This window comes from Anaeromassilibacillus sp. An200 (assembly GCF_002160025.1).
GTDB classification, from domain to species: Bacteria; Bacillota; Clostridia; order Oscillospirales; family Acutalibacteraceae; genus Caccousia; species Caccousia stercoris.
On record NZ_NFJU01000011.1, the window covers coordinates 1 to 57671 of the forward strand.

At 56.4% G+C, this 57671-nt stretch carries 52 protein-coding genes and 1 pseudogene (1 of these 53 running past the window's edge); 20 read left to right on the plus strand and 33 right to left on the minus strand.

The window, feature by feature from the left end:
• Positions 1–506: 506 nt before the first annotated feature.
• The 6 genes from B5F35_RS07130 to B5F35_RS07155 form a co-directional block, all read right to left on the minus strand.
• A complete protein-coding gene (locus tag B5F35_RS07130) occupies positions 507–1772 on the minus strand; it encodes a hypothetical protein (protein WP_140401171.1) in 1266 nt (421 codons plus the stop codon).
• 85 nt (positions 1773–1857) lie between these two features.
• Positions 1858–3033 carry a glycosyltransferase gene (locus B5F35_RS07135; RefSeq protein WP_087239467.1) on the minus strand — a complete coding sequence of 392 codons (1176 nt, stop codon included), beginning with the start codon at positions 3031–3033 and terminating at the stop codon, positions 1858–1860.
• Positions 3030–4274 (minus strand): glycosyltransferase, encoded by a 1245-nt coding sequence (locus tag B5F35_RS07140; RefSeq protein WP_087239469.1) that lies wholly within the window; start codon positions 4272–4274, stop codon positions 3030–3032. Before B5F35_RS07140 ends, B5F35_RS07135 begins: the two co-directional genes overlap by 4 nt.
• Positions 4271–5596 (minus strand): lipopolysaccharide biosynthesis protein, encoded by a 1326-nt coding sequence (locus tag B5F35_RS07145; protein ID WP_087239471.1) that lies wholly within the window; start codon positions 5594–5596, stop codon positions 4271–4273. The genes B5F35_RS07140 and B5F35_RS07145 overlap by 4 nt, the downstream gene beginning before the upstream one ends.
• On the minus strand, positions 5593–7116 hold the full coding sequence (locus tag B5F35_RS07150; RefSeq protein WP_087239473.1) for an O-antigen polysaccharide polymerase Wzy family protein: 1524 nt from the start codon (positions 7114–7116) through the stop codon (positions 5593–5595). Before B5F35_RS07150 ends, B5F35_RS07145 begins: the two co-directional genes overlap by 4 nt.
• Before the next feature lie 267 nt (positions 7117–7383).
• Complete coding sequence (locus tag B5F35_RS07155) at positions 7384–8367, minus strand: ECF transporter S component (protein WP_087239475.1); 984 nt, start codon at positions 8365–8367, stop codon at positions 7384–7386.
• 147 nt (positions 8368–8514) lie between these two features.
• Here B5F35_RS07155 and pdxR point away from each other — a divergent pair, with 147 nt between their 5' ends.
• The 3 genes from pdxR to B5F35_RS07170 all read left to right on the plus strand — a co-directional run bounded on the left by pdxR (position 8515) and on the right by B5F35_RS07170 (position 11907).
• Complete coding sequence (pdxR, locus tag B5F35_RS07160; protein WP_087239477.1) at positions 8515–9888, plus strand: MocR-like pyridoxine biosynthesis transcription factor PdxR; 1374 nt, start codon at positions 8515–8517, stop codon at positions 9886–9888.
• Between the two features lie 118 nt (positions 9889–10006).
• Positions 10007–11230 carry a peptidase T gene (gene pepT, locus B5F35_RS07165; protein ID WP_087239479.1) on the plus strand — a complete coding sequence of 408 codons (1224 nt, stop codon included), beginning with the start codon at positions 10007–10009 and terminating at the stop codon, positions 11228–11230.
• 11 nt (positions 11231–11241) lie between these two features.
• On the plus strand, positions 11242–11907 hold the full coding sequence (locus B5F35_RS07170; RefSeq protein ID WP_087239481.1) for a DUF2238 domain-containing protein: 666 nt from the start codon (positions 11242–11244) through the stop codon (positions 11905–11907).
• Positions 11908–11968: 61 nt separating this feature from the next.
• On the opposite strand, the gene B5F35_RS07175 is transcribed toward B5F35_RS07170, so the two are convergent.
• From B5F35_RS07175 to B5F35_RS07190, 4 genes are all read right to left on the minus strand, one after another.
• Positions 11969–14233, minus strand: coding sequence for a glycoside hydrolase family 3 C-terminal domain-containing protein (locus B5F35_RS07175; RefSeq protein ID WP_087239483.1), 2265 nt, complete (start codon positions 14231–14233; stop codon positions 11969–11971).
• An 81-nt stretch (positions 14234–14314) separates the two neighbouring features.
• Entirely contained in the window at positions 14315–14512 is a 198-nt protein-coding gene (locus tag B5F35_RS07180) for a hypothetical protein (RefSeq protein ID WP_087239485.1), read from the minus strand.
• A gap of 38 nt (positions 14513–14550) precedes the next feature.
• Entirely contained in the window at positions 14551–16131 is a 1581-nt protein-coding gene (locus B5F35_RS07185; RefSeq protein WP_087239487.1) for an NAD(P)/FAD-dependent oxidoreductase, read from the minus strand.
• A 19-nt stretch (positions 16132–16150) separates the two neighbouring features.
• A complete protein-coding gene (locus B5F35_RS07190) occupies positions 16151–17413 on the minus strand; it encodes an aminoacetone oxidase family FAD-binding enzyme (RefSeq protein ID WP_140401172.1) in 1263 nt (420 codons plus the stop codon).
• 254 nt (positions 17414–17667) lie between these two features.
• Between B5F35_RS07190 and B5F35_RS07195 the strand changes: the two genes are divergently transcribed.
• Together B5F35_RS07195 and B5F35_RS07200 are read left to right on the plus strand one after the other, a co-directional pair.
• On the plus strand, positions 17668–18069 hold the full coding sequence (locus B5F35_RS07195) for a Fur family transcriptional regulator (protein WP_087239490.1): 402 nt from the start codon (positions 17668–17670) through the stop codon (positions 18067–18069).
• A 54-nt stretch (positions 18070–18123) separates the two neighbouring features.
• A complete protein-coding gene (locus B5F35_RS07200; protein WP_087239492.1) occupies positions 18124–18669 on the plus strand; it encodes an NADH peroxidase in 546 nt (181 codons plus the stop codon).
• Positions 18670–18753: 84 nt separating this feature from the next.
• Here the strand turns inward: B5F35_RS07200 and B5F35_RS07205 are convergent, their stop codons facing one another.
• Positions 18754–19578 carry an ElyC/SanA/YdcF family protein gene (locus tag B5F35_RS07205; RefSeq protein WP_087239494.1) on the minus strand — a complete coding sequence of 275 codons (825 nt, stop codon included), beginning with the start codon at positions 19576–19578 and terminating at the stop codon, positions 18754–18756.
• Positions 19579–19950: 372 nt separating this feature from the next.
• On the opposite strand from B5F35_RS07205, the gene B5F35_RS07210 reads away from it, so the two are divergent.
• Complete coding sequence (locus B5F35_RS07210) at positions 19951–20883, plus strand: DUF4261 domain-containing protein (RefSeq protein WP_087239496.1); 933 nt, start codon at positions 19951–19953, stop codon at positions 20881–20883.
• Positions 20884–20947: 64 nt separating this feature from the next.
• Here B5F35_RS07210 and B5F35_RS07215 read toward each other — a convergent pair whose 3' ends face one another.
• Both B5F35_RS07215 and B5F35_RS07220 read right to left on the minus strand, forming a co-directional pair.
• Positions 20948–22330: a vWA domain-containing protein gene (locus B5F35_RS07215; RefSeq protein WP_087239498.1), complete on the minus strand. Its 1383-nt coding sequence runs from the start codon at positions 22328–22330 to the stop codon at positions 20948–20950.
• A 78-nt stretch (positions 22331–22408) separates the two neighbouring features.
• On the minus strand, positions 22409–24400 hold the full coding sequence (locus B5F35_RS07220; protein WP_087239500.1) for a glycosyltransferase: 1992 nt from the start codon (positions 24398–24400) through the stop codon (positions 22409–22411).
• A 137-nt stretch (positions 24401–24537) separates the two neighbouring features.
• Here B5F35_RS07220 and B5F35_RS07225 point away from each other — a divergent pair, with 137 nt between their 5' ends.
• Complete coding sequence (locus B5F35_RS07225; RefSeq protein ID WP_087239502.1) at positions 24538–25101, plus strand: hypothetical protein; 564 nt, start codon at positions 24538–24540, stop codon at positions 25099–25101.
• 25 nt (positions 25102–25126) lie between these two features.
• On the opposite strand, the gene B5F35_RS07230 is transcribed toward B5F35_RS07225, so the two are convergent.
• Positions 25127–28276 carry a glycoside hydrolase family 2 TIM barrel-domain containing protein gene (locus B5F35_RS07230; RefSeq protein WP_162611363.1) on the minus strand — a complete coding sequence of 1050 codons (3150 nt, stop codon included), beginning with the start codon at positions 28274–28276 and terminating at the stop codon, positions 25127–25129.
• Positions 28277–28435: 159 nt separating this feature from the next.
• On the opposite strand from B5F35_RS07230, the gene B5F35_RS07235 reads away from it, so the two are divergent.
• Positions 28436–29281: a helix-turn-helix domain-containing protein gene (locus B5F35_RS07235; RefSeq protein WP_162611364.1), complete on the plus strand. Its 846-nt coding sequence runs from the start codon at positions 28436–28438 to the stop codon at positions 29279–29281.
• A gap of 55 nt (positions 29282–29336) precedes the next feature.
• Here the strand turns inward: B5F35_RS07235 and nspC are convergent, their stop codons facing one another.
• The 13 genes from nspC to B5F35_RS07300 all read right to left on the minus strand — a co-directional run bounded on the left by nspC (position 29337) and on the right by B5F35_RS07300 (position 41230).
• A complete protein-coding gene (gene nspC / locus B5F35_RS07240) occupies positions 29337–30470 on the minus strand; it encodes a carboxynorspermidine decarboxylase (RefSeq protein WP_242969431.1) in 1134 nt (377 codons plus the stop codon).
• A complete protein-coding gene (locus tag B5F35_RS07245; protein ID WP_087239509.1) occupies positions 30470–31729 on the minus strand; it encodes a saccharopine dehydrogenase family protein in 1260 nt (419 codons plus the stop codon). The genes nspC and B5F35_RS07245 overlap by 1 nt, the downstream gene beginning before the upstream one ends.
• A gap of 27 nt (positions 31730–31756) precedes the next feature.
• Complete coding sequence (speB, locus tag B5F35_RS07250; protein WP_087239511.1) at positions 31757–32608, minus strand: agmatinase; 852 nt, start codon at positions 32606–32608, stop codon at positions 31757–31759.
• The gene (gene speE, locus B5F35_RS07255) at positions 32589–33449 is read right to left on the minus strand and encodes a polyamine aminopropyltransferase (RefSeq protein WP_087239513.1); all 861 of its coding nucleotides are present in this window, start codon (positions 33447–33449) and stop codon (positions 32589–32591) included. Before speE ends, speB begins: the two co-directional genes overlap by 20 nt.
• A 1-nt stretch (position 33450) precedes the next feature.
• Positions 33451–34908, minus strand: coding sequence for an aminotransferase class I/II-fold pyridoxal phosphate-dependent enzyme (locus B5F35_RS07260; protein WP_087239515.1), 1458 nt, complete (start codon positions 34906–34908; stop codon positions 33451–33453).
• Positions 34909–34921: 13 nt separating this feature from the next.
• Complete coding sequence (speD, locus tag B5F35_RS07265; protein WP_087239598.1) at positions 34922–35680, minus strand: adenosylmethionine decarboxylase; 759 nt, start codon at positions 35678–35680, stop codon at positions 34922–34924.
• Between the two features lie 543 nt (positions 35681–36223).
• Positions 36224–36964: a DUF2238 domain-containing protein gene (locus B5F35_RS07270; protein ID WP_087239517.1), complete on the minus strand. Its 741-nt coding sequence runs from the start codon at positions 36962–36964 to the stop codon at positions 36224–36226.
• Positions 36961–37167 (minus strand): hypothetical protein, encoded by a 207-nt coding sequence (locus B5F35_RS07275; protein WP_087239519.1) that lies wholly within the window; start codon positions 37165–37167, stop codon positions 36961–36963. Before B5F35_RS07275 ends, B5F35_RS07270 begins: the two co-directional genes overlap by 4 nt.
• A complete protein-coding gene (gene rsmA, locus B5F35_RS07280) occupies positions 37164–38036 on the minus strand; it encodes a 16S rRNA (adenine(1518)-N(6)/adenine(1519)-N(6))-dimethyltransferase RsmA (protein WP_087239600.1) in 873 nt (290 codons plus the stop codon). The genes B5F35_RS07275 and rsmA overlap by 4 nt, the downstream gene beginning before the upstream one ends.
• Before the next feature lie 57 nt (positions 38037–38093).
• Positions 38094–38753: an HD domain-containing protein gene (locus B5F35_RS07285; protein WP_206424030.1), complete on the minus strand. Its 660-nt coding sequence runs from the start codon at positions 38751–38753 to the stop codon at positions 38094–38096.
• Between the two features lie 129 nt (positions 38754–38882).
• Positions 38883–39875, minus strand: a complete 993-nt coding sequence (locus B5F35_RS07290; protein WP_087239521.1) for a sensor histidine kinase — start codon at positions 39873–39875, stop codon at positions 38883–38885.
• 12 nt (positions 39876–39887) lie between these two features.
• Positions 39888–40589, minus strand: coding sequence for a response regulator transcription factor (locus tag B5F35_RS07295; protein WP_087239523.1), 702 nt, complete (start codon positions 40587–40589; stop codon positions 39888–39890).
• On the minus strand, positions 40589–41230 hold the full coding sequence (locus B5F35_RS07300; RefSeq protein WP_087239603.1) for a cytidylate kinase-like family protein: 642 nt from the start codon (positions 41228–41230) through the stop codon (positions 40589–40591). Before B5F35_RS07300 ends, B5F35_RS07295 begins: the two co-directional genes overlap by 1 nt.
• Before the next feature lie 228 nt (positions 41231–41458).
• On the opposite strand from B5F35_RS07300, the gene B5F35_RS07305 reads away from it, so the two are divergent.
• From B5F35_RS07305 to B5F35_RS07345, 9 genes are all read left to right on the plus strand, one after another.
• The gene (locus B5F35_RS07305; protein ID WP_087239525.1) at positions 41459–42253 is read left to right on the plus strand and encodes an inositol monophosphatase family protein; all 795 of its coding nucleotides are present in this window, start codon (positions 41459–41461) and stop codon (positions 42251–42253) included.
• Entirely contained in the window at positions 42250–42756 is a 507-nt protein-coding gene (locus B5F35_RS07310; protein WP_087239527.1) for an NUDIX hydrolase, read from the plus strand. Before B5F35_RS07305 ends, B5F35_RS07310 begins: the two co-directional genes overlap by 4 nt.
• Positions 42757–42774: 18 nt before the next feature.
• A complete protein-coding gene (locus B5F35_RS07315) occupies positions 42775–43554 on the plus strand; it encodes a threonine/serine exporter family protein (RefSeq protein ID WP_087239530.1) in 780 nt (259 codons plus the stop codon).
• Entirely contained in the window at positions 43554–44003 is a 450-nt protein-coding gene (locus B5F35_RS07320; RefSeq protein WP_087239532.1) for a threonine/serine exporter family protein, read from the plus strand. Before B5F35_RS07315 ends, B5F35_RS07320 begins: the two co-directional genes overlap by 1 nt.
• Before the next feature lie 12 nt (positions 44004–44015).
• On the plus strand, positions 44016–44384 hold the full coding sequence (locus tag B5F35_RS07325; protein ID WP_087239534.1) for a nucleotide pyrophosphohydrolase: 369 nt from the start codon (positions 44016–44018) through the stop codon (positions 44382–44384).
• Between the two features lie 118 nt (positions 44385–44502).
• On the plus strand, positions 44503–45603 hold the full coding sequence (locus B5F35_RS07330; protein ID WP_087239536.1) for a LacI family DNA-binding transcriptional regulator: 1101 nt from the start codon (positions 44503–44505) through the stop codon (positions 45601–45603).
• A gap of 38 nt (positions 45604–45641) precedes the next feature.
• Positions 45642–47183, plus strand: coding sequence for a 4-alpha-glucanotransferase (gene malQ / locus B5F35_RS07335; protein WP_087239538.1), 1542 nt, complete (start codon positions 45642–45644; stop codon positions 47181–47183).
• Positions 47184–47219: 36 nt separating this feature from the next.
• Entirely contained in the window at positions 47220–49562 is a 2343-nt protein-coding gene (locus tag B5F35_RS07340; RefSeq protein ID WP_087239540.1) for a glycogen/starch/alpha-glucan phosphorylase, read from the plus strand.
• A 317-nt stretch (positions 49563–49879) separates the two neighbouring features.
• A complete protein-coding gene (locus B5F35_RS07345; protein ID WP_087239542.1) occupies positions 49880–50287 on the plus strand; it encodes a MerR family transcriptional regulator in 408 nt (135 codons plus the stop codon).
• Positions 50288–50363: 76 nt separating this feature from the next.
• Here B5F35_RS07345 and B5F35_RS07350 read toward each other — a convergent pair whose 3' ends face one another.
• Entirely contained in the window at positions 50364–51482 is a 1119-nt protein-coding gene (locus B5F35_RS07350; protein WP_442856441.1) for an ABC-F family ATP-binding cassette domain-containing protein, read from the minus strand.
• Positions 51474–51872, minus strand: a pseudogene (locus tag B5F35_RS19600) (ATP-binding cassette domain-containing protein); the annotation flags it as partial. The pseudogene B5F35_RS19600 and the gene B5F35_RS07350, both read right to left, overlap by 9 nt.
• Positions 51873–52113: 241 nt before the next feature.
• Between B5F35_RS19600 and B5F35_RS07355 the strand changes: the two are divergent.
• Positions 52114–52704, plus strand: a complete 591-nt coding sequence (locus B5F35_RS07355; RefSeq protein ID WP_242969428.1) for an HD domain-containing protein — start codon at positions 52114–52116, stop codon at positions 52702–52704.
• 99 nt (positions 52705–52803) lie between these two features.
• On the opposite strand, the gene B5F35_RS07360 is transcribed toward B5F35_RS07355, so the two are convergent.
• From B5F35_RS07360 to B5F35_RS07375, 4 genes are read right to left on the minus strand one after another with little or no spacing between them, the layout of a single operon-like run.
• Entirely contained in the window at positions 52804–53649 is an 846-nt protein-coding gene (locus tag B5F35_RS07360; protein WP_087239548.1) for a DUF368 domain-containing protein, read from the minus strand.
• Between the two features lie 37 nt (positions 53650–53686).
• Entirely contained in the window at positions 53687–54946 is a 1260-nt protein-coding gene (locus B5F35_RS07365; RefSeq protein WP_087239605.1) for a glycosyltransferase, read from the minus strand.
• A gap of 17 nt (positions 54947–54963) precedes the next feature.
• Entirely contained in the window at positions 54964–55704 is a 741-nt protein-coding gene (locus B5F35_RS07370; protein ID WP_087239550.1) for a tRNA threonylcarbamoyladenosine dehydratase, read from the minus strand.
• 15 nt (positions 55705–55719) lie between these two features.
• The gene (locus B5F35_RS07375; RefSeq protein WP_242969429.1) at positions 55720–56397 is read right to left on the minus strand and encodes a sugar transferase; all 678 of its coding nucleotides are present in this window, start codon (positions 56395–56397) and stop codon (positions 55720–55722) included.
• A 200-nt stretch (positions 56398–56597) separates the two neighbouring features.
• Between B5F35_RS07375 and B5F35_RS07380 the strand changes: the two genes are divergently transcribed.
• Positions 56598–57551, plus strand: coding sequence for an ROK family protein (locus B5F35_RS07380; RefSeq protein ID WP_087239552.1), 954 nt, complete (start codon positions 56598–56600; stop codon positions 57549–57551).
• Between the two features lie 29 nt (positions 57552–57580).
• Positions 57581–57671: the start of an aldose epimerase family protein gene (locus tag B5F35_RS07385; RefSeq protein ID WP_087239554.1), read on the plus strand. It continues 959 nt past the right edge of the window; the window shows 91 of its 1050 coding nt (coding positions 1–91); its start codon is at positions 57581–57583; the stop codon falls past the right edge of the window.

Here is a 57671-nt window from a genome sequence, read left to right on the forward strand (position 1 = left end):
CGCGAAAATACGCCTGACATTTCGCTCCTTTTTCCCTTTGGGTTCTTGTTTACAAACCAAAAAACTGCTCTGGCTTGATTGCCGGAGCAGGTTTTTCTACAAGCTGAGGACCGATACTTGTGAAAGTATCGGTCCTTTTTTATGAGCAAACTGATTTTTTAGAGCACACACCTCTTCTGCCCCCCTGCCTTTGTCCTGCTTTTGCAACCATTCTGTGACTTTGCGGAATTTGATGGCATGGGAAATCTTTTGCCTGCTCCAAGGAATAGTTTACCCCGTGTCAAAGACGCTCAAAATCTGACGAGGATTGCTGTAAGCGGCCAAATCGAAGCGGAAACCGGGGTCGCGCATCTTCTGAAAAGGAGGACAGAAAGCTTCCTGTTTACTGTTAACAGTGAAAGGGCTGCGATTCATCAATAGGATGAACCGCAGCCCTTTTTATGCTTTTATATGGGAAGTATCACACGCAGCTGTCAAATCCCCGACACAGGTTCTCTCTTGCTTTATCAGGTGCGCACACCGTTCAGAACAAAGCCGGAAATCGCACCGCCGGCAGTACGCAGGCGTGTCAGGCTTTCCTCAAAATCACGGAACGGCGTCACGCCATACTCCGCGACAAGAAGGACGCCGTTTGCCACAGATGCCGCGTTATCCGCATCGGGCATATTTTCTTCGTCCGGAAGGACGCAAAGGACATAATCAAATTCATCCGAAGCCTTTTTCACGAAATTGGAAAATGCGGCGGACGCCAGCAGATCCGCGGAGCTTCCCTGCGCCTGTCCGCAGGAAAGGAAGGAGAGCCCTTCGATCTTTGTGGAGACAGCTGCTTCCTTCGGCGAAGAACCGTCCTTCAGCGCTGCCACAAGGCCACGGGATTGCCCGGCTCCCAGGGCAGCAGCCTGGGTTGCTCCGGAAAAATCAGCTTCCAAATAGAGAACCGAACGCCCGGTCACCGTCAAAGCGTGTGCCAACCCACGCGCGGTTTCCCCCGCCCCCTTTTTGGCGTGGACGGGAATCATCAAAAGGCTTCCCTTCTCCCCTACCTGCTGGGTGACAGCGGCACGCAGGCGGCGGAATTCATCCCGGCGCTCCTCCTCTTCCGCTTTCAGCGCAAAGGAACCCAGACAGGGCATTTGCAGGCTTTTGGAAACATAAGTGGCATTGCGAATGGTGTGGTCCAACAAAATCATAGCGATGCCAACGCACAGAGAGATGATCACACCGAATACCAGTCCCAGGATCCCGCTCTTGATGGCAGAATTGCGTGCGGACAATTCGTCCGGTGTTTCCGCATGGGTGATGATATGGATCTGAATAGGAGGCGTCGGGTAGATAGCGGCAATCTCCTCCGCAATCTGCTCCGCCGCAGAGTCCGCCATGAGAGCGGCATTCTCGCGGTCATCTGTGGAAACGGTCAGATCCACCAGCGTGGAACTGCCGATCTGCTTGGCTTCAATGCTGTGGAGAGACTCCTCGTCCACTCCCGCGCGTTCCGCAACCTTCAGGCGCAGATCCTCCGAAGGAGCCATGGCAATGGCCGCCTGCAAACGGACATTCTGCATACTTGCGTACTGGTTGCTGTAATCAGGGGAAGCATTGTCGTCAATCGTGCAGGCAACCAAAATGGTACTCGTCGCCGTGTATTCCCGTTTGAAGGTTTTCAATGAGAGAAGGCCGAACACAATCCCGCATGCCACGACCACCACGGCAAATTTCCAGAGATGGCGCTTGAAAAAGCGGAAAATCTCCGAAAATGACACATACAATTCCATGTAAGAATCCTCCTGTTTCAGATATTTCGATATCCCGGCATGCTTCTTTGAAAAAAGGAGCTGCCTTTTTTGATTTTCCCGGAATTCAGCCGGTGAAATCAAGAATCTGCTTCATAATGATTTCCCAGTCAAAATGCTCTTTTGCAAAGCGGCGTTCCTTTTCCGGCAAAGCAGGATCGGAGCGGCATGCAGAAACAAAATCCACAACCTGCCCTATGTCAATCGGGCTGGGATCGTTGGGAAAAATCTTGACAAACGGAAGATCCGGCGTCAAAAGGCTGTCCTCATACGCAAAAAAAAGCGGAAGGCCAGCGGCCAAATATTCCCGTGATTTCAGCGGCGAAAGGCGGTTCAGGCCGACACGGTACTCTGCCAAAGGAGAGATTCCCACATCGCTCTCGCAATAAAGCTGCGCAAGCTCAGCCGCGTTCTTGTATCCCAAAAATTCCACACGGTCGCCCAAACCAAGCGAGGCCGCCATCCGTTTGAGATCCACGATGGTTTCATTATTCCCCACAACGCGGAAAAAGACGGGCATTCCGTTTTCTTTGTCACGGTATGCCTGCATCCCCTGTAAAACACGCTCATAGCCATGCACCACGGATGTCCCGACCACACCGAGCAGATGAATGCTGTCACGCGGAGCACGATCCTCGCGCAGGGGGATTGCGTCCACCTCCACGCCGTTATCCACATTGATGGCAGGAATTCCCCACAGCGAATCGGTCCGTTCTCCAAAGGTTACAACCGTATCGACATAGCGGGAAAAGGTGATCGTCGTTCCCGCGTGCTGGAGCACCTCCTTGGCATGCCCCAGAAAAGCACGAAGGTTTTTCTTCTGGATATCCACCCGGAAAAAGCGCTTGTATTCCCCCCAATATGGGTATGTCGCCACCTCAAACACCACACGGCAGGAAGGATTTGCCTGCTTGGCGGCTTTGGCAATCATACGATGGTAGGGATTGGTCAGGAAGCCCTTGATATAAACCATATCACAGGGATCCTCTTCCAAAAGAGCTCCTATGGCATTGGCAAGATGATTTTGCTGTTCCGACCATCGGGTGCAGGCAGGAAACGGAAAGCGCTCCTCCTGTTCCCCCGTGCGTCTGAGAAGGCAGTTTTCCTCCACACAGGTATAGCTCGCTTTCCAGCCAAGGCGAGCCATCCCGGCCGTTTGCCCCGCAATTTTCCGCAGAATGCCGGAATACTGCATGGCGGTGGAAACCGTCGCGGCATAGAGAAATTTTTTCTTTTGGCTCATGAGTCTCCGTCCTTTCCCGAAAGTTGAGAAAGCTCCTGGTAAAACAAATTGTAATTTTTTTCCGCGTGGAATTTGTCCTCCCAAAGCTTCCGGGCCGCCCGGCAAAGGGAGGAATATTCTTCCTCCGGCAAGCGGGCCATATGTTCCAGCGCGGAGGCAATCTCCTCCGGGGAAGGATTTTTCCCAAGCAGGCAGCCCGTCACACCGTCACGCACAGCCTCCGGTGTTCCGCCGACCTCTGTGGCAATACAGGGAAATCCGAAGGAACAGGCTTCCATGAGAGCAACGGGCAGGCCTTCACTGGAACTGACATTGACCACACAGGAAACAGGTGTCTCCTCATAGTAATGCATCAAATCCTCATTGCGCATCGGGCCCGGCATCTCCCACTCCACATGGGCGGGAAGCTGTTCCGCCGCGGCACGAACCTCCGCTTCCTGAGGACCTCCGCCGATATGCGTCCAGCGCATCGGGAAAGAAACCAGCGCCAAAGCCTGCACCAAAAGCGGAATCCGTTTCACAGGCACCAGATATGAGCAGGTCACAACATGGAACACAGGGCTGCGCAAGCCATACGGCCGGCCATGGTCCGCCGTTCCCAGAAAGGCCGTGCGGACTTTGCCGCACTGGCCTGGAAAGGCGTCCTTCACTGCCCGCGCCGCCGACGGAGAGCAGGGGCGAACCGCGTTATAATGATTCAGCAGAAAACGGCGCATCGGCAGATAACCATATGGAGAACGTTCCGGAAAAGCGTCAAACCCATGGGCACGGGAAATCAGCCAGACCTGTTTCCCTTTCGCCCGCAGCTTCTTGGCAAGCAGGGCGCCAGCTACGGCAGCATCGTAAAACCAATAGCTGTAAATGACAATTTCTTCCCCCGTCAGCAGCGGCAGCACTTCGCTGCAAAGCGCGTCATACACAGCCTGCGCCTTGCGCCGAAAAAACAAAAGCTGATGCAGCTTTCCAAAAAAGGATTGTCCCTGAAATGGCAGCGAAATCGCTTCCCGGATCAAATCTGGCCGGAAAAGCACCGACGGATAGGACACTGTGGCGGGAGATACTTGCAAACGCACCACGCGCATACCGTCCGGCACGGGCTTTGTCTGAGAATCCTCCGGAGCGCTGTGGCAGGAAACGATCAGGTAATCATCAAAGCCCTGCGCGTGGCGCAGCTCCTCCGTCAGAAAATCCTCCCCCTTTCCAAACGGAAAGGAAGTCGTCAAATACAAAAGCTGTCTCATGTGCGTTTTCCCCTTTTCAGAAGGCCCGCCGCCAGCGAAAGCTCATCCCGTGTGGGAAGCACAAGCCGGTAAAACGGCGTTTTGGTATAGACGCAGAAAATAATGATGGAGGTAATTCCCTGAGCCGTCAGCGAAAGCGATGTCGCAATCGCGGCGCCCGCCACCAGAAAATGCGGAATCAGAACCAAGCTCAGCCCGAGGTTGAACACAACGCCCACCGCGGTGGAAATGATATTCAGCTCCGGTTTTCCGTAAGCCGCGATGGAATTGGCCAGCACCTTCGCATAGGTGATGAAAAAGCTGCCCACGGTCAAAATGGTGAGGGGCTGGATGCAGTCCACATATTTCGGGAACAGAATCGGAATGAATATCTTTGCCAGAAGGACAACCAGCGGCAGACAGATCAGGGTGATATACGTCACCAGCTTGCAGGACAGTGTCGCCAGCTTTGTTTTGTCCCTTGTGTCTGTCATGGCGGCAATCCGCGACATGATAACCATACTCACGGCGTCCGGCAGAATCCAAATCTGCTGCACAATCGTGTATGCCTTGGCAAACACACCGAAATCGGTCAGTCCGTTGTTCGCCTTGAGGATAATGGAGCTGACATTCGTGTTGGTAAAGGTCAGCACATTGGAAACGTGGGATTTCAGGCTGTAGCGAAGAAGTTCACCAGAGCCAATCTCCCGATCGTTTTCAGGGGCGGGCGGCGACTGCGCGTAAGAAACGTCGCGGCGGATGGAACGCCAGGCCATGATAATCGACAGCAGCAGGATGAAAATACTGCCTGAGACAATGACAGCGGCAGTCGGCCAGAGAAAAACGGTCAGGGAAAACAGCGTTGTCAGCACCCGCTGCATCAGATTGATCAGGTTATAGGTGCGGAATTTGTTTTCTCCCCGCAGGATAGCGAGAAAAACATTGGACACAAAGGAAAACACGCCGTATGCGACCGCGCACACGCAATATAGCAGCGCGGTATCCGCAAAATAGCTGTCGCGCAGAACAAGTACCACCAGCACGCCAACCACTGCAATCAGCATAATCAGCACTACTGTCACCCGCTTGATGGAGCGCACAACATTTTTCAGTTTGCAGCGGGAAACATAATAAATGATAGAGGAATTTACGCTGAAGGACAGCAGAGTAAACAGCGCGCTTCCAACCATCTGGTTTTGCGTGATCAGGCCGCTCTCGCCCGGATCCAGCACAGGCATGATGCAGAAGCTGGAAACCAGGGCCAAAACAGCTCCAAAAGCATTGGTTCCGAAGGTGCTCAGCGCATCCTGCAAAACACCGGTTTTTTTCCCTTTCTCCTTCATGCCTTCACCTCCGGCGGTTCCGTTCCCCGGCGCAGATGCGTACCCAGTGTATACAGAAGCTGAGCCGCCAGATACAGTCCCAGAAGGAAGCAGAGATACGTTACATTAAAAACATCTGTGATCCAGCCCAGCGCATAATTGCGGGGCAGGTACACAAAGCTCTTGATGGCAATCAGCCCAAGAGCAATCACCGGCCAGGAACGTCCCAGCATGGAGGAAAACCAGCGGAAAGCCACACCGATCATCACACTGAGCGCAATCACGCCCACAATGCCGAACGCCGCATATCCCTCCGCCACATAAGAGGTACCGAAGCCCTCGCCGCGCAGATACCGTGCGGGATCCACCAGATAGGTCAGCACATGGGAATAGCTGTTTGTGCTTTCGGCAAACTCCGCTGTTTGCAGGGAAATAATCGGCTCGGTATGGAATACCGTCTGGCCGATGGAGTTATTCGTCACAAACAGCTCCAGCGGGAACAAAAGGAACCGGTATGTGGTCTGCGGATCGAAAAATTCCATATAATCGATTGTTTTGACCACCACGCGGAAGCTGGCTCCCTGAGAATCAATAAAACTGATAATCGTGCCAAAGAACGAATCTCCCGTTCCCAGAATTCCTGAACGGAGATAAGCAACCATTTGCAGCAGATAAACGCCGCCAAGTCCCACCACACAGGCCAAAAGTACCACACGCTTTGTGAGAATCCGTTTTTCCTTCGGAAGAAGATTGTCACGCAGAACAAAATAGACCACCAGCATCAGCAGGCTTGTCACAATGGTATTGCGGCGGCCTGTAAACACGGAGGCCAGCAGATAAACGCCATACACACACATCGGCAGGCGCATCTGTTTCGCGGAAGGCAGCGTAGCGAGAAACACAGCAAAGGCCGGAGTAAAGAACAACGCAAAGCGGCTGATGATCGACGGTACTCCGGCTGTCTCTGTAAAAGAAGTGAGATATCCGTTTCGCAGAACAAACAGGATGGTGTTGCCCAACGAAAAGAAGGAAGCCAGAGAACTGATATACAGCACCCACCGGCTGAGCTGGCGGATCACCGGAATCAGAGGATGATCCCATATCTTTTTCGCTCCCTCAACCGCCACGGAAAGCTCCCTCTTCCGGAACAAAAATCCGGCCGCCCGGTATGCCAGATACACGACAAAGAGAGAAATTGCCAAAATTTGCAGCGACCAGTACAGGGAATCATACCCGTCGGCTTCCAGGATATCCAGCCGTCTGCCGTAATTTTGCAGCCATGTGGTATAAACGCGCCCCAAAAGCAGGAGATTGTACGATCCCTGAAAAATCAGCAGGGGAATCCTTCTCCGCACATCGGACAGTTCATAGACCAGCATGGCCAGATTCAGCAGGGAAAGCCCCGCCACCGTCATGTTCGCAGCGATGGAATACCATCTGCCGCCAAAGGACGAGGTGAAGGCCGCCAACGTCAGAACAGCCAGAGAAATCCCCAGCAGGAGCGTGTCCCGCAGAAGAAATTTGCGTTGGAATTGCATCATGCTCTGTTGATCCTTTCCGCACACGGAAAATAGTTTTTGAAAGTTTTTCCGCCGCGATAGTAGTTCATGAATAGATTGATTATACCATTATTCCCCTTTCTTATCAATCATTATTTGCGGTCTGCCTCCCAAAAATGCAGGCCCAGAGCCATTTTCGGCAAATGTAAACCTTTTGTGACCAGAACAAAAACAAACTGGGATCACCGCAAAAACGGCGATCCCAATTCATCAAAAATATCTTCCTGTTTCCAATCATGTGTATCGTTTTTACGCATCTCTTTTTTGCACGGTGGGGAGCAGAAAACCAATGGCTGCCAGAAGAATCACAAGAAAAACAACACCGATCGGCAGATATTTTGCCAGCACCGCCTGCTGCACGCCCGCGATAAGAAACCAGACGGAGAAGGCGAAGGAAATCACCGCACATAACGCAGTCACCGGCGCGCTGAAGCGGCTCCGGCGCGCCAGAAAAACAGCGCACACGGCCTGCGCCGCTGAGAAGAGAACCGCAACCCAGAACGGCCAGACCATCAGCTCCACCCCCGATTCCGCCGCGGCAGACTGCACGGAGGGAAGCAATGCGGCTACACAGACAATTTGCAGCACAGACTGTACCAACAGAAGCGTCACCGCAACCCCACGGCGCAGATCATGTCCCTCCAGCTGTGCGGCGGAACTCTCCACCAGGCCCAAATACATGCGGTTGGACTCCAGCGAACGGCGGATCGCCAGTGCGAGCGGCACAGCCACCACATCCGCGATCACCGCGTTTACAATCGTAGCCGCCGCCTTGGTACCGAGCAGGATTGCCATTGCTTCGTCGGCGCTGCCCTCCAGCTTGGCTTCTACAAAGGATTTGAAGAGATACAGTACACAGTAGGTCAGAGAGCCGCTGACCGCACCCGCAATCACACGATACAAACGGCGGCCCTCCGAACGGCCGGACCAGGCAATCGCTCCGCAGACAAAGGCCATCATGAATTTGTTGATCAGCGTAGTGGGGGCGCTTGATGCCCAGCCGCCCACCAGATCGAACACACCGGAGCCCACACCGGCGGCCAGACCGCCGTATGCCGGCCCGAGCAACAGACCGGAGAGAATGCAGAACACATTGCCCAGACCGATCATGGTTCTGTCCCCGAGTACCGGGATTGGAATACTGATGAAGGTACCGACTATCACAAGCGCGCCCATAAGTCCCGTCAGGGCCAGATTGACGGCGCCGCTTTTTCTTGACGTATTGATTCGCATGACAATTTCCTGCCTTTCTTTCCGCGGGAATCCTCCCGCCAAACGCTTTTCGCCCGGGATTGCGTTTTTCGCTTTGATGTGTTACCATCATAGAAGAAATCTGTCCATTATGAAATACACAGTTTGTAAAAAAATGAGGTGTACAGATTGGCGTATGAATATCTGGAAATTCACGCAGACGGAGAACCGCTGTACCGCCAGCTCTATGATTCCCTAAAAAAGGCCATGGAAACCGGGCAGCTTCGGCAGGGCGTCCGTCTCCCCTCCATCCGCAGGCTTTCGGAGGATCTTGGCGTCAGCCGCACAACGGTGGAAGCCGCCTATCAACAGCTTTGCGTTGAAGGATATTTGAAAAGCGAACCCAAACGCGGGTATTTTGTCCTGTTTGGAGAGCAGCCCGCGCCCGCTGATCCGCGCCGCCCTTCGCTCACGTCCGCTCCCCTGACCGCGCATTTCCGCTTTAATCTCGGTACCGACTGCGCGGACGCGGAGGCCGCCGACCTGCGGATTTGGCGGCGTCATGTGCGCGATATTCTCAACCGGCGTGAAATTATCGTGTCCTACGGCGAGCATCAGGGGGAACCCGCTTTGCGGGAAGCGCTTTCCCTGTATGCCGGGCGGGCGCGCGGCGTCTCCGCCGGACCGGAGGAGATTGTCGTGGGGGCGGGAAGCCAGCCCCTTCTGTATCTTTTGTGCGGGCTGGCGGGAAAACGATGTGCGGCGATCGACGAGCACGGCTTTGTACAGGCGGAGCAGGTGTTCCGCGACTGCGGAATCAAGGTCATCCCCCTGCCGCGCGATGAAAACGGCCTGCGTCCTGATGCTCTGCGCCAAAGCGGAGCGGATCTGGCTTACGTCAGCCCGTCGTCCCCCGTGGACAGCGGAAGCGCCATGCCGACCAGCCGCCGTTTCGAGCTGCTGCGCTGGGCGCAGGAGACAGGCGGAATCCTCATTGAGGACGACTATAATGGCGAGCTGCGCTATCGCGCCCACCCTATCCCGGCCATGCAGGGGATGGCGGGCGGCGGCTGTGTAGCCTATCTCGGTTCCTTTTCCAAGCTGCTCCTGCCCTCGGTACGCATCGGCTACATGGTCCTGCCCCCCTCCCTGCTCGCGCTCTACCAGGAGCGGGCGCGCAATTACAACCAGACCGCTTCGAAGATCGAGCAGCTTGCTCTCGCGGCGTATATCGCGAGCGGGCAGATGGAGCGCCGTCTGCGCCGTCTGCGCAAGCTCTACGCCGCCAAAAGCCAGCTGATGGGAAAATGCCTTGCCGCCGAGCTGCCGGAGAGGCGTTTTACGCTCGAGGAAACCGCTCTCTATTTCCGCACCCCGCTGACCCCGCAGGAAGCGGAGTTTCTCTGTGCCAAGGCAGCGGAGTACGGTGTGCGCGTGCGCACGCGTGAAAACCGCGACGGCATTTTTGCCGCTCTGAGCTTTTCTGGAATCCCGCTTGCCGACATCCCCGAAGCCATCCGTCTGCTGGGACTTGCGTGGAAGCAGGGGGATGACAGAATTTGACGCTGTGTGTATAATAAAGTCAGATCATCAAATCTGTTCTGCGCCCCTTTCCCGCATGAAACAGGAAAAACGGGAGATACTGACAGGGAAGCGCACCAGAGGAAGGAGAACCTGATCCATGAAAGCCCATGAACGTTTTCTGCACTATGTATCCTTTGACACTACTTCCGACGAATCCAACCCCGCCTGCCCCAGCACACCGGGACAGCTCACACTCGCCAACGCGCTGGCGGAAGAGCTTCTGAACCTGGGACTTTCGGATGCCCGTGTGGATGAGCACGGCTACGTCTATGCCTCCCTGCCCGCAAACTGCGAGACAGATACGCCCACTCTCGGTTTTATTGCTCACATGGACACCTCCCCCGATGCCTGCGGCCATGACATCCATCCCCGGATCGTGGAAAACTACGACGGCGGTGATATTGTCCTCAATGAGGAACAGCATGTTGTGATGAGCCCCAATAAATACACCCACCTGCGCGACTACATCGGTCAGGATCTGATCGTGACCGACGGTACAACGCTGCTTGGCGCGGACGACAAGGCGGGTGTCGCGGAAATCATGACGCTTGTTGAGGAAATCCAGCGGGACAACCTGCCGCACGGCAAGCTTTGCTTTGCCTTTACTCCCGACGAGGAAATCGGCCGGGGAGCGGATCTGTTCGACGTGCCCGGTTTCGGTGCGCAGTTTGCCTACACTGTGGACGGCGGCAAACTGGGAGAGCTGGAGTATGAGAATTTCAACGCCGCTTCCGCTGTGGTGACGGTTCATGGCCTGAACATTCATCCCGGCGAGGCGAAAAACAAGATGAAAAATGCTCTGCTGATCGCGATTGAGTTCCAGAACATGCTTCCCGCCTGGGAAATCCCGGCCTGCACGGAGGGGTATGAGGGCTTCCAGCATCTCAACCGGATGAACGGAGACGAGGAGACGGCCACGCTTCACTACATTATCCGCGACCACGACCGCGCGAAGTTTGAGGCAAAGAAGGAGCGTTTCCGCCGGATCGCCGCCTACCTCAATGAAAAGCACGGCGACGGTACGATCGAGCTGGAACTGGCAGACAGCTACTACAACATGCGGGAAAAGGTAGAGCCCTATCTGTTCCTGATCGAGAACGCAAAGCGCGCTATGCTGGATGTGGGAGTAACGCCGCTGGTACAGCCGATTCGAGGCGGTACAGACGGCTCCCGGCTGTCCTATATGGGGCTGCCCTGCCCAAATCTGAGTACAGGCGGGCACAACGGACACGGCCGTTTTGAGTATATCCCCGTGCAGAGTATGGATGCAATGGTGCGCGTCCTGCGCCGTCTGGCTTGTCCCACCGCTGAGAACGCATGAGAAAACACCACGTGGAGAAACGCGAGAGGGATTTCCGGAAGATAAACCGCTTCGCCGTCCCGGCCTATCTCGCGGCGAACCTCCTTCTGGCCGGCGTCAACGCGGTGCAGTCCCTATGGTATTATGCGGTTCTGGCGCTCTGCGCCCTGCTTCTGCCGCTGATCCTCTCACTTTTCTACCGGATCATCCGGCGCAGGCGCTCCTATCAGCTTGATCTTCTCGTGTATCTCTATGTTTTTCTTCTGTATACGCTTGGGATTGTCATGCGCCTGTACTCCCTCACATCATACTATGACAAGCTGGCGCATACGCTCTCCGGCATCGTGATCGCCCTGTTCGGCCTTCTTCTGTTTCATCTTCTTTCCCCAGAAAAGACGATGGAACGGGCGCGTTTCCCTCTGGCAGCTGTCTTTGTCATGGCGGTTGTCACAGCTGTGGCGGGAATCTGGGAGATCTGGGAATTCATTGTCAGCCTGATTTTCCATTCCGACCCCCAGCGTGTCCTCACCACGGGCGTGGCGGACACAATGCTTGACATGATCGTCTGCGTGGTGGGCGGCGCCGCCTTTCTCCCCTCTCTTTGGCTGTATATGAGCCGGGGAAAAACCTTTTTTCTGCTCGGTATTTTTGAAGCGGCCTGCCGTTTGCCGGACCCAAAAGAAAGCAACAAAAAGTGAAAAAGACGTTCCGGAAAAGCAAAACCTCACTTTTCCGGGACGTCTTTCTGTTTTGGAAAAATTATGCGTCCACTGCTTTTTGCAGCTTTTCGATCAGCGCGTCAATTTCGGCCTTGGACATGCCGAAGAACATCTGCGCCGCACGCAGGGGCGAATTGAACAGCATCTGGCGGCTCATCTCCTCCGTGATAGCCTCGGCGGCCGCTTCTCCCGGCGCATCCTCCGCCGGAGCAAGCATGGACTTTGCCTTCTCGATTACCTCTTGGAGGATGGGAGCTGTGCGCGGATCCGCCAGCAGCGCCCCAACCGTCGTGTTGTGGTGCACATGCAGCGGCATTCTCTGTTTGGAAAAATAGGTCGGCGTGGCTTCTCCCCGCACATCCCGGCTGGAATGGGCCAGCAGGATGCGGTAGCTTCCCGATGCGGCATACCAGTCGTGAAGCTTTTCGCTGTACCAGGAGAGACTGCGATCATCAAGCTCCAGCTCTGCGGTTTTCTTTTCACCGGGCAAAAGCGACAGCTTTTTTATTCCCTTGAGTTCCCGCACAGGACGGCCAGGCGTGCCGGTGCAGTCCTCCACATAAAGCTGAACCGTCTCCTTGCCCTCACGCGCGCCGGTGTTGGTCACGTCAACCAGCACACGCACCTTTCCCCCCTCAGAGGAAAGACGAACGTTGGAATAGGCAAATGTAGTGTAGCTCTCTCCGTGACCAAAGGGCCAGCGCACCTCCATCTTCTTTTTGTCGTAGTAGCGGTAGCCGATATAAACGCCCTCTGCGTACGAAACGCCATCCTCGTCGCCGGGGAAGTTCAGATAGCTGGGGTTGTCCTCCAGGCGCAGCGGCCAGGTTTCGGCCAAACGGCCGCAGGGATTCGCGTCGCCATACAACAGTGCGTCCGTGGCCTCCCCCACACCCTCGCCGCCAAGGTACATGCACAGCACGGCGGGAACCTCGTCCGCCCACGGCGTTTCCACCGGGCTGCCGCAGTGCAGGACAACCACCACGCGCTTCTGCACCTCCAGCACACGGCGGATCAGCTCATTCTGGCAATCCGGCAGGCGCATATGGCTGCGGTCGTATCCCTCAGACTCAAACGAATCCGGCAGGCCGGCGAAGATCACCGCCGTCTCCGCATCCTTAGCCGCGCGCACAGCGCGCTCCACGGCTTCCTCGTTCCACTCGTCGCGGTCCGCCGGGAAAGCTTCCTCATACACCACGCCCTCCGGCGCGCACTCAAGCGCGCTGCTGACGCGGGTAGAATTGATATGGGAGGAACCGCCTCCCTGGTAACGGGGTTTTGCCGCAAAGCCGCCGAGATACGCCACCTTTTCGCCGCGCCGAAGCGGAAGGATCCCGTCGTTTTTCAGGAGGACGGCACATTCCTTTTCGATGTCGGCGGCAATCTGATGATCCGCTTCGCGATCAAACACAGCCTGTGGAACCTCTGCCTGCTCGTACCGCAGAATGATGCGGAGCATGCGTTCTACCGCGCGATCCAGCTCGTCCTCGCTCAGCTCCCCGTTTTGGACGGCACGCACCAGCTCCGCGTCATCCTCCGGGCACGGCCCCGGCATCTGAAGCTCAAGCCCCGCGTGCAGCGCATCCACCCGGCGGTTCACCGCACCCCAGTCGCTCATCACAAAGCCGTCAAAGCCCCATTCCTCCCGCAGAATCTCCGTGAGCAGTTTCCGGTTTTCACTCGCAAAGGTACCATTGATACGGTTGTAAGAACACATGACCGCCCAGGGCTTTGCCTCCTTAACCGCCATCTCAAAGGCTGTCAGGTAAATCTCTCGCAGGGTGCGCTCATCCATATTGGAGGAACCGCTCATGCGGCGGTATTCCTGGTTGTTCGCCGCAAAATGCTTCACGGACGTCCCCACCTGCCAGCTTTGCACACCGCGAATCAACGCGGCGGCCATTTTTCCGGCGAGATACGGATCCTCGGAGTAATATTCAAAATTGCGTCCGCACAGCGGGCTGCGCTTCATGTTGATGGCAGGCCCCAGCAAAACCGACACATTCTCCGCGCGGCATTCCTGTCCCAGCGTGCTTCCCATACGTTCCAGAAGATCTTCGTCAAAGCTGCACGCCGTCGCACAGCCCGCCGGGAAGCAGACCGCCTTGATCGACTCGTTCACCCCGAGATGATCCGCCTTGTCATCCTGCTTGCGAAGGCCATGCGGGCCGTCGGAAACCATAACCGGGGGAATTCCCAGCCGTTCCACGCCTTCCATATGCCAAAAATCTTTTCCGGAACACAGCGCCGCTTTTTCCTCCAGCGTCATCTTTCCGATGATTTCCCAAATTCGCTTTTCATTCATGGTACCATTCTCTCCTTTCCCGCGTGTTCAGAACTTCTTTTTTTAACGCTGGGGCGGTCAAATTCCACCGCATCCGGCCAATCAGCGCATCACCATCATCACAATCTGCAAAGCAATCAGAAGAACACCGCACACCAGCACAATCCAGCCGCGCGCGCGAAGGTTGCGGCGGGATTTTTTCTTCGGCAGCATCGCAGCCAGCTTTTCGTAGGGAGTAAGCAGAAAATACAGGCCAACTGCAATAATCAGCACACCAAACGCAATCGAAACATACTCCATTCCATGATCCTCCCAAAACCGCACACGGCGGCTGTTGTTTATTCCACGGCAGCCAGTACACGCTCCGCACATCGGATTCCATCGACAGCGGCGGATACGATGCCGCCCGCATAGCCCGCTCCTTCCCCGCATGGGTACAAACCGGCCAGAGAAACACTCTGCAAATCCTCTCCCCGCAGAATCCGTACCGGCGAGGAGGAGCGTGTTTCCACGCCGGTGAGGACGGCATCCGGGCAGGCAAAGCCGTGCAGGCGCGCATCCAGCAGGGGCAGACCCTGCCGCATGGCTTCCGTCACGGCGGGGGGCAGCACACCGTCCAGCGTTCCCGGCATGACACCGGGACGGTAGGATGGCACAACATCCCCAAAGGAAACCGACGGCCTGCCGCGCAGAAAATCCTCCACGCGCTGAGCCGGAGCACGGTAGCTTCCGCCTCCTGCCTGAAAAGCCAGCTCCTCCAGCCGTTCCTGCCAGAACATGCCCGCCAGCGGATGTTCCCCGCCGAAATCCTGCGGGTTTACCCCGACAAGCAGAGCAGAGTTCGCGTTCTGCCCATCACGGGCGCGGCGGCTCATACCGTTTGTCACCACGCGGCCTTCCTCGCTGGCCGCGGCCACCACCTCGCCGCCGGGGCACATACAGAAGGTATACACACCTCGTCCGCTTGGAAGATGAACGGCCAGCCGGTAGTCAGCCGCCCCCAGCTCAGGATGGCCCGCAAAACGTCCGTACTGCGCCCGATCGATCGCACTTTGCCGGTGTTCTATCCGCGCCCCGAGGGAAAAGGGTTTCTGTTCCAGATGAATTCCCAGCCTGTCCAGCATCCGGAAGGTATCGCGGGCGCTGTGACCGACAGCCAGAATCACCTGCGAGCAGGGGATCTGTTCCCCATCCTGCAAAACAACGCCGGTGAGAACACCGTCACGCCGCAGCAGCTCCGTCACCGTGCTGTGAAAACGCACCTCGCCGCCCAGCGAACGGATTTCTTCCCGGATTGCCTTCACCGCGCCGGGCAGCCGATCGGTGCCGATATGCGGCTTGGCCTCCCAGAGTATTTCATGCGGCGCACCCGCCTGCGCAAACACCTGTAAAACGAGTCTCGCACGCGGATCTTTGGTACCGGTGTTAAGCTTTCCGTCGGAAAAGGTCCCGGCGCCGCCCTCGCCAAACTGAACGTTTGTCTGCGGATCCAAAATGCCCGTTTCCCAGAAACGCTCCACCGCGGCGGCGCGCTCCTCCACGGGAGCCCCCCGTTCCAGCACAATCGGCCTTGCCCCGGCCCGCGCCAGAATCAGCGCGGCGAACAACCCCGCAGGCCCCAGTCCCACCACGACGGGGCGCGGGCTTCCCGGACGGCACGAGGGCTGCTTATATTGAAAAGGAACGGCTTCGGAAATTTTAGGCCCCAGCGCGGAAAGCGCGGGCCCGTCCACCGTACATTCCACCGTACAGATAAAATGCACATCATTCTTTTTTCTCGCATCCACGGAGCGGCGCGCCAGCTCCAGCGACGCAATCCGATCCGGCGAAACGCGCAGCCGCTGTGCGGCCAAGCGCCGCAGCAGTCCTTCCGGCGCGCCGAGCGGAAGGGGGATTTCTGAAATTCGGTAAGTCGTCATGCACGATGCTCCTTCTGCGTTATAAACGAAAATCCCAACGGGTTCCGGGGTTGGCCGCCATACCGGCGCTGCGTCCGGCGAGCAGTCCTGTCGCCCACGCCCAGTGCAGATTGTAGCCGCCGCAGTCTCCATCGAGATTGAGCAGCTCTCCCGTCAGATACACGCCGGAGCACAGCCGCGATTCCAGCGTCGAGATGTCCACCTCGGAGAGCGGGACGCCGCCCGCTGTCACCTGCGCGGCCTGCCACCCCGCCGTGCCCGTCACGGGGAACCGGAAATCCCGCACCCGCGCCGCGATGGCGGAGAGCTCGGCGGGCTTGTACTCCCGGGCATAGGCAGGGAGACGGCGGACAGCGGATTTGAGCACCTCCCGCGCGACCAGACGGTTCAAAAGGCCGTCGAGCAACTCCTGCGCGGGAAGCAGCGGAGAGGATGCCGCCGTGCGCAGAAAGGCGTAAAGATCTCCGGGACCATATTCCGGCATCAGACAGACGGAAAGCTCCGCTGTTTTTCGCTCCTTCTCGCTCAGTTCTCCATACGACCGGGAAACCTCAAACACGCAGATCCCGGAAAGCCCCTCCCCGGTAAACTGCACCTCTCCCTTCGCGGAAGCCACGCCGTGCGAACCTGTCCAAAGGGAAATCTCTGCCAGGCTGCGCGCTCCCTTGAGCGGCTTCACGCGCGCGGGCGGCGCGGTCAGCTGCACCAAAGAGGGAAACAGCGGCGTCACCTGGTGCCCCAGACTCTTTGCCAGACGGTAGCCGAGCTCTCCCCCGCCGAGCGAGGGCGAAGCCATACCGCCGCACGCGAGGATCACCCGGCGGGCACGCACCTTTCCGGACGGGCCGGAGAGTGTCAGAAAGCCCTGCTCCCGCCGGATCTCCTCAACCGGAAAATCACAGCGCACCTCCCCGCCCCGCTCTACGACGCGGCGCAGCAGACATTCCAGCACAGAGGCCGCCTGCATCCCGTAGGGGTACAGCCTCCCCTCGTCCAGTTCCCGGCAGAGCAGGCCGTTCTTTCTCCAAAACTGTTCCAGCTTTTCCGAAGAAAAACGCTCAAGCACGCGCGAGGCTCGCTCCACATCCCCGTGATAATGCGCCGGAGAAACGCCCCGGTTGCCGAGATTACAGCGGCCGTTTCCCGTAGCCAACAGTTTTTTTCCGGGCTTTTGCTTGGCTTCCAGCACAATCGTGCTCCCCGCCTGCACGGTTTCTCCCGCCGCCATCAGACCGGAAGCTCCCGCTCCCACGATGGCAAACTCATATCTCTGTGCTCCCATGCTTTCCCCCCGATCCGCTTGCCGTGCAAAATGCTGATACAAATTATAGCATACACAACATGGAATGCAAAGCCCTTCCCTCAAATCCAATCTTTCAGCCAAAACAAGCCTTTTATTAAGATATAAACGGCAGGCTTGAACACCTTTAAATAAAATTGAGAATTATTTTTATTTTTCTCTTGACTCCCGGAAAAAGATATGCTATGATAGGGACAAGTTAAGAACAATTCCTATTATCAAGTTGAGGTGAGGCGATGGAACGAAGGCAAAATTACAGCCGCAAACGGGAGGCGATCCTGAAAATTGTGCAGGGCACAAAGGTGCACCCCTCGGCTGAGTGGGTCTACCACGAACTAAAGCCCTCCTATCCGGATCTGAGCCTCGGCACCGTTTACCGCAATCTGTCCCAGTTTAAAAATGACGGCGTTATCGTCAGCGTGGGAACAGTGAACGGTCAGGAACGGTTTGACGGCGCAACTTATCCGCATTCTCATTTCGTCTGCGACAAGTGCGGCTGCGTTCTCGACGTGGAGGATTCCTCCTGCGGGAATGCCTGCGCGGAAATCTCGGAACGGTACGGGGTAACCGCCGAGCGTTGCGATGTGGTGTTTCGCGGAACCTGTGCCGCCTGTGAGAAAAAGGAAAGAAAAGCGTAAAACCTGCAACCAGTAATCCAAAATAACAAATTATAATGATGGAGGAATGTTATCATGAAGAAGTTTGTCTGCTCTGTCTGCGGTTATGTGTTCACCGGTGATGAGGCCCCCGAGTTCTGCCCCCAGTGCAAGGCTCCGAAGGAGAAGTTTGTGGAGCAGGCCGGTGAAAAGACCTGGGCTGCTGAGCATGTAGTCGGCGTGGCACAGGGCGCTTCCGAGGACATCATGAACGATCTGCGCGCTAACTTCAACGGCGAGTGCACCGAGGTCGGCATGTATCTGGCCATGGCTCGCGTTGCTCATCGCGAGGGCTATCCGGAGATCGGCCTGTACTGGGAGAAGGCTGCCTACGAAGAGGCTGAGCATGCTGCGAAGTTCGCTGAGCTCCTGGGCGAGGTTGTGACCGATTCCACCAAGAAGAACCTTGAGATGCGTGTAGAGGCCGAGAACGGCGCGACCGCCGGCAAGTTCGACCTTGCCAAGCGCGCGAAGGCTGCCAACCTCGACGCTATCCATGACACCGTTCACGAGATGGCTCGCGACGAAGCCCGTCACGGCAAGGCTTTCGAGGGCCTGCTGAAGAGATATTTCGGCGCCTAATCGCTCCATTTCCAGCATATCCAATTCCGCACATCACCGGACAGGGGGAGACCCCTGTCCGGTTTTTTATGCTTTGGCTTTCTTTCAAAGTATGGAATTCATCCGCTTTTCCGCGTTCTCGGAGGAATACGCTTCATTGGCCGGGCGAACCAGATCGCCATACTGTGCGCACAACCCTTCATACGCTTCACGCACCTCCCGCGGAATCTCCACATGGGCGATAAATCCCTTCCCTCTCGGTCCATAACCGTTTGCATCGTCTGTCAGGCGAGGGATCTCCCCCAGCAGCAGGGAAAGATATCTCTCCAAATCCCACATGCCGGGAATTTCTTCAGCAAAAGCAAGGCCGTTCTCTGTGGCAACCACTTTTGCACGGTACACGGCATAGTTGATGAGAACCGTTTCAGGAGAGCATGCCTGACGGAATCCCGCGTCCATCCGGCGCTGCATGGACGCATCCTGGGACAGAAGGATGCTGGCCGGACGAATCCCCTGCTCCTCCAGCAGGCGAAGGCAATAGGTCACATTGTTGCCGCAGTTCGTGGATTGGGTTTCCAAAGCATCGGGGCGCAATCCCCATTTCTCCCACAGATACGCGGCAAAGCATTCCGCTTCCGAACGCCCGACGGTTTCAATTTGGGGAAACTCCGCGTGTATCTTTTGGCGGAGTGATTCTGTTGTGTGGCCTTCTCCCCCCACAATCAGAAACCGCTTTGCCGCTTTTTCCCGCATAGCTCCGGCCAGAATCTCCGCCCCGCAGAGAATACTTCCGCCATACAGAACCATGACGTCTGCCTGTTCCCATCCATACCGTTTTTTCAGATTTTCCCTTGTCAGGGCCGGGACATCCCGCATCCCGCAGAAATCTCCCAGTACGTTGATCCAATCCGCTGTTTGCTGTACATCCATGCTGAACACTCCTTTTTCGTTTATCGTAATTGTTCCCATTCTCAAATTCTGCCGCTGCGGCGATCGGCTAAAGGGGAAGCCCCAAACGCGGCTGTGTTTGGGGCTTCCTTTTTCGTATGTTCTTCCTGTTTCGGCGCTTGCGCAATGCAGGGCAAACGCCAGGCTGAACATTACAGGATATTGCTTTTATTGTAGCATTCCCAAACGAAAAAGACAACGGCATTGCCTGGGAAACTCCATCTCCCTGCTCATTTCGAAAAAACGGTTGCGAAGAGAGAAAAAATTCGGTAAGCTATAAGAGATAGATCCAAATCCGCCCTCCTGTCTTTTCATGCAAAAGGAAGCAGGCGGCAACAGAAAGCTGGGAATCGCATGACGCTGCTGCAGCAATGCCGCATCTGGTATAAAAACAAGGAATTTCAACGAATCGTAAACGCGATGGAAGCTCTGCCCTTTGAAAACTGGACGCCCGCGCTTGCCGGAATGCTGGAAAAAGCACGGAATGGCCTGAAAGAAGAGATGGAGAAGGATGTACTGGAAGGGACCGGCCTGTTCACCGGACAGATCCTGCTTTCAGAGCCCCGCTGGGACAAGCAGAAGCTGATCCGGCGGCTCGGATCGGAATGGGGGCTCAAGGCCAGAGAAAGACCGAATCAGCAATCCGATTCCCTTCTGTTCTTTGTGAGAAACACCATTCTCTCCGTCTGTCTGATTTCCTCCCCTGTCCCGGACGGCCAGGCGGAGCATGCCGCCGCCTCCAACTATCTGTGGCCGGAAGCGGAGGAGCGCATAAGAACGCACACCGCCCGGATTTTCGTGGGGGCAATGGGAGACGATGCCAGCCTTCTGGATCGCGGCAGGCTTCTGGTCGAAGTGCTTGCAAGCTGCTGCGATCAGGAAAACGCGCTGGGCGTATTTGTGAACGGCACAGTGTACGAGACTCGTCTTTACGAAACTCTTGCCAAGCTGATTCTCCTGAACCGGCTTCCAGTGGACAACTGGATCTGGTTTTCCTTCTTTCACGACGCGGGCGGCGTCAGCTGCTATACACGCGGGATGCGGGCGTTTGGAAAGGAAGAGCTGGAGGCAATTCACTGCGGGGAAAAATCCTCTGAAGCAAGAGAACTTGTATTCCGCATTGCCGCTCACGTGCTGCAAAACAATATTGTATTTCATGGCGGGGAAGTTATCCATGACGCGGACGGCCGCCGGTATGCCGTTTCCCGCGGAGAGGGCATTTTTTCACAGCAGGAAACCATCCGGATTTTCCGGATTCCCGATGAGCAAACGTCCCCGGACGAATAAAAAGCGCACCCCCGGTGCGGGATCCTGCGATCCTGCGCCGGGGGTGCTGTCGATCCTGCCGTTCTCAGACGGTAACAACTGCCTCGCAGCAGCGATAATCCGTATCAATATTGTGCGCAATCAGACGCACCTTGAGGTTGCGCGGGCCGCACAGAGAACGCGGACTTCCTCCGGAAACATCCAGATCCTCGGGAAGCACAAACTTGACGCATTTTACCAGTATGTCCCGGCAGGTGGGATAGCTGTGCGCGGGAATCGTGATGGCTTTCATACCGCGCTGATACTCCATGCCGTTTGCATCCACCTCTGTCAGAATGACAGCAAGGGCCACGCGCCGGTTGGGACAGACATTCTTGACCGTCACATCGAGCTGAACAATCCTGCCAAGGGACTCCAGATAGGTGTCTCCCAGGTCCACCAGCAGGGAATCCTGGCAGTTCCCCACTGTGATATCGACGGGAACAGGACATCTCTCCGGCGTATACACAATATCGCAATCCACCCGCACCGTCGGATCCGGGAACACCACCACATTTCCCTCCGCGTCCGAATAGACAACGGATTTGTTGACCAGCTTGGTTCCGCCCGTGCTTCCGGTATGGCGCACAAAGAATTCCAGCGCCGCGCCTTCATTGCCCGTCACGCCAAGCTCATCAATCTTCCACTGGATCCGGTGTGCGTCAAGCGCCGCCGCGCTGCCTTTATCCGGAGGGCTGACGCTGACAATGGAGAAGTCATGGTTGACTTCCTCATCGATCACAATCTGCGTTGCGCCCGGCTTTGAGATGTTGACCGCGAGATCTGCAAAGAGATCCTCCAGATCGGCTGCGTCCGGCGTCACCGCCACATGGGAAGCGTCGGGATCTGTCGCCCACTCGTTGAGCGTTCCAACATCCACGCCATCGGTACCGACCAGGCCAATGCAGTAGATCACAATCCCCGCGGCCTTTGCCGCCGCGGCAACAGGAGCAGGCGGCGGACCTGACGTTGTTTTTCCGTCGGTGAACATGACGATCACCTTTCCATTCGGGGAAGCAGGATCAAACAGGCCGATTGCCTTGGTGAAGGCATCCGCATGGTTGGTGGAACCGCCTGCCGCCAGACCGTCCACCGCCGCTTTGAGTGCGGCGACGGAGGTGATCAGCTGCGTGTTGTCCGTCGCCTGCTCGGAAAAGCTGACGATACCGATCCGGCTGCCGGACCCGATATTGCCGTCCTTGCTGCTGTCGGTGGCTTCGTCGATGATATCGATAAACGTCTTGGCTCCCAGCTTCAGATTGGCCAGCGGCGAACCGGACATGCTGCCGGAGCGATCGAGAACCAGAACAATATCCGTGGGATTCGAGGAGATATCGGGATCTGCGGAAAACGCCAGCGTCACCCGCATCGTCCCTTCGCAGTCAATCTGCGAGACATCGATCTTCTTATTTGCATTCAATACACCCATGGTATTCCCTCCAAACGTGTCATAGCTTCCCCCTTGACAGGGTATGCAGCGGAAGGGGAAAAAGTTCCTCCCATCGTTTCACTCTTTGCACACGGGCAGGCCCAGCACGCGGTACAAAAAGGCAATTGCCTCGTCCATCCCCATGCCGTCATGTCCTTTTTCCGGGCTGTAGTGCAGAATCACCTTGATATCATGATATTCCTTCACACGTCTCATGCGCTCCGCTGCCTGGAGGAAAAGAACCAGCTGTGTGGAATTGTCCGCCTCTGAGCAGAGATTGACATGCAGATAAAGCGGCGGCACGTAGCCATGCTTTTCAAAAGCGTCGATCAGACTGAACCGTTCCCGATAGCTCAAAGCCTCTCCAATATTGTCAAAGCAGAAGGTGATCACGGCGTCGAGCGCATCCTTGTAAATCCAGTGCCGCACATCCAGCTGTGCATTGTCCGCCACAACCGTCGCGCCGCGCAGGTAAATTCCTGTAATCGCGGAGAGATATCCACCGCCGGATGTGCCGTAAATGACCGTATCTTTCAAACGGATCTTCATCCTTCGGATGATCCGTTCGAGAATCCGGCTGCTGTTCTCCAGATAATAGTTGTCATTTTTTCCCACACCCCAGCCGAGTTGCAAAAAGCTGTTGAGATACAGCGTGGGGTCCATGCAGAACACGGAGGAGGTTTTCAAAATCTCTGCCCAGCTGTGCCGCTGAAACACCGGATAGCGCACGTTTCCCTCCGGCACAGCTCCATTGTGAAACACAATCAGCTTGTCGTTCCCGTTCCGGCGGCGGATCAGGTATTCATACGGAACTCCCTTCTGTATCACGCGCAGAATGAACGTTTTCTCCCGCTGGATTTCAAATGTGTCCAACTCATAGTCGTGGATAGTGATTTCAGGGTACGGCAGCCTTTTCAGCTTGGCTCCTCCCTCCCGGCGGGCAATGGCAGTGTCAATCAGGTTTACCGTCTTTTCCACTTCTGTTTTCAGATCGTACTCTTCCCCGATGGCAAAACCCGGCCTGACACCGTCGTAACGTTCCAGATACCGCAGCAGAACAGCAGCCAGGGCTTTCTCGTCATACGGCACCAAATCGCCGCAGTCGTATTGCTCCACCAACTCTCCGGCCACCCCCACGTCGGTTGAAATGATTGGCGTCCCAAGCATGACGCTTTCCACCAGCACAAGGCTGAACCCTTCGCTCAGAGAGGTCAGCACCGTCGCGGCGCTGTGCTTGACATACGGGTACGGGTTTTCTATAAACCCCAGAATTTTCGCATTTTCCGACAAATCATTTTCCCGGATAAATTCTTCCAGTTTCGGCCGATCATCCCCATCCCCCAGAAGGTAAATCATAAAATCATCCCGCTTCTTCTTTACCTCCCGGGCAGCTTTCAGAAGCAGGATTTGATTTTTGTTGTAGTCCAGTCTTCCCAGCGTGGTGAACAGCACCTTATCAGGAAGCTCTACCTGTTCTTTACAAAGGCGGGTGATCTTTTCCCTGTCCACAGAATTGGAAATCTTCACCACTCGTTCCGTGATCCCAAACAGCTCTTTCAAAGTTTGCTGCACGACATCGGAAATCACAGCAATCGCGTCAAAGCATTTGAAAACGTTTGCCTGCATCTCATATTCCTGTTTGACGCTGCGGTATTCAGGCGTCCCTTCTTTCAGCCGGTGGTAATCGAGCTCCCTCAGATCCCCCCGGATCCAGAGGACCTTTGCCCCACCCTTGAGATAAGAGGCAAAATAGGACGGCGCGTTGTGGTTGCAGGCGATGACGCAGTCATACTTTTCCCGGATCCGCTGGTTGAAACGCAGCGGATCGCCCAGCAGGGCATAGTAGCGCTTGAGCGCCGCTTCCTCGTCAAAGTCTTCCGCTGTATAATCAATCAGCGGATCCAAAATACGGATGTGGTCTCGAAAAATGGTGCTCTCCGCATATTTAAAGAGCGGCAGGACGCTGATTGCATACTGTTCCGGATCCATCCGGTTCAGCACATCGGCCAGCGATTTTTCGGTTCCATACCCATAGGAGACGCTCCAGGTCACAAACAACAGCTTTTTCAATTCTCATCACCCCGTGGACAGTATATGGCCCACCATGGTACAGACGTGAAAATGCCCGTGGGCACAAATAAGCCCACGGGCATATTCTGAATTGGGACGTCCGATTCCGGCGTCACCTGCTAAGGAGGTGTTTCGAGTTGAAACTGCTGTTTCGCAAGATTCGCGATGGGATCCGCCGCGTCAGCCTGGTCGACTGGTTTCTTCTGGCCTTCATGGCCGCCTTGTTCAGCTATACGCTCCATTCCCTGTTTTTATCTCCTCCAGAACAGGAGATCGGATCGGTCGATGTGGTTGTGAGAACCTCCGCCGCCGCTATTTTCGGCTATTTTCTGAGCCGGAATTCCCTGCAAACCTCGCCGCCTCCATCGGGAAACACCGCCATACTACCGCCTGCCATACTCCCGGAAACCGGTGCCACACCCACAGCACGCGCTCAAATCGGCTTTTCCCTCTCCCCTGCCACGGAAAATCCCGTGCCGGGAGGGGCTTCCTCTTCGGAAAGCCAGAGAGACGGCTGTGCAAACTTTCAAATCATCGTGGTGTCCTGCATCGGCCTGTTTTCCCTGATTCTGCTGTTCCTCATTCATGAGGGGATCGTGGGTTCCAGATCGGTGACGGCGGCCGCCTCCCAGCTTCGCGATTTTGTCTCGGCGAGCGTCGGTTTTTTGGTAAGCTCCGGAAAAAACAGCAAATCGTCCTGAAAAGCTTCACGGCAGGAAAGGAGCGTCACAAAAGGGTGATATCCAGCTCCAGATGATACGCGCCGCCTGTCACCGCAAACGCTTCCGGCATGGCAATGCTCCATGCCATATCGCTGCCAATCGGCCCGTGCGCCGCGTCAAGATGCAGGATCGTTTCCTTCTGGCGCGGCAGCTCGTGGTCGTGCGCCGCCTTTTGGCAGTCCTCCACGGTATAGTGATGCGCATCAAAATGGATCGGCGCCCTGGAACGGAAAGAAATTTCGCGCCCGCTCTCCTGTTTCAGACGCAGCCAGCGGGTTTCCTCATGCCCCCCGTTCTCCGACGGCGGGATAAAGGCAAAATGCTGATCCTGCACGGTGGATTCGTACACCGCAAGGGGAGCGGACAAAATCCGATCGGCATAGCATTCCTGTTTTCCCCGCCCAAAATAGGACAGCCCTTCAAATCCCTCCGCCGTCCGGCATTCCAGGCCCACGCGCGGCACCGCACGATAGGAGGGATCGAGATAGAAATCCGCGCCGACGGTAAGCAGGCCGTCCCCGCGCAGCGTATACCGCACCGTTCCGCCAATGGGCGGGCAATCGGTCTCCCGCTGGAAGAAGGGAATCTCCACCCGGATCTCCTTCGAGCCGGTCAGAACGCGCGGCTCACCAAAAACAAAGGATTGCCCGCGAAGCTTGCGGTATTCTTCTTCCCATCCCCAGCCCGCCTGCGCGTCAAGGCCGGTATAAGGGCGGTCAAAGCACGGGACAAAGCCGCTTGTGAGGTAGACGTGCCCATCCTTCTCAAGACTTTGCAGCAGGCCTGTTGATTTGTCCAGCCGCAAAACGGTCCCGGCCGCTTCCAGGCAAAGCCCTTCCCCGGTTTCCACAAGGGACGGCACGCCGCACGCCACAGAAACCGGCTTTTCCGCCGCGCCGCTTTCCAGGGCAAATTGGAACAGGCCGATTTCCTCTCCTGCGTCCGCATAGAAGGTTTTCTCTCTCCGGCGCACCGAAAATTCGATGGTGTAAAGGCAGCCGTTCTTCTTTTCGTATGGGATTTCGATAGACAGCTCTTCCTGTTCTCCGGGGCGCAAATCGGGAAGTTCGACCGCCTGTTCCGCTATCTTGACACCGTTTTCCCGGATCGATGCGGCACAGGAGAACGACGCGAGCGAATCAACCAGACCGTCATTGCGCAGGACAAAACGGTCCCACGGTGCTGTCGTCTGCCACGGAGAAAAAACAGGAGGACGGCTGAAACGAACCGGCGCATAGGCTTCCTTCACCTCATGGGCCACCGGCTTGCAGCGCAGATCCGGCAGGACAATTCCGTTGCAGGTCATGAAGGGCGGACAATCGCCTCCATCCCTTCCCTCCACAAACGATTCCCCGAAATCTCCGCCATAGGCAAAAAAGGTTTCTCCGTTTTCTGTTTTTCCGGGCAGGCACTTGTCCTGCCAGTCCCAGATATAGCCTCCCTGAAAGCGCGGATAGCGCTCCGTCAGCTCCACAAAGCGGGAAAGCCCACCGCCGCTGTTGCGGATCTGGTACAGATATTCCACCAAAATGATCGGGCGGTCGTCCTCCGGATCGGCCAGCATTTTCAGGATGGTATTGTAATGGGCGTACATATTCCCACGGACATCGGAAATGCGCTTGCCCGGCTCTCCGGCTTCGTACTGGCAAAGCCGGGTCGGATCGTATTCCTTGAGGAAACCATACATTGCGGCATGGTTGGCGCCTGTCCCGCTCTCGTTGCCAAGCGACCAGGCATAGATACTGACATGGTTTTTATGCTGCTCCGCCATGCGCACAGCGCGGTCCAGAAACGCACCCGACCAGCGCGCGGAATGGGTCAGCGCGCCGCCCACTCCGTGTGTTTCCAGATTACATTCGCAGATCAGCAGCAGACCATACTCGTCGCAGAGATCATACCAATCGGGACTGTCCGGGTAATGACAGGTGCGCACCGCGTTGATGTTCATGCGCTTCATCTGCCGGATCTCCTCGATCATGATTTCTCTCGGCACAGCGCGGCCCGTTTTCCAGAAATGCTCATGCCGGTTGACGCCCCGGATCACCAGACGGCTGCCGTTGAGATACACCACACCGGAACGAACCTCCATTTTTTTGAAGCCGAAGCGGCTCGATTCCACATCCAGAACCGTCCCGTCCGGCGCGAGAAGCTCAAACACGGCGGTGTAAAGAACAGGGTGATCCGGCGACCACAGGCGAACGGAATCCAGTGCCATGCGGACACGGGCGGTATTGGCCGTCGGTACACGGTCACAGCGATATTCCGCTTCCGCCCGCACCGCTCCCTCTGTGCTGACCAGAAGCGTCTGTTCCGCATCATAGAGAGACGCGCGCACACGGCAGGCGGCAAAGCCTTCTTCCCGCGATACGCGGATATCCGCCTGAAATTCTCCTGTCCCACGCACCACATCCGGGATCGCCATCCAGTGGACATCCTCTATGTGCAGCTTGGGCTTCGCGATCAGCCACACATTCCGATATATGCCGGACAGATACCAGTAATCCTGATCCTCCAGATACGTGCTGTCCGCAAAGCGCATCACCTGAAGCGCGATCAGGTTTTCTCCGGGCCGGACATATCTGGTAATGCAGAACTCCGCCGCCAGCTTGCTGTCCTGGGAATAGCCCACGGGTTCCCCGTTGATCCACAGGTAAAACGCCGTCTCAACTCCCTCAAAATTCAGATACAGCTCACGGCCTTCCATCTGCTCCGGCAGGGTGAAGCGTTTGCGGTAGCAGCCAGTGGGATTCTCCTTCGGCACATAAGGAGGATTGACCACACTTTGCCCCTCCTGCCCTGTCGCAAGCCAGCAATCGGCCTCCTTTTTCTGAAACGGGAAGGCCACATTGGTATAGATCGGTTCTCCAAAGCCCTGTACCTCCCAGTTGGAAGGGACCGGGATATCTGAAAACGCGCTGTCGTCGTACTCCGGGCGATAAAAATCATCTACCGTCTCCGGCGAGGGGTACAGCCGGAAGCGGTAGGAACCGTTCAGACTCATTGTGTAGGGGCTGCTCCCATAAGGGCCGGACAAAGCCCGGCCAGCGGTATCATAAGCGCCCCAGCGGGAATGGGCGGGCATCCGATTGACGGAAAGCACCTCCAGATTCTCCCAATCCGGCGCGCGGTGAAACTCCTTCCGATTGTTTTCCATGTGCACAACTCCTTTTTTCTTGCGCTCCGCGCTTTCTCTCCAAACAGAAAGAAGGGGAAGCTTTGACGTTTTTCTGCTTTCATGATAAACTGTTTGCAGAAAAAAGGACATAGCGCAAATGGGAAAAAGGATGTCCTGATTGGGAAAGGAGCCTGCGGTATGAATCACCCCTCTCTCTCCTCTGTGAAGCATGAGGTCACCTATCGCTTCATCGGAGGGGCCCCGGAAAATGGGATCCTTTCCTGCGGCTTCATGCGCAAGAAAAGCGCCCAAAAATCACAGATCGATTTTGTTATTCCCTACTACAGCTGTTTCCTGCTTTTGCAGGGAAGCGGGGAATACTGGGATGAAACCGGCGCGCGCGCCGCGCTGACTCCCGGAAGCGTCTGCCAGCGCCTGCCGAACCGGCGGCACTCCACGCGCGTGGACGGCGACGGAAGCTGGCTGGAATTTTACATCAGCTTTGGCAAGGGCGTGTTCGACAGTCTGAAAAGTCTGGAACTGGTGCAGGAGACTGTCCCTGTTGGGAGGTTTGCCGATCCCCTTTCCCTCCTCCCGCTTTTCCATGGTCTCCTCTCCCGCATGAGCGCCGCGCCGGATCCTCTGCTGGCCGCCTGCCTGTTGGAAGCCCAGCAGCTTGTCCTGACGCTGACGCGCCCCCGCGATCCGCGCCCCGGTCTTTCTCCCGTAATAATCCGCGCCTGCGAGCTGCTGGAAAAGGATTCCGGGAGCGAGCTTCCCCTCCCGATGGTCGCGGAGCGGCTCTGCGTCGGCTATGAGACTCTGCGCAAGCAGTTTCAGCGGGAAATGCACCTTTCTCTCGAAGAATACCGGCAGAGCAGACGCATGACCACCGCACAGATGATGCTGCTGGAGGGCGAACCAGTCAAGGCGGTGGCGAAGGCTCTCAGCTACAGCGACGCATACGCTTTTTCCAAGCAATTCAAGCGCTTTTGCGGTTCCTCCCCCTCCGTTTACGCGCAAAGCCTGCTGCAAAAGCCCTGACAGCAAAAAGAGCCGGACAGCTTCGGGATCCCCCCTGGGCTGTCCGGCTCCTTGATCAGGAAAGCCGTTCCTTAAAATCCTCATAGCCAAACCGGCGCACCAGAAAGCGATTGCCGTTCTTGTCCCTCCAGACAATGGAGGGGAGCGCCATGCCGTTGAACGTATTGGTTTTGACCATCGTATACAGAGCCATATCCTCAAACACGAGGCGATCACCTTCGCGCAGCGGCACATCGAAGGAATAGTCTCCGATGACATCCCCGGCCAGACACGTCGGCCCACCAAGACGGAAGGTATGCGCTTTCTCTCCCGGCTGGCCCGCATCCCGCAGCGGCGGACGGTAGGGCATTTCCAGCACGTCCGGCATATGGCAGGCCGCGGAGGTGTCAAGAATTGCGATATCCATACCGTTCTGAAGCGTTTCCAGCACACTGGTCACCAGGAATCCGGCGTTGAGCACCACGGCCTCCCCCGGCTCCAGATACACCTGTACACCGTAGGTTTCCTTCAAATGGCGCACCACACGGATCACCCGCTCCACATCGTAATCGTCGCGGGTGATATGATGGCCGCCGCCGAGATTCAGCCACTTCATCTGAGAAAGCCAGCGGCCGAATTTTTTCTCCACCGCCGCGACCGTCTCCTCCAGCGCGTCGGAGTTTTGCTCGCAGAGCGTGTGGAAATGCAGGCCGTCGAGCAGCGGAAGGATCGATTCGTCAAACTGGGCAAGCGTTGTGCCGAGACGGGAGCCGGGCGAGCACGGATCGTAGATCGCGTGTCCCTCCTGTGTGGAGTGCTCCGGATTCAGCCGCAGGCCGCAGGATTTCCCGGCAGCGCGGGCGCGGGGCGCAAAGCGGCGCACCTGAGCCGGGAAATTGAACACAATATCATCCGCGTATTGCAGCAGCTCGTCCCACTCGTCCTCGCGGTAGGCAGGGGAAAACACATGGGTCTCCCCTCCGAATTCCTCATGCCCGAGACGGGCTTCATACAGGCCGCTGGCCGTACTGCCCGCAAGATACTGCCGCAAAAGCGGATAGACAGAAAACATGGAGAACGCCTTCTGTGCCAGCAGGATTTTACAGCCTGCCCGTTCCTGCACGTCCCGCAGGATTTCCAGATTATGCGTGAGCCGCGTTTCATCCACCAGGAAATACGGCGTGCGCGGCTCTCCTGTGATCGGCTGCATCAGTCCACCAGGACCGGATCGCGGTCCACCTGCCACGGCAGGCCCCATTCATTGAGCGCCTCCATGTACGGATCGGGATCGAACTCCTCCACGGTGTAAACGCCGGGCTTCGACCATTTGCCGGTGAGCAGCATCATGGCGCCCACCATGGCGGGCACGCCGGTAGTGTAGGAGATGGCCTGCGAGCCGACCTCCTTGTAGCACTCCTGATGATCGCAGACATTGTAAATGTAGGCTTTCTGTTCCACGCCGTCCTTCCGGCCGGTAAAGATGCAGCCGATGTTCGTTTTGCCGACCGTGCGCGGCCCAAGGGAAGCCGGATCCGGCAGCAGCGCCTTGAGGAACTGGATCGGAACAATCTTGTGGCCCTCAAACTCCACCGGCTCGGTGGAGAGCATGCCGACATTTTCCAGACACTTCATATGCGTAAGGTAGCTCTGGCCGAAAGTCATGAAAAAGCGGATGCGCTTGACGCCGGGGATATTCTTCGCGAGGGATTCGATCTCCTCGTGATGAAGTAGGTACATATCCTTCTCCCCAACTTCCTTGAAGTTGTACTCGCGCTTGATGCTCATGGCGGGGATCTCCACCCAATGCCCGTTCTCCCAATAGGAGCCGGGAGCGGACACCTCGCGCAGGTTGACCTCCGGGTTGAAGTTGGTGGCAAAGGGATAGCCGTGGTCGCCGCCGTTGCAGTCGAGAATGTCGATGGTGTCGATCTCGTCGAACAGATGCTTCTGGGCATAAGCGCAGTACGCCTGGGTCACGCCGGGATCAAAGCCCGTGCCAAGCAGGGCGGTGAGACCGGCCTTTTCAAATTTCTCCTTATAGGCCCACTGGTAGGAATAATCGAAGTAGGCGGAGAAGCCCTCCTCCTTGCAGCGCTTCTCATACTGCGCGCGCCATGCGGGATCGGAGAGATCCTCCGGCTCGTAGTTGGCGGTATCCAGATAATTGACGCCGCATTCCAGGCAGGCGTCCATGATCGTCAGATCCTGATACGGCAGGGCAATGTTCATGACCAGATCCGGCTGATAGTCCCGAATCAGTGCGGCGACCTGATCAACATGGTCGGCATCCACCTGCGCGGTGGTGATTTTCGTCTTGGTCGTGCCCTCCAGCTTCTCTTTCAGAGCGTCACATTTCGACTTTGTGCGGCTCGCGATGCAGATCTCCGAAAACACCTCGCTGTTCTGGCAGCACTTGTGAATCGCGACGGACGCAACACCGCCGCAGCCGATAATCAAAACTCTTGCCATTTTCTATTCCTCCATTGAAATGTTGATTTAATGCAAAGCGAGCAGCATCTCGCGAACTACCTTGCAGGCCGCCGCCGTGGAGATCCCGCTGGGATCGTAGGGCGGGCTGAGCTCGTTGACATCGCACGCGACCACGTTGGCACGGCTGCACACAAGTGTCACGGCGCGGCGCAGCGCGTCAAAGGACACGCCGCCCGGCTCCGGCGTCCCCGTTCCCGGGAACACGGAGGGATCCAGAACATCCAGATCCACGGTAAAATAGACCGGCTTTCCCGACAGGCGATCCAGCGTTTCTTCCAGGCCCTCAAAATCGAAGCGCCGGGTTGTCACATGCTCCATACCCCAGCGGAATTCTTCGCGGTCGCCGGAGCGAATGCCGAACTGAAAGATTTTTCCGTCTCCCACCAGCTCCCAGCAGCGGCGCAGAACGCAGGCGTGGGACAGCTTCGCGCCGAGATAATCGTCGCGAAGGTCGGCGTGCGCGTCAAAATGGATCACATGCAGCTCCGGAAAATGACGGGCCGCCGCGCGGAACGCCCCCAGCGTGACCAGATGCTCACCGCCGAGCAAAAAGGGACGCTTGCCTGCCGTGAGGATTTCCTCCGCGGCTTCCTCAATCTGGGCCAGCGCCGTGGACGCATCCCCCAGACAAAGCTCCAGATCTCCCAGATCCATCACCGCGATGTCCTGCAAATCCTTATCCTGATACGGGCTGTAGCTCTCGATTCCAAACGATTCCCGCCGGATGGCCCCGCTGCCAAAACGCGTGCCGGGGCGGTACGAGGTGGTGCAGTCAAAGGGAGCGCCGAACAGCACGGTACCGGCTTCATCGGCTTCCTTGTCACAGCACATAAAAACTTCAATATTCCTGTTCAACATCTTTCAGCAGCTCCTCCACATACGCGGGCAGATAAAACGCGCCCTTATGCAGTGTTGTTGTATAGTAGCGGCATTTCAGGCCGCGCAGATTCCACTGTGTTTCCTTGAGGTCGCGCAGCGGGTGGTATTTCTTGGATGCAAAACCGAACAGCCAGTGGCCGGACGGGTATGTCGGAATGTGCGCCTGATAGACGCGGCTGATATGGAACGACTCCACAATCCGCTTGTGTGCCCGCTGGCAGGCTGCGGCGTCCGCCTGATAAAACGGGCTTTCATGCTGGTTGACCATGATCCCATCCTCGCGCAGCGCCTTGAAGCAGCTTCCGTAAAATTCCCGGGTGAACAGCCCCTCTCCCGGCCCGAACGGATCGGTCGAGTCAACGATGATGAGATCGTAGCAGTTTTCCTTTGAGCGGACAAACCGCACGCCGTCCTCATAATGGATGCTCAGGCGCGGATCGTCGAGACGGCAGGCGGTCTGCGGAAGATACTTTTTGCAGACCTCCACCACCAGCGGATCGATCTCCGCCATGTCGATGTGTTCAATCTCGGGATAGCGCGTCAGCTCACGGATCACGCCCCCATCCCCCGCGCCGATGACGAGTACATCCCGCACCTTGGGATGCACTGCCATGGGAACATGGGTGATCATTTCATGATAAATGAATTCATCCTTTTCGGTCAGCATCATATAGCCGTCAAGTGTGAGAAAACGGCCAAACTCCGGCGAATCAAACACGTCGATGCGCTGAAACTCGCTGTTTCCGGAATACAGCTGCTGGTCCACACGGATGGACAGCTTGACGTTCGGCGTCTGTGCTTCGGAAAACCAGAAATCCACTTTATTCATCCTCCTTGAGCACGTTCAGGCGCTCGATCTCGGGGTTTTCCGGCCCCGTCATCGAACAGCCCTTCTCCTTGGCATACTCGATGTAATCCAAAATCGGATCGGTGATGCGCTCGCCCGGCGCGAGGATCGGGATCCCCGGCGGGTAGCACATGACAAACTCGCTGCACACGCGCCCTGCCGTCTCCCGCAGAGGAAGCGACTCCTTCGGCGCATAGAAGGCATCCTGCGGTGAAACAGCCACCTGCGGATCGATGTATTCCTGCGTCATGAGATCCGCCTTGCTGCGCCCGAAACGGCGGCGCACCTCGGAAAGCGCGCTTACCAGCCGCTCGATCTCGCGTGGACGGTCGCCCACGGAGACATAGGCGAGAATGTTGCCGAGATCGCCGAATTCAATCTGAATGTCGTATTCATCGCGAAGCAGGTCGTAGACCTCAATCCCCGCCAATCCCACGTCGAGCGTATTGACGGAAAGCTTCGTCACATCAAAATCGTAAACACTGTCGCCATTTATGAGTTCGCGGGAGAAGGCGTAATAGCCGCCGATCGCGTTGATCTCCTCCCGCGCGTATTCCGCCAGCCGGAGCACGCGATCAAAATCCGTTTTTCCGCGCAGGGCAAGGTTGCGCCGCGAAATATCGAGACTGGAAAGCAGGAGATACGATCCGCTCGTCGTCTGCGTCAGATTGATGATCTGGCGCACATGGCCCTCCTGCATGGCCGGGCCGGTCAGAAGCAGGGAACTCTGTGTCAGGCTGCCGCCGGACTTGTGCATGGAAACGGCGGCCATATCGGCCCCTGCCGCCATCGCGGAGACGGGAAGCCCCTCCCCGAAATAAAAATGGGTTCCGTGTGCTTCGTCGGCCAAACAAAGCATCCCATGCTCATGCGCCAAACGCACAATCGTGCGCAGATCCGAACAGATACCGTAATAGGTCGGGTTATTGACCAGCACAGCCTTCGCGTCCGGATTCTCCCGGATCGCCTTCTCCACTGCGGAAACGCTCATCCCCAGCGGGATACCGAGACGGTTATCACATTCCGGGTTGACATAGACAGGGATCGCACCGCACAACACCATGGCGCCCATCACGCTGCGGTGCACATTGCGGGGAAGAATGATCTTTTCTCCCCTTTTGGCAACGGAGAGCACCATGCTCTGCACCGCCGAGGTTGTCCCTCCCACCATGAGGAAGGCATTTGCCGCCCCAAAAGCCTCCGCGGCCAGCTGTTCCGCCTCCCGGATCACGGAAACGGGGTGGCAGAGATTATCCAGCGGCTTCATGGAATTGACGTCCATGGAAACACACTGTTCTCCAAGAAGCTGCGTCAGCTCCGGGTTGCCGCGGCCGCGCTTGTGGCCGGGCACATCGAAGGGAACAACGCGCATCTGGCGGAAGCGCTCGAGCGCTTCATAAATCGGCGCGCGCTCCTGATTGTGAAGCTCCAAATTGTCCCCCTCCTCAGTAAATGTTCCGGCCGCTGAAAATTTCGATCATCTCGCGGCGCAGATTATCCATGATATTCAGCCGCGTGCGGGGCGGCAGCTCGTAAACGTCCGTTTTAAACAGGTAATTCTGAAGATCGATTTCCTTGAGCATCATCTTCGTATGGAACAGGTTCGCCTCATACACATTGATATCCACCGTATCATAACGGCGGAGGATCTCGTCGGAAATGTAATCCTGAATGGAGGTGATGCGGTGATCGAGAAACAGTTTTTTGCCGTTCACATCGCGGGTAAAGCCGCGCACACGGTAATCCATCGTGATGATATCGGAGTCAAACGAACCAATCAGATAGTCGAGCGTCGAGAGCGGGGTGATTTCTCCGCAGGTCGCCACGTCGATATCCACGCGGAAGGTAGCCAGAAACGTCTCCGGATGATACTCCGGGTAGGTGTGCACCGTCACATGGCTTTTATCCAGATGGGCCAGCTGGGTCTGCCCGGCGGGAACCATGGAACCCTCCGCAATCAGAAGGGTAACGGACGCTCCCTGCGGCTCGTAATCCTGCTGGGCAATATTGAGCACCTTTGCGCCAATCATCTCCGTGAGGGTGGTCAGGATATTGGTCAGACGCTGCGAATTGTACTGTTCATCAATATAGGAAATATAATCCTGCTGTTCCCGCGCTGTTTTGGCGTAGCAGACATCGTAAATATTAAAGCTCAGCGCCTTAGTCAGGTTATTAAAGCCGTATAATTTCATCTTCTCTCCCATGCAGAAGCTCTCCTCTTCCTCTGCGCCGCCCCCCGGCGGTTCGCTGCGGTGATGATCGGGACACCCCGAAAGAAATAAAAAACAGGCGATGTGCGCTGTGCACATCGCCTGTCATCCGTCAAAATCAATCCCCATCCGCAGGAATACAAAGCCCCCGCGGGCAGAAAGCCGCCTGTGATGGTTCGATACAGAGTCTATATAGCAAATACTTACTTTTACTACTCTTATTGACCTTTTACAAGTTGATGTACGCTATGCGCACCGGTTATAAAGGAACCAACTCATAAAATTGAACCTTCCGTTTTTCCTTTCAGGCACTTCGGCTCAATCAATAACGGCGGCTGACGCCGCCCTTCGGCAGTTGACCCGGCTGTCCGTATGGCCTTGACCTGAGAAAAACACTCAGGTGGTCGAAGAAAGATTTGCATGGATACTCTGTAGTCACTCATATCACATGTCGATTGTAATTATATCATACCACTCGATATTGTCAACCGCTTTGCGCGAGTTGACAGAGATTTTACACAATCGTCCCGCAAAACGTCAATTCGGGGCGTTTTTTGTCCGTTTTTTCTCTCTTCTCAGCTGGAACTTTTCCACCCAGCCCTTCTGATAGCGGATCGAGATATAGCCGATCACCGCCATCACCAGCGCGCCGATCGTATCGACAATCAGATCCTTCATGGTATCCATCAGCGCGGCGCGGCCCACCAGCGGCTCCCCGCTTTCCAGGGCAAATTTCTGCATGTTGGTGTGCAGAAGCCCGTCCGCGGTGAATTCATAGAATTCCCAGACCACGCCGAGAAACACCGCGAAGCACAGCGTAAAAAAGGCAACAAACACCGGGCTGAGGTTCATGGGCACGCGATCCGTCCGGTTGAGAAAATTAATCACGGAAAAGCCCAGCGCTCCCAGCATTGCCCCACTGAAGGTATGCAGAATCGTGTCCCAGTGCGGCACATTGTAATAGAACGACCGCACCTCCCCCAGAAAGATAGCGCAGTAGAGGAACACCGCAAACAGCACCATCATTTTGGAGGGGATGATCAGCTGCCATTTATGGCGCAGAAGACTTGGCAGCAGCATCGCCACAACGCCTACAATGCATTGGAGCAGCATCAGCACATAGTCGCCCTTGACACGGCGGTACGGCATGGTGGGATCCGGCTCCGACGGCGCCAACGCCATAGCAACAGAAATAAACACGACAGATCCGGCCATGCTCAGAAAGATAAACCACCAGAGAATTTTCGTCCAATTCAGAGAAATCCGTTTTTTTGTCATTTGCGTCCCTCCTCCTCCGGCGGATCGTCCGTTTCCTTCCAGCTTGAAACAGCCAGAAACAATCCCGCGCAGGCCAAAAAGCACGCTGTCACCGCACAGGCAATCGCCCAGCCGCTGATTCCGAACGGCCCCAGCACGCACGATACCAGCGTCAGCACCAGACCAATCTCAAAAAAGATGACGGCCATCTTCCCGTCGCTCATTTTTCTTCCTCCTTTTCCTGTCCGATTGCACGGGAGAGCGCGGCAAGCTCCTCCATGGTCAGCTGCTCTGCGCGCGCCGTGGGGGAAACACCGGCGCGCTCGCAGGCACGCTGGACCCGATCCTTGGAAAGGCCCAGCAAAGCGGAGACGGAGTTTGCCACCGTTTTTCTCCTCTGCCCGAACGCTGCCTTCACCAGTGCAAAAAAGTCCTTTTCACTGTCCACCTCCACCGGCGGACGATCCAGAATATCAAAGCGGATCACAGCGGAATCAACATTCGGCTGCGGCAGAAAACTGCCCCGTCCCACGCCAAAAAGCAGTCTTGGCTCTGCGTAATAGCGCACCGCCGCGCTCACCGCACCGCACTGGCGCGTTCCGGGGGCGGCGCAGAGACGTTCGGCGGCCTCCTTCTGCACCATCACCGTCAGGGAAGTGATGGGAAGCTTTTCCTCCAGCAGCTTCATAATCACAGGAGATGTGATATAATACGGCAGATTGGCGCACACCGCCACCTGCATACCGGGGAACTCCTCCCGCAAAAGCGCATGCAAATCGACTTTCATCACATCGCCGTTTACAATTTTTACATTGGAGAACTCCTCCAGCGTTTCATCCAGGACGGGAAGCAGGCGCTGATCCAGCTCGATACCCACCACGCGTCCCGCGCGCCGCGCGAGCTCCGCCGTGAGCACCCCGATGCCGGGGCCAATTTCCAGCACGCCGCTCTCCGGCCCCGCTCCGCATTCCTCCGCCATCCGCGGGCAGACGCCGGGATTCACCAGGAAATTCTGCCCCAGACTTTTGGAAAAATGAAACCCATGCCTTCCCAGCACATCCCGGATCACGGCAATATCTGACAGTTGATTCACTTTGCACATTCCTCCACTTTTCTTTCTTCGCTCTCCCGGCGATCGCAGGGTAAGCCGTCAGAGAACATTCTGGCCGTTGATGCGAAGGCGGAATTTCAGCCCCAGCCGTTCCGCAGCCTTGCGGCAAAGCATCATGCGGTCCAGAAAAATCTCAAAATAGTCCATGACGGGAGAAATCTCCGTGTCGATGGTCATCTCCTGCACCAGCGCCGTCTTTTCCGGCGTCAGATAGGTGCGCGTTTCCACAACGGCGTAGTTGACTCGGTCATGAATATCAAAGGACGCGAAATCCGTATTCCGCACACGGCTGCGGCGCACATCCGTCTTGTCCGCGAGAATCAGCGCCGCAGCCACCTCGTTGACCGGAAAGGCCGTGCTCTCGTCGTGATTCCCGATGGCGCTGATCACGGTCGAAAGCTCCTCCGCGTCCGCCCCCATTTTGTCCAGAATACGAAAAGCCATCACAGCGCCGCTCTGGGCATGGTCAATCCGGTTGATAACATTGCCGATGTCGTGCAGATAGCCCGCGATCCACGCCAGCTCCGCGAGACGCGCGGGATAGCCCAGATCCAGCAGCAGGTTCTCCGCAAAGGCAGCCGCCCGCGTCACATGGGCAAAGCTGTGCTCCGTATAGCCAAGCGCCTCAAGCGCTTCGTCCGCCTTTCGGATGTAGGTAGTGATCTGTTCCTGTTTTCGGATGCTTTCTTTGGTAATCAAAATAGTTGTTTCCTCCTCCCGGCTTGCAGAACAAACAGATGCTTTGGGCAAGCCTACTGAACAGCATATCGGAACTGTGCACAGCGAAGCAAGACAAAAGCTGTAAAAAAATCGTAAAATCCCCTGACATTATTCCGGGCGCAGTTCTCGCCGCGCCAGACGGATGCGGATCACGGTTCCGCTGTCCGGCGAGGAATTCGCTGTGATGGTATGCCCAAGGGCCGCACAGATCCGGCGGCACAGATACAACCCCAGCCCGCTGGCCTTCTTATCGGCGCGCCCGTTCACTCCCGTGTAGCCCTTTTCAAAAATGCGGGGCAGGTCGTCCGCCGCAATGCCGATCCCGGTATCCTGGATGCACAGCGTCAGCGGCTCCTCAAGAAAAACAGTAATCGTGCCGCCCGGCATCGTATATTTAAGCGCGTTGGTCAGCACCTGCTCCACCACAAACAGAAGCCATTTTTCATCCGTCAGCACCTGTGCGTGCAGCGGCTCATAGCAAAGACGGATCCGGCGGCGGATAAACTGTCCGGAGAGACGCTTCACCGCCTGCCGCACAATGGTGTCCAGCTCCTGCTCGCGGAACACATAGTCCGTCGACTCCGAATCCAGCCGGAGATAGCACAGCACCATCTCAACGTACTGTTCAATGCGCAGCAGGTCCTCGGAGACCGCACGGGACAGCTCGCTGTCCTCCTCCTGAAGCGTCAGGCGCATGGAGGCAATCGGCGTCTTAATCTGGTGCGCCCACACCGTATAGTAGTCGATCATATCGGCATACCGGAGCTCCATCGCGCTTTTCAGGCGGCGTTCCTCCTCCCGCAGCGCCCCGATAATCTGCTGGTAATCCTCATCGTCCTGTGTGCGCGGTTCCGGAAAACGTTCCATAAGAGCGGCGGGAAGGGCTGCCAGTTCCGTCAGAAGCCGGTGCTTGCGCCTCGCGCGGAGAAATCCGGGAACCAGCGCCAGCAAACCTACCACCGCGCAGATCAGCGTGGGATACAGCGCCGCCCCCACCGGAAGCCGGTAGAGCAGGAAAGCGCCGACAAAGATAACCGCAAAAAACAGGAACAGCACAATTTCCCTGCGCCTGCGGTAGAGATAGGAGCACACGATCCTCATGAAAGCCTCCGTTTACGAAATGAGATACCCCACACCGAATTTGGTAGAGATAAAATCGGAAAGCCCCGCGGTGTCAAGCTTTTTACGCAGCCGGTTGACATTGACCGTCAGCGTATTGTCATCCACAAAGCTGTCCGTCTCCCACAGGCGTTCCATCAGCCGCTCCCGGCTGACCACCTTTCCCCGGTTCTCCATCAGCGTCAGAAGCACACGGTACTCATTTTTTGTCAGAGTGACCGCCTGCCCGTCAAACGTCAGCGTCTGGCTGCCCGTATCGAGCACCGCGCCGCGGCATTCAAGCACCGGGGCCGTTTGGGAAAAGTCATAGGCCCGGCGCAGAAGAGCCTGAAGCTTTGCCATGAGGACGTTTGCATCAAAGGGCTTGGCGATAAAATCATCCGCGCCGAGATTCATAGCCATGACAATATTCATATTGTCGGAAGCGGAGGAGAGAAACAGGATCGGCACGCGGGAGGTCCGGCGGATCTCCGTACACCAATGATAGCCATTGAAAAAAGGGAGCGAAATATCCATCACAACGAGATGCGGGGCATACGCCTGAAATTCCTCCAGCACCGCACGAAAATCCTGCACGCAGCGCGCTTCCAGCTCCCACAGCGCCGCCTGCCGGACGATAGCCCCCGCAATCCCGGGATCGTCCTCCACAATCAGAATCCGATACGTTGTCTCTCCCCCTTTCCCGTTTCTTTTCATCAGTTCAGCATGATATCCAGATACGCCTTGACCAGCGCAACGCACTTTTCCCAGCCGGTGCTGTTGTTCCAGCCGAACTGGCTGCTGTTCAGACACAGATCGTAGTTGTCGGCGTCCTTCCAGTTGCGTCCGGTAAAATACTGATAATAGTCTGCCCGGTGCTTATCCGTTTTCCGGATCAGCTTTTTGACCTCATCCTCGCTCAGGGCAGGATGCACCTCCTGTGCGCGCGCCACACAATAGTCAAACGGCGCATGGACATAAATGCGCAGAACATTTTCCACATCCTTGAGAATATAGTCCGCGCAGCGTCCGACAATCACGCACGATTCCTTTTCCGCAAGCTCCTGAATCACGCGCGCCTGAAAATTAAACAGGTTAATGTTGGAAACATAATCGTCGCTGTCCGGCGGGATCAGATCCCCTTTGTACGCACCCCGGGCGGTGCGGAACAGAAGGGTGCTTTTCAGCTTTTCATCCGCATTGGCAAACAGGCTTTCGTTGATGCCGCTTTTTTCGGAGGCCAGACGGAGGATTTCACGGCTGTAAAAGGAAATCCCCAGCTCCTTGGCCAACAGCTTTCCGATGCTTTTGCCGCCGCTTCCGTATTCACGCGCGATCGTGATCACAAATTTTTTCAATGCAAACACCCTGCCTTTCCTCTTCCCGTCTCCGCACAAATGCCGGACGGTGCTTCTTCTTTTCAGTATAGGCGGTAAGCGGTCGAAGATCAATCAGATTTTATGAAAATCGAAAGCCTTTCTTGTATTTTGCCCTTTTCTATGGTAGTCTTACCATGTAGAAGCCGTGCATGAACTGGCTTGTCCCGTTTGAGGACAGGCCTTTTTTGTGAAAGGAGTCCTGTCAAGATGAATGTTTCCCAGCTATTGGATCAAGTATGTGACATTGTGCGTGAGGATGGTGAACGAATCCTCGCGATGCGGCAGCCGCAGGTTTTCACCAAGGAAGGCCACGCGAATTTTGTGACCAGCGCCGACCTCGCATCTCAGGCCTTTTTGATGGAGCAGCTGTCCCCCCTCCTTCCGGAAGCCCATTTTTTTGCCGAGGAGCAGGAGGAAAATGTGCTGGCTCCCGGTTACAACTGGCTGATCGATCCGATCGATGGGACCACCAATTTTATGCGCGGCCTGCGGCACTCCTGCATTTCCGTTGCCCTTACGGATCACGGACAATGCATTCTGGGTGTGGTGTATAATTTTTATTCCGACGAACTGTTCTCCGCTGTGCGCGGACAAGGGGCTTTTCTCAACGGTGCTGCCCTGCACACCGCCAACGTGCCTGTGGAGGAATCCGTGATTTTCTTCGGTACCTCCCCCTACTACCGCGCCGTTGCGGAAGGTTCGCTCTCTGTCCTGCGCACGCTTTACCGCTCCTGCGGCGATCTGCGGCGCAGCGGCTCGGCCGCGCTCGATCTGTGCAGCGTGGCGGCAGGACGCGCGGACGCTTTCTTTGAGGCCAAGCTCTCTCCGTGGGATTACGCGGCGGCGGCCCTCATCGTGGAGGAGGCGGGAGGAGTCGTTTCCTCGGTCGCGCCGTATTCTCTGGACTTTCAGCATAAAACGCCTGTTCTAGCGGGAGCCGGCGCGGCGTATGAGCTTGTGCTGCAGGCAGCAAAGGAAGCGGTTCAGAAGGGGCAGATATGAAAAACTCAACCCTCTGTTACCTGGAGCGCGGAGGCTGCCTGCTGATGCTGCACCGCACGAAAAAGGAGACAGACGAAAACAAGGGCAAATGGATCGGTGTCGGCGGCAAGCTGGAGGAAGGAGAAAGCCCGGAGGAGGGCGCGGCCCGCGAGGTTTTGGAGGAAACAGGCTATACGCTCCTCTCCTCCCGTTATCGTGGAATTGTCACTTTTGTCTCGGATGAATGGGGCACAGAATATATGCATCTGTTCACCTCCGATCACTTCTGCGGAAAAGAAATCGTGTGCGAAGAAGGGGATCTGGCATGGATTCCAAAGGAGGAGCTGTTCTCTCTTCCCATGTGGGAGGGCGATCGCATCTTCCTGCGTCTTCTGGATCAGGATATTCCCTTTTTCTCGCTGAAGCTGACCTATCGCGGAGACACACTTGTGAAAACTTCTCTCAACGGGAAGGCGCTTCCTCTTCCGGCGGACGTACTAGGAAAACAAAAGAATCCGATATAAAGGCAGGATGACAGGATCGTGGAAAAACAAGACAAACGGGAGGCTCTTGATGTGGCTTCCCTCGCCGGGGATATCCTCCTCGCAAGCGGCGCTGAAATTTTCCGCGTGGAAGAAACAATTTTTCGAATTGCAAAGGCATACGGAGTGGAATCCAGCGACGCCTTTGTGCTCAGCAGCGGTATCTTTTTGACAGCCGGAAGCGAAACGGAAAAGGACTTTGCCAGCGTCCGGCATATCCCGCTGAGCGCCGCCCGTCTGGATCGGGTGACGGCCGTCAACCAGCTTTCCCGGGAAATCGTAGAGGGGCAGCATACCCCGGCACAGGCTCGGGAGCGTCTGCTGGAAATTCAGAATATGCCGCCCAAGCCAAAGCTGCATCAGATTCTGGCCTCGGGAATCGGCAGCGGCTGTTTCTGCTTTCTGTTCGGCGGAGATCCTATCGACAGCCTGGTAGCGTTCGCGGCGGGGATCGTGCTGTATCTGTATCTGCTGCTTCTGGTGCGGGGAAGGCTGTCCAAGATTGCCTCGAACATCTCCGGCGGGGCGCTGGTGACGCTGTTTTCCATTGTGCTGTATCAATGTGGGATCGGACACCATCTGGGTGAAATGATCATCGGTTCCATCATCCCCCTTGTGCCCGGTGTGGCTTTCACCACAGCCATCCGCGACATCGCGGACGAGGATTATATCGCCGGGGCGGTGCGCATGCTGGACGCGCTGCTTGTAACCTTCTGCATCGCCATGGGTGTGGGGCTGGTTATGATGGCGTGGCATCATCTGGGAGGGCCTGTGCTGTGATGGAACGAATTGCGTGGGAATTTCTGGCAGCCTGTGTGGGAACCATGGCTTTTGCGCTGCTGTTTCATGTACCGAAGCGCTACTATCTGCTGTGCGGGCTGATAGGCGGCTGCGGCTGGGTTTTCTATGAGGTGCTGCTTCTTTGGTGCTCCTCCCCTATGGCGACTTTTTTTGCCAACGTCGCGGTGGTATTTCTCTCGCGTTTGTGCGCGGTGAAGCAGCGCTGTCCGGTGACCGTCTTTCTGATCTCGGGGATTTTCCCGCTGGTACCGGGCGCAGGGATCTACTGGACAGCCTATTATATCGTGATGAATGATTTGGAGCAGGCGGGACAACGCGGCTTTCTGACGCTGAAAGTGGCAGTTGCCATTGTGCTGAGCATTCTGCTCGTGTTTGAACTGCCGCAGGGACTGTTTCGCCGTCTTTGCGGAGAGACAAACAGAAAATAGGAGGAAAAAAGAATGGGACACGCGGAATACCGGATTCCCGAGGGAGCTCGGGATGATGCCGTCTCCGTGCAGGCGCTCCGGGAAGCGGTGGCGCAGTTTAACGGGGACCGCGGCTGGACAGGCCTGAATGCTGCCAACCTGGCTATGAGCATCAGCATTGAAGCCTCTGAGCTGCTGGAAATCTTCCAGTGGTGCAGCCCGCAGGAAGCCGACGAAAAAGCGCGCTTCACGGAACGGGAGCATTTCCGGGAGGAACTGGCGGATGTTTTGATCTACTGCATCAGTATGTCCAATTTCTATGACGTCGATCTGGCGGAGTGCATCCGCGAGAAAATGAGAAAAAATGCCATGAAATATCCGGTGGAGCACGGAACAGAATAAGAACAGGAACGTTTCCCCCAAAACGGGCGGTCCGGGAGTGGTAAGACAGTTCTCCCGGCCGCCCGTTTTGCATTCTCCTTTGCCCGCATGAAAATTTCAGATTTTTTTCGCAAACCCATTGATTTTTCCTTCCAAGCGTGATAGACTGAAACCACATTCCGGAAACGTTACCGGAACCGTTTTCAATTTCTTTCCGAAGGGAGGGCTTTCCATCACCATCAAAGACATTGCACGTGAAGCGGGCTGTTCCGTGAGCACGGTTTCCCGTGTCCTGAGCGGCCATCCGGACGTCAGTCCCGCCACACGGGAGCGTGTGCAGGAGCTGATCCGCCTGCACCGCTTCTCCCCCAACAACAACGCCCAGCGGCTCAAGCAGCAGGAATCCCGCACCGTCGGAATTGTGGTCAAGGGAACCAGCAACGCCCTGTTTGCAAGCCTGATCGAGGAGCTTCAGACGCGCATTGAGCAAGCCTCCCTCACAGCGGCGCTTGTGTATCTGGACGAGGAGGGAGACGAGCTCCAGGCCGCCCTGCAATTCTGCCGGGAGGCGCATCCCTGCGGCCTGTTCTTTCTTGGATCCAACCGGGAAGCATTTTTGCAGCGTTTTTCTGAAATCTCCGTCCCCGCTCTCCTTCTGACCACCTCTGCCGAGGGCCTTCCCTTCCCCAACCTCTCGAGCGTCTGCGTGGACGACGCGGCGGCGGCTGGGGCCATGATGGAGTATCTTCTGCGGCACGGACACCGGCGCATTGCTGTGATAGGCGGCAGCCTTTCCCAGTCTGACGCCAGCCGGGAACGCTTTGCCGGATGCCGCCAAGCGATGGAACGCCATGGCCTTTCCTTTGAAGAGCAAGGACGGTATGAAACCGCCCGCTTCTCCCTGGAAAGCTCCCACCGCGCCATGGAAAGACTGCTGGATCAGTTTCCGGGCATGACGGCGGTGTTCTGTATGAGCGATCTGATGGCGATCGGCGCGCTGCGCGCTGTGTTTGATCGCGGCCTGCGCTCACCGAACGATATTTCCGTCGTGGGCTTCGACGGCATTGCGCTTTCTCAATTCTGCGTGCCGCGGCTGACAACCGTGCGCCAAAACACGGAGCAGCTTGCCGCACGCGGTATGGCGCTTCTGCTGGAAGCCATCAACGGACGGCCAAACGCTGCCCATGAGACCATCCCGTTTTCGATTTTGCAGGGTGAAAGCGTCCAATCCTTACAATAAAATCCGAAAGCAATCAAAGGACAAAAGGAGAAACAGCCATGAAAAAGCAAAAGGTATTTCCCCGCAGCGCCGGCGTCCTGATGCCTGTCTTCAGCCTCCCCTCCCCCTACGGCATCGGTACCTTCGGCAAAGCTGCCTATGAGTTCATCGACTTTTTAAAGGATTCCGGCCAGACCTACTGGCAGGTGCTCCCCCTCGGCCCCACCAGCTACGGCGACAGTCCGTATCAAAGCTTTTCCGCCTTCGCCGGAAATCCGTATTTCATTGATCTGGACTTTCTGCTGGAAGAAGGCCTTTTGGAGCAGAGCGAGCTTGACGCGGTGGTATGGCAGGAGAATGAAAACGATATCGACTACGCCGGACTGTACGAAAAGCGCTTCCCCGTGCTCAAGCTGGCGTTTTCCCGCAGCAGCCACGCGGACACCGAGGCCTACCGCAATTTCTGCGGGGAAAACCAGGAATGGCTGGACAGCTACGCCCAGTATATGTCGCTGAAAATGCATTTCGGCGGCAAAAGCTGGCTGGAATGGCCTGAGCCGCTGCGCCGCCGGGATCCGAAAGCCCTGGAGGAAGCCCTCGCCGGATTGACGGAAGAAGTCTCGTTCTGGAAATTCTGCCAGTTCAAGTTCTTTGAGCAGTGGACCCGTCTGCGTGAATATGCGCACAAGCAGGGGATCGGCATCATCGGAGACATCCCGATTTACGCTGCCATGGACAGCGCGGACGCTTGGGCTGAGCCGGAGGTCTTTTATCTCGATGAAAACTGCCGCCCGATCGACGTCGCAGGCTGCCCGCCGGATGCTTTCTCCGCCACCGGCCAGCTCTGGGGCAACCCACTGTACCGCTGGGACTATCAGGAAAAGACCGGCTTCGCCTGGTGGAAGCGCCGTCTGGCCGCCACCGCCCGTCTGTATGACATTGTGCGGATCGATCATTTCCGCGGTCTGGTAGGCTATTATGCTATCCCGGCCGGAGACGCAACCGCAGAGAACGGCGAATGGCGCAAGGGACCGGGTCTGGCATTCTTCGAGGCGGTCCAGTCCAGTCTGGGCGGCACGCAATGGATCCTCGAGGATCTCGGCTACCTGACCCCGGACGTTCACCGCCTGCGCCAGCAGGTAGGCGCACCCGGCATGAAGGTGCTGCAATTTGCCTTTGACTCCCGTGAAGAGAGCGACTATCTGCCGCACAACTACGATGCCAACTGTGTGGTCTACACCGGAACACATGACAACGACACTATGGTGGGCTGGATGCACACCGCCCCGAAGGCCGATGTGCGCTTCTCCCGCAAATATCTGAATATCCGCCGCGCCGCCAAGGCAAGCTGGGAATATATCCGTGCTGCCTATCTGAGCGTTTCGGCACTGGCCGTGATCCCGCTCCAGGATTTCCTGGGGCTCGGAAGCGAGGCCCGCATCAACACCCCCTCCACGCTTGGGATGAACTGGCGCTGGCGTGTCTCCCCCGGCGCATGCACGCCGGAGCTCGCGGAGGAAATCCGCGACTTTACCGCTCTGTATGGACGTATACCGCAGCCCCCGAAGCAGAAAAAAGCCGGTTCCAAAAAGCCGGACTGAGAAACAGTGAGGATAGAAAGACAGGAGGTTTTTACCATGAGTCGTTTTTCCGACAGCATTTCCCGCAAACTTCAGGATCAGGGGATTTCCTCCCCCGCCGCCGCTTCCGCCAAGGAGCTGTATGAAGCAGTATCGTACGCCGCTATGTCTGAGCTGGCCGCAAAATGGGCAGCCCCCAAAAAAGCAAAGCGCGCCTGCTACCTCTCCGCGGAATTCCTGGTGGGCCGCCTGATTTACAGTAACCTGCTGAATCTTGGTCTTTTGGACGAATGCAACCAGTATTTGCAGCAGAACGGTATTGACGCTACCGTTTTCGAGCAGATCGAGGACGACGCTCTCGGCAACGGCGGTCTGGGCCGCCTGGCCGCGTGCTTCCTGGACTCCGCCGCCACACACAGCCTCCCGCTCGACGGATTTGGTCTGCGCTACCGTTACGGCCTGTTCCAGCAGTATTTCGACAACGGCTTCCAGCGTGAACGCCCGGACGATTGGACGCGCTTCGGGGATCCGTGGAGCATCCGCCGCGAGTCGGAAGCTGTCAAGGTTTCCTTCGCGGATCAGGATGTAATGGCTGTTCCCTACGACATGCCGGTGATTGGCTACGGCGGAGAGTGCGTAAACACGCTGCGCCTGTGGCAGGCAGAGCCGGTCAAGGGCTTTGACTTCGACGCATTCAACAGCCAGAAATATGAGGAGGCTGTGCGGGAGCGCGATCGGGCCGAGATGATCACCGCCGTGCTGTATCCGAACGACGACACGGACGAGGGCAAGCGCCTGCGCCTGAAGCAGCAGTATTTCTTCTCCAGCGCCACCATGCAGACGCTGGTTTCCCGCTACGTCGAGCATCACGGCAATGACTTCTCGCACTTTGCGGCGGAATATGCCGTTCAGCTCAATGACACGCACCCTGTGGTCGCGATCCCCGAACTGCTCCGCCTTCTGTGCGGCGTGCACGGCCTGTCCTTTGAAAACGCCTTCGCCATTGCCTGCGATACCTTCGCCTACACCAACCACACCATCATGGCGGAAGCTCTCGAAAAATGGGATGTGCGTCTCTTCCTCTCCGTCATTCCGGAGGTGTACCCCTATGTCGTCATGGTGCAGAACCACCTGCGCCGTGAGCTGGATTCCAAGGGGATTCAGGGGAACGATCAGGGCATTTACAATATCATTTCTGATGGACGTATCCACATGGCACGCCTTGCCATCTACGCTTCCCATTCCACAAACGGCGTAGCGAAAATCCACACGGAGATTATCAAGAACGACGCCTTGCCGGAGTGGTACCGCCTGTATCCGGAGCGCTTCAACAACAAGACAAACGGCATCACGCAGCGCCGCTGGCTGGCCCTGTGCAACCGTGAACTGGCCGCTTTCGCCTCCGACCGTGTGGGAAAAGGCTGGCTCAAGGAGCTGACGGATCTCAAGGGTCTCGAAAAGTACGCCAACGACGTCAATTCCCTGCGTCAGCTTCAGGCCATCAAGAAGGAAAAGAAAAACCAGCTGGCCGCCTACGTCTGGAAGCATGATCATTTCGCTCTGAACACCGATTTCATTTTTGACATTCAGGTCAAGCGCCTGCATGAGTACAAGCGCCAGCTGCTGAACGCCTTCTCCATCCTCGATATCTATTTCGGGCTCAAGGACGGCAGCATCAAGGACTTCCAGCCTACCACCTTCCTGTTTGGCGCAAAGGCGGCTCCCGGCTACTACCGTGCGAAGGGAATCATCAAGTTTATCAACGAGGTCGCGAAGCTGGTCAATTACGACGACGAAGTGAACCGCAAGATGCAGGTGCTCTTTGTGCAGGACTATAACGTTTCCTACGCAGAGAAGCTGATCCCCGCCGCGGACATTTCCGAGCAGATTTCCACCGCGGGCACGGAAGCCAGCGGTACCTCCAACATGAAATTCATGCTCAACGGCGCTGTGACCCTCGGCACGCTCGACGGTGCGAACATCGAGATTGTCGACCGCGCAGGCCGCGAAAACAACTATATTTTCGGCGCGACGGTGGAAGAGATCAACGAGAAGAAATCTTCCTACAACCCGCGCAAGCTGTATGAGAGCGAGCCCCGCATCCGCCGCGTGGTTGACACGCTAGTGGACGGCACTCTTGACGACGGCGGCACCGGCATGTTCCGCGAGCTGTACGACGCTCTCCTCAAGGGCGCGAGCTGGCATCAGCCGGACCACTACTTCCTGCTGCTTGACTTCCTGCCCTACTGCGAAGCGCGCCTGCGCGCCAACCGCGACTATGCGGATCGCGACGCCTTTGCACGCAAGTGCCTGATGAACATTGCCAACGCGGGAGAATTCTCCAGCGACAGAACCATCCGCCAATACGCCGACGAAATCTGGCATATCAAGGCGGAATAAACAGAATACGGTTTTCCGAGCAAAAAGGCTGCCGCACGATGATGCGGCAGCCTTTCTGCTTCGAATTTTTTGCCAGGATGATAAAATCCGGAAAAAGTCGCTTCGCTCTTTTTCCTAGCTTTTTTGCGGCTTCGCGGGATCCTTATGGGGCTCTGCCCCAAACCCCGCAGCCTTTTGAAAAAGGCTGGCGAAAACTTCACGTTTGCACTTTTTCAGCATTGCATAATCTTTCACAGTTTTGGAGAAAAAGCTTTCTTTTTCCGGAAACCTGGAGTATACTACAAGCAGAATACGCTTGAAAAGGAGCCTGACACACCATGACGATCGCGGAAGTCAGCAAACGATACGATATCTCTCCCGATACGCTGCGCTACTATGAGCGGATCGGCCTGATCCCTCCTGTTCCCCGCAGCAAAAGCGGCATCCGGGATTATGGAGAGGAGTCGTGCAGCTGGATTGAACTGATGAAATGCATGCGTCAGGCAGGCGTGCAGATTGAAGCCCTGATTGAATATGTCGCCTTGTTTCAGCAGGGAGACTCCACGATCGCAGCCCGCAAAGCTTTGTTGGTGGAACAGCGGGAACAGCTGATCCAGCGGATGGAAAACATGCAGAAATCGTTGGATCGTCTCAACTACAAAATACAAAATTATGAAAAAAACATTGTCCCCGCCGAACAGCGCCTGCAGCGCTCCTCCTCTGCCGATCAGGCAGAAACGGCCTGATCGGCAAAACGCCTGTGGATACAGCAGATTGTCTGCATCCACAGGCGTTTTTTACAAGGCGTTTGAAAGAGATTGGTTATCCCTGTGCGACGGCTCCCGTCAGTTCCAGATATTCGTCGTAGGTGCAGGCGCGATCCACGCAGCCTTCCTCCTGAATATCAATCACCCGGTTGGCGATGGTCTGCACAAACTGATGGTCGTGCGAGGCAAAGAGCACAATCCCCTTGAAATCGGATACGCCGTTGTTCACAGCGGTGATGGACTCCAAATCCAGATGGTTCGTCGGCTGATCAAAAATCAGGACATTCGAGCCGAACAGCATCATCCGCGACAGCATGCAGCGCACCTTTTCTCCACCGGAAAGCACCTTGACAGGCTTATAGACTTCGTCCCCACTGAACAGCATTTTTCCGAGGAAGCCCCGCAGATACGTCTCCGTGGTATCTTTTGAGGAATACTGTTCGAGCCATTGCAGGATGCTCAGATCGCAATCGTTGAAGTAAGGGGAATTGTCCTGCGGGAAATAAGAGCGCGACGTGGATACACCCCAGCGGAATGTTCCCTCGTCCGGCTCCAGTTCCTCCGCCAGAATTTTGAACAGCGTAGTATTGGCCAGCTCGTTTCCGACAAAGGCAATCTTGTCCCCCCGGTTCACGCGGAAGCTGACATGATTCAAAACCTTTACGCCGTCGACGGTTTTGGAGAGATTTTCCACCGTGAGGATTTCCTTGCCCGGCTCACGATCCATGGTGAAGCCGACGTACGGATACCGGCGGCTGGAAGCGGGCATCTCCTCCACGGTGATTTTGTCCAGCAGCCGTTTGCGGGATGTAGCCTGCTTGGATTTGCTTCGGTTCGCGGAAAAGCGCTGGATGAAGTTTTGCAGCTCCTTGATCTTCTCCTCCGCCTTTCGGTTCTGGTCGCGCAGCATCCTTTGGATCAGCTGGCTGGACTCATACCAGAAATCATAGTTGCCGACGTAGAGCTTGATCTTATTGTAATCGATGTCCACGATATGCGTGCAGACATTGTTGAGGAAGTGGCGGTCATGGGAAACCACAATGACCGTGCCGGGGAAATCGGCAAGCCAGTCCTCCAGCCAGCTGATGGAACGCACATCGAGATCATTGGTGGGCTCGTCCAGAAGGATGATATCAGGCTGGCCGAACAAGGCGCGAGCCAACAGCACTTTCACCTTCTCCGCGCCGGTGAGGGACGACATGACCGAATACAGCATCATATTATCCATGCCAAGCCCCTGCAAAAGGCGGCCCGCCTCCGTCTCGGCCTCCCAGCCATTGAGCTCCGCGAACTCCGCTTCCAGCTCGGCGGCGCGATCGCCATCCTCGTCGGAAAAGTCCTCCTTGGCATAAAGCGCGTCCTTCTCCTTGAGAACCTCGTACAGGCGCGGGTTCCCCATCAGGATGGTTTCAAAAACGGTATAGTCGTCATAGGCATGGTGGTCCTGCTTGAGCACGGACATACGCAGCTTGGGATCGATGCTGACCGTACCGCCCGACGGCTCCAGCTCACCGGAAAGAATGCGGAGGAACGTCGATTTTCCCGCCCCGTTCGCACCGATCACGCCGTAGCAGTTGCCTTCGGTAAACAAAAGATCCACATGGGAAAACAAAGCCTGGCCGCTGAAGCTCAGGCTCAGATCAGAAACCGTAATCATGTAAAAGCCCTCTCTTATCTGTCAATGATTCCAGTCTATTATAGCATGGAGCGTTCCCGTTTGGATATGGGGCAAGTTGAACGGGCTTTCTTGCGGGAAAGAACCGAAAATGGTAAAATGGAGACAAAAGCGAAAGAGGGGATTTTGCGTGGAACAGACAAGGCTCACACGTCAAATGGCTTTTCTGGCAGAAGTGGACCGCATGAAAAGCATTTACCGGCACACGCTGCTGACGGATCGCTCCCGGCGGGAAACGGACGCAGAGCACTCCTGGCACTTCGCCCTGATGGCGATGCTTCTCTCGGAATATGCGGGAAAGGATGTGGACCCGAACCGCGTGATCCGCATGGCGCTTGTGCACGATCTGGTAGAGCTGTACGCCGGGGATACCTTCGCCTATGACAGCGAAGGGAAAAAGACACAGCATGAGCGAGAAGCTCAGGCAGCCGATAAGCTCTTTTCCCTCCTTCCCGCCGATCAGGGGCAGGAGCTGCGGGCACTTTGGGAAGAATTTGACGCCAAGGAAACGCCCGACGCCCGTTTTGCCTGCGCGGTCGATCGGATTCAGCCTTTTCTGAACAACTGCCTGACGGAAGGCCACACCTGGAAAGAGGGCCATGTGACCAGTGCTCAGGTGCGGGAACGTCTCTCTGTGGTGCAGGACGCGATGCCCGCCGTCTGGCCGCTGGTCGATTCCATGCTTCGGGAGAGCGTGGAAAAAGGGTATTTGATGGAATGAGAGATCTTTAAAACACAGAAACGGCATAGTCAAAGCTATGCCGTTTCCTCAAAACAAATCTATGGGATTGTGCGGGGCCTCGCTGCGGCTCCGTTTTATTTATGCCTTCCGCTTTTCCTTTTCATCCTTTGGCTCTTTCGTGAAAAAGAGTGAAATCACCACGCCGATCGCCAGTGTGGCAAGAGCCGCAAAGCCCTCTGGTGTGGGAAACGCAAAGGCCGCCTTCTGGAACAGGGAAAACAGCGACCCAAGTACAAGTCCAAGAATCGCAAAATAAGTGGCCTGCGGAAAACGACGCAGGAAATAATCCACCAGTTTCGCGCCGAACAGAATTCCGATGGCCGCTCCCAGCCCCACAGGAATGAGCACCGGAATATTCAGCGTGCTCACCGCTGTGATGACGGAATCATAAACGCCGAAAATGACCATCATCATGGAACCACTGATGCCGGGCAGGATCATGCAGACCGCCGCAATAATCCCGCAAAAGAAGAAACGAATCCCGGTGGGCAGATCCATCTCCGTGACAAGCCCTGCGCTCTCCCCTGCGTCTCCCGGAAGAAAGGCCAGCGCAGCCATAATGCCAAGCATCAGCACAAAGGGCCAAAACACGCTTACACGGAAGCCTCCGTCCAGTGAACGGCGCAGCAGCATCGGCACCAGCCCGATGATCAGGCCGACAAAGAAGAAGTTGACCGCCATGGGAAAGTTCTCCAAGAGACATGTGATGACATGGCTGAATCCAAACAGACCCAGCCCCATGCCGAGCACAATCGGAATCAAATAGAGAATGCTCTTTTTGAATTGCTGCTTCAGCTTGCTGATGGAGCCGATCAGATCATCATAAATCTTGAGCAGCACCGCCACCGTACCGCCTGAAACGCCGGGGATTGCTTCCGCGATGCCGATGCAGGCCCCACAAATCAGGTTTTTCAAAAAATTCATATGGTTCCTCCTGAAGATCAATTTTATTTCATACCGCTTATTCCGCCTGCGGACGGATCTCTTCGGCGAAGCGGTCGAAATTCACTTCGGCACAGAATTCTTCCTGCCACACTCTGCGGCAGTTCTGGCGCAGAGTGTCATGCTTTTCCTTCTTCTGACGGAACAAACGGCGGAACAGCTCCGCCAGTTCCTCTGGCGTGAAATCCGCCTTGAGCAGATGGCCCGTTTCGTCCTCCCGGACGAGCTCAGAGGTTCCCCCCACATCCGTTGCGATAATGGGGATCCCAAACGAGCAGGCTTCCATGATACTGACCGGCAGCCCTTCGGAACTGCTGGTGTTTACGAACCAGTCCACCGGATGCGTGCGGTAATATGCAAGCAGGTCTTCATTTTTGACGGTGCCGGGAAAATCTGTTTTCATAAACTGCAAATGCTCCGCGGCATAGGCTTTGAGCTCTTCCAGACTGTCGCCGCCGCCAAAATGAGTCCAGTGAAGCTTTTTCTTCTCCTCGGACAGAAGCGCGAGCGACTGCGCCAGCAGTTCCACACGCTTGACGGGCGCAATGTGGCAGCAGCTCACGATTTCCACCGTATCTCCCTTGCTTTCGGGGCCCATTCCAAAATCCCGTGTGCCGAGATATGCGGTGTGTACCTTACGGGCATAGGGGGGATAGTGCTCGGAAAGATAATCCGTACCATTCTGCGAGCAGGGATACACCGCGTCAAGATGCTCCAGCAGGTAGCGGCGCAGAGGAAGGTAATTGGCGGAACCAGCCTCTGGATACAGATCGTACCGGTGCGCGCGGCTGATTGTTTTTTTCACGGAATTTTTGCAATCCTCGCTCAGCCACAATGCGGCAAGCGCTACATCATAAAGCCAGAAGCTGTAAAATGTCACACCGTCAAAGGCGGTGAGATCGTATTTTCGCAAAAGACGGGCACATTCCCGGTAAACGCCCTTTGCCTTGGCGATAAAATAAAGCAAATATGCCCGGCGTTTCAGATTGCCGCGGATTTTATTGTGCTCCGCATCGTCCACCAGACCGCCGCAGGAGGTAAAGGGAAACAGAGAAAGACCGTTCCCTGCAATCGCCTTTTGCACCGTGCGCGCCGTGATGGGGTGGACCGTCACATTTTCCGGTGTGCTGCGCGTTTGTACCGCGCCATCCTCCGTGCTGGTGGCCAAAATGATAATTTTTTCAAAATGCTTTGCAAGGCAGGGGATCTCGTCCTCAATGAACTCCTCCCCTTTTCCGTATGGATATGTTTTCGTCAGCAGAACCAAACAGTTGCCCAAAGCGTTCCCTTCCTTCATCATTTCTTTCCATGGTCGCCGGGAAGAAGGCCGCGCGTCAGATCGCGAACCACCTCCGACGCCAGAATCAGCCCGGCCACAGACGGCACAAAGGCCAGGCTTCCGGGCGTTTCCCGTTTCGAGCTGTCCTCCTCTGTTCCCGGAACCTCCTCCCGTTCGGCGGGTTCCTCTCGGGAATACACGGTTTTCAAGCGCGCGACTTTGCGCTTTTTCAGCTCCCGCCGCATGACGCGGCACAGCGGACACACAGAGGTTTCATAAATGTCAGCCACCTCAAAGCGTGTGGGATCAAGCTTATTGCCCGCCCCCATAGCGCTGATCACCGGAATGGAAAGCTCCTGCCCCAGCTCCGCCAGCCGAAGCTTGGCAGACACCGTATCAATGGCATCGACAAGATAATCGCAGCCGGACAGGAATGCAGCGGGAGTATCAGGCAGGAAGAAAATCGGATGCTCTTCCACCTGTGCGCGCGGGTTGATTCGCAGGATATGCTCCCGCATTACCTCGGTCTTGAGACGGCCAATGGTGGTATGATCCGCGATGATCTGACGGTTAAGGTTCGTCAGGCTGACCCGATCGGCGTCCACCAGCACAAAGGAACCGATTCCTGTACGCGCCAGAGCGTCCGCCGCATGGCCGCCCACACCGCCCAAGCCGAACACTGCCACCTTTGCCCCTGCCAAGCGTTCCATCGCAGCCGCCCCCAGCAGAAGCTGGGAACGGGAAAATTCATTCAGCAAAGCCTTTCCTCCCTTTTACCGAAGAACGGCCGCAACCGTCTGAAACAGGATTTTAATATCGCCCCACACCGAAATATGCTCCAGATACTCCAAATTCAGCTTCATTTTCGGCGGGAGCACTTCCTCAATATACGTTTTTTCCGGATCACTGCTGTTCTCCAGAAGCTTGTCTTCATCCTTGAACGCGATGCTTGACGGAGCGGTGATCCCTGGGCGAACCAGAAGCGTTGCCATATACTCCGGCGCATACACGTCCACATAACGGCGCACCTCCGGGCGTGGGCCGACCAGGCTCATGGAGCCGGACAGGACGTTGAGCAGCTGGGAAAACTCATCCAGACGGCACTTGCGGATAAAACGGCCGACGCGGGTAATGCGCGGATCGTCTCCCACCGTAAGGGACAGGCCGATTTTATCCGCGTTCTGCACCATGGTGCGGAATTTGAAAATACGGAAATCCTTATTATAGCGTCCCACACGCACCTGGCGGTAGAACACAGGGCCCCGGGAGTCCAGCTTGATGGCAAGAGCCAGAAGCAGGAAAAACGGGGAGGTCACGAGCAAGATAAGAAGGGAAGCAGCTACATCAAACACCCGTTTCCCGGCAAGAGCCGCCCGTCTGGCATGAAGCTTTTCCTGCCAGGCTCGTGTTTCGGGGTTCTGCATCTCCTTGGGCAAATCTTCAGTGGTCATTCAGAACAAACTCCCTCTTCCAGAAATCATAACGGCCTTTCGCCGCATTTTGACAGAAAGATTTACCGCCATTATAGCATATGGGGCCGCATGGGACAAATCTTTTTTTCCTGACTTTACATTTTTGCCTGTATCCTCTATACTAATCAAAGAGAATCTCTCAAAACAAATAATTTGAAAAGGCATGAGGAGGATTTTGTATGTATTACCTTGGAATCGACCTCGGCGGAACCAATATCGCAGTCGGCGTGGTGGATGATTCCTATCAGATTATCGCGCGCGCCAAACGGAAAACAAGAATTCCCTGCGACGAGGGCCTGATCGACGATCTGGCCGCCGCTGCGCGGGAAGCTGTGGAAAACGCCGGTATCTCCATGGATGATGTGCCGTGGGTCGGCGTGGGCTGCCCGGGCACGGTCAACCGCGCCACTGGTATCGTGGAATACGCAAACAATCTCTATCTGAACAATTTCCACCTGCGCGACCTGCTTCAGGAAAAGCTGGGACGCCCGGTGATCATTGAAAACGACGCGAATGCGGCTGCTTATGGCGAGTACAAGGCCGGTGCTCTCAAGGGCTCCGACAACGCAATCGCCATCACGCTCGGAACAGGAGTGGGCGGCGGCATCATCATCCACGGCCAGGTTTACTCCGGCTCCAACTTCGCGGGCGGCGAGCTTGGCCACTCTGTCATTGTCTGCGGCGGCGCCAGCTGCACCTGCGGGCGCAAGGGCTGCTGGGAGGCCTATTCCTCCGCCACTGCTTTGATCCGCATGACCCGCGAGGCCATGGCCGCGCACGCGGACAAGAAGGACACCCCGATTTGGGAGATCACGGGCGGCAGCTTCGACACAGTCGACGGCCGCACGGCGTTTGACGCCATGCGCAAGGGCGATCCGCTCGGCAAGGAAGTTGTGGACAAGTATCTCTCCTATCTCGCCTGCGGTGTCGCCAACTGCATCAACGTGTTCCAGCCGGACATTCTGTGCATCGGCGGCGGCATCAGCAACGAGGGAGAAAATCTTCTTGCCCCGCTGCGTGAGCTGGTGAAAAAGGAGACCTACAACACCAACGGCAGCAAGCAGACGCAGATCTGCCGTGCACAGCTCGGCAACGACGCCGGCATCATCGGCGCGGCGCTGTTGGGCGAATAATTTTCTGGAGCTGGGGAGGAAACTGTGAAATGAGCATCACAAAATCTTTGTTTGGAACCATGCCGGACGGGACACCGGTAGACTTGTATGTGCTCTCCGGTGAAAACGGCCTGAGCGCCG

What these genes read in the sequence shown, in the direction of transcription:
- B5F35_RS07130 (WP_140401171.1), bottom strand. Translation starts at nt 1,772, where the DNA reads ATGGAATTGTATGTGTCATTTTCGGAGATTTTCCGCTTTTTCAAGCGC.
- B5F35_RS07135 (WP_087239467.1), bottom strand. Translation starts at nt 3,033, where the DNA reads ATGAGCCAAAAGAAAAAATTTCTCTATGCCGCGACGGTTTCCACCGCC.
- B5F35_RS07140 (WP_087239469.1), bottom strand. Translation starts at nt 4,274, where the DNA reads ATGAGACAGCTTTTGTATTTGACGACTTCCTTTCCGTTTGGAAAGGGG.
- B5F35_RS07145 (WP_087239471.1), bottom strand. Translation starts at nt 5,596, where the DNA reads ATGAAGGAGAAAGGGAAAAAAACCGGTGTTTTGCAGGATGCGCTGAGC.
- B5F35_RS07150 (WP_087239473.1), bottom strand. Translation starts at nt 7,116, where the DNA reads ATGATGCAATTCCAACGCAAATTTCTTCTGCGGGACACGCTCCTGCTG.
- B5F35_RS07155 (WP_087239475.1), bottom strand. Translation starts at nt 8,367, where the DNA reads ATGCGAATCAATACGTCAAGAAAAAGCGGCGCCGTCAATCTGGCCCTG.
- pepT (WP_087239479.1), top strand. Translation starts at nt 10,007, where the DNA reads ATGAAAGCCCATGAACGTTTTCTGCACTATGTATCCTTTGACACTACT.
- B5F35_RS07175 (WP_087239483.1), bottom strand. Translation starts at nt 14,233, where the DNA reads ATGAATGAAAAGCGAATTTGGGAAATCATCGGAAAGATGACGCTGGAG.
- B5F35_RS07180 (WP_087239485.1), bottom strand. Translation starts at nt 14,512, where the DNA reads ATGGAGTATGTTTCGATTGCGTTTGGTGTGCTGATTATTGCAGTTGGC.
- B5F35_RS07185 (WP_087239487.1), bottom strand. Translation starts at nt 16,131, where the DNA reads ATGACGACTTACCGAATTTCAGAAATCCCCCTTCCGCTCGGCGCGCCG.
- B5F35_RS07190 (WP_140401172.1), bottom strand. Translation starts at nt 17,413, where the DNA reads ATGGGAGCACAGAGATATGAGTTTGCCATCGTGGGAGCGGGAGCTTCC.
- B5F35_RS07195 (WP_087239490.1), top strand. Translation starts at nt 17,668, where the DNA reads ATGGAACGAAGGCAAAATTACAGCCGCAAACGGGAGGCGATCCTGAAA.
- B5F35_RS07200 (WP_087239492.1), top strand. Translation starts at nt 18,124, where the DNA reads ATGAAGAAGTTTGTCTGCTCTGTCTGCGGTTATGTGTTCACCGGTGAT.
- B5F35_RS07205 (WP_087239494.1), bottom strand. Translation starts at nt 19,578, where the DNA reads ATGGATGTACAGCAAACAGCGGATTGGATCAACGTACTGGGAGATTTC.
- B5F35_RS07210 (WP_087239496.1), top strand. Translation starts at nt 19,951, where the DNA reads ATGACGCTGCTGCAGCAATGCCGCATCTGGTATAAAAACAAGGAATTT.
- B5F35_RS07215 (WP_087239498.1), bottom strand. Translation starts at nt 22,330, where the DNA reads ATGGGTGTATTGAATGCAAATAAGAAGATCGATGTCTCGCAGATTGAC.
- B5F35_RS07230 (WP_162611363.1), bottom strand. Translation starts at nt 28,276, where the DNA reads ATGGAAAACAATCGGAAGGAGTTTCACCGCGCGCCGGATTGGGAGAAT.
- B5F35_RS07235 (WP_162611364.1), top strand. Translation starts at nt 28,436, where the DNA reads ATGAATCACCCCTCTCTCTCCTCTGTGAAGCATGAGGTCACCTATCGC.
- nspC (WP_242969431.1), bottom strand. Translation starts at nt 30,470, where the DNA reads ATGCAGCCGATCACAGGAGAGCCGCGCACGCCGTATTTCCTGGTGGAT.
- B5F35_RS07245 (WP_087239509.1), bottom strand. Translation starts at nt 31,729, where the DNA reads ATGGCAAGAGTTTTGATTATCGGCTGCGGCGGTGTTGCGTCCGTCGCG.
- speB (WP_087239511.1), bottom strand. Translation starts at nt 32,608, where the DNA reads ATGTTGAACAGGAATATTGAAGTTTTTATGTGCTGTGACAAGGAAGCC.
- speD (WP_087239598.1), bottom strand. Translation starts at nt 35,680, where the DNA reads ATGGGAGAGAAGATGAAATTATACGGCTTTAATAACCTGACTAAGGCG.
- B5F35_RS07270 (WP_087239517.1), bottom strand. Translation starts at nt 36,964, where the DNA reads ATGACAAAAAAACGGATTTCTCTGAATTGGACGAAAATTCTCTGGTGG.
- B5F35_RS07275 (WP_087239519.1), bottom strand. Translation starts at nt 37,167, where the DNA reads ATGAGCGACGGGAAGATGGCCGTCATCTTTTTTGAGATTGGTCTGGTG.
- B5F35_RS07290 (WP_087239521.1), bottom strand. Translation starts at nt 39,875, where the DNA reads ATGAGGATCGTGTGCTCCTATCTCTACCGCAGGCGCAGGGAAATTGTG.
- B5F35_RS07295 (WP_087239523.1), bottom strand. Translation starts at nt 40,589, where the DNA reads ATGAAAAGAAACGGGAAAGGGGGAGAGACAACGTATCGGATTCTGATT.
- B5F35_RS07305 (WP_087239525.1), top strand. Translation starts at nt 41,459, where the DNA reads ATGAATGTTTCCCAGCTATTGGATCAAGTATGTGACATTGTGCGTGAG.
- B5F35_RS07310 (WP_087239527.1), top strand. Translation starts at nt 42,250, where the DNA reads ATGAAAAACTCAACCCTCTGTTACCTGGAGCGCGGAGGCTGCCTGCTG.
- B5F35_RS07320 (WP_087239532.1), top strand. Translation starts at nt 43,554, where the DNA reads ATGGAACGAATTGCGTGGGAATTTCTGGCAGCCTGTGTGGGAACCATG.
- B5F35_RS07325 (WP_087239534.1), top strand. Translation starts at nt 44,016, where the DNA reads ATGGGACACGCGGAATACCGGATTCCCGAGGGAGCTCGGGATGATGCC.
- malQ (WP_087239538.1), top strand. Translation starts at nt 45,642, where the DNA reads ATGAAAAAGCAAAAGGTATTTCCCCGCAGCGCCGGCGTCCTGATGCCT.
- B5F35_RS07340 (WP_087239540.1), top strand. Translation starts at nt 47,220, where the DNA reads ATGAGTCGTTTTTCCGACAGCATTTCCCGCAAACTTCAGGATCAGGGG.
- B5F35_RS07345 (WP_087239542.1), top strand. Translation starts at nt 49,880, where the DNA reads ATGACGATCGCGGAAGTCAGCAAACGATACGATATCTCTCCCGATACG.
- B5F35_RS07360 (WP_087239548.1), bottom strand. Translation starts at nt 53,649, where the DNA reads ATGAATTTTTTGAAAAACCTGATTTGTGGGGCCTGCATCGGCATCGCG.
- B5F35_RS07375 (WP_242969429.1), bottom strand. Translation starts at nt 56,397, where the DNA reads ATGACCACTGAAGATTTGCCCAAGGAGATGCAGAACCCCGAAACACGA.
- B5F35_RS07380 (WP_087239552.1), top strand. Translation starts at nt 56,598, where the DNA reads ATGTATTACCTTGGAATCGACCTCGGCGGAACCAATATCGCAGTCGGC.